Consider the following 54205-nt stretch of genomic DNA (forward strand, 5'->3'; position numbering starts at 1 on the left):
TGCACACCGTGCGGGACCAGCTTGTCGCCCTGCTGCACGGTGGCCGAGACCGGCTTGGCCGCGTGGGTGGTGTCCGCCGCGTGGGCCGCGACCGGGCCGGCGAACACGCCACCGGTGAAAGCCAGACCAGCGATACCCAGGACGCTCTTACGCAGGATCGTGTTCATGATGGGGCTCCATTCGGGGGTCGACGCACCCGAGGGACGGGATGCGGGGGCACCGTCAGGCGCTCAAAGTCTCAAGGGGGTTCGGCTACTCACGGGGCGGGGCCTCTCGCGGCGCCGGAAGGATGTCCAACGACCGGCGGCCCGGGATGATTCCCGAGGACGTCTCACGCACCCGGGATAGCAGGTGCGGGCCTCACGCCGCCAGAACCGTACTCAACGCGTGGCGGCCCGGCGAGATTCCCCGGGACCCGCCCCGCCTGGGGCGAGCCGCGCTCGGTCGTTCACCCGGTTACAACGCCACCGGCCCGCCGACGATTCCACCCCCAGAGTGCCGCCCACCACCCCCGAACCAGACACCCACCCCAAACCCCCAAGTCCCGCCCCCAGCACCGCGCCCTGCCACCCGTGATCAAGGACTTTGCGGCAGCCTTCTGCGCCAACGACGACACAAACCCCTTGATCACCCCCGAGAGGCACTCCCGGGTCACCCGGCACCCGGTGCCCGGCGATCATGAGGTTGGCGGCGACAAAACGGACACCGAGCGCCGTCAACTTCATGATCGACGCCCTCGGGCGGGGCAGATCGTGGGCGGGAGGCGGGCACTGCGGGACAAACCGGCGATCTTGCAGTTTGAGCCCATCGGATGCCCCATTCGCGCGCTATGCGGGGTACCGAAGTGCAAGATCGCGGCGTTCAGGGGGTGGTAGCGGTCAGCGCGTACGAGGATCCGCTGCGGTCTGGGGCGAGTTCATCGATCTTGGAGTTGTGGTACCTCGCGAACCTGCACCAAAAGGGCAATTCGGGGAGCCACAACTCCAAGATCGGCGTGGGTCGGCGCGCGAGCCACGGCGGCGGAGGGGTCAGGGCTCGAACTTGTAGCCGAGGCCGCGGACCGTGACGATGTAGCGCGGGGCGGACGGCTCCGGCTCGATCTTGGAGCGCAGCCGCTTCACGTGCACGTCCAGCGTCTTGGTGTCGCCCACGTAGTCGGCGCCCCAGACCCGGTCGATCAGCTGCCCCCGGGTGAGCACCCGTCCGGCGTTGCGCAGCAGCAGCTCCAACAGCTCGAACTCCTTGAGCGGGAGCTGCACCCCGGCGCCGCCGACCGTCACCACGTGCCGTTCGATGTCCATCCGCACCGGCCCGGCGGCGAGCGTCGGCGCACCCGTCTCGTTCGACTCGGCGCTCTGCCGGCGCAGCACCGCCCGGATGCGGGCGACCAGTTCACGCGGCGAGTACGGCTTCGTCACGTAGTCGTCGGCGCCGATCTCCAGGCCGACCACCTTGTCGATCTCGCTGTCCCGCGCGGTGACCATGATGATCGGCACGTGCGAGCGCTGGCGGAGCTGCCGGCAGACCTCGGTGCCGGACATCTCCGGCAGCATCAGGTCGAGCAGCACGATGTCGGCGCCGGTCCGGTCGAACTCGGTGAGGGCGGCGGGGCCCGTCGCGGCGACGGAGACCTCGAACCCCTCCTTGCGGAGCATGTAGGACAGGGCGTCGGAGAACGACTCCTCGTCCTCGACCACCAGTACGCGGCTCAACGGGTGTTTCCTTTCCTGTGGTCAGACCTGCCGGAGCTCGGCCGGGCCGGCCTCGATCCCAGCGGAGGCGAGTGTCGTCTCCAGGTCGTCCGGGGGGCGTGCGGGCAGCCGGAGAGTGAACGTCGATCCCCCACCAAGGGTGCTCGACACGTCCACCCGGCCGCCATGGTTGCTGGCGATGTGCTTGACGATGGCCAGGCCCAGGCCGGTGCCGCCGGTGGACCGGGAGCGGGCCTGGTCGGCCCGGTAGAAGCGCTCGAAGATCCGGTCGACCTCGTTCGGGGCGATGCCGATGCCCTGGTCGGCCACGGCGATCTCGACGTGCTCCTCGGTGCCGGTGACGGTCACCCGGACCGTGGTGTCCTCGCCGGAGTAGTTGATCGCGTTCTCCACCAGGTTCGCCACCGCCGTGGCCAGTTGGCTGTCGCTGCCGTACACGGTCAGGCCCCGCTGCCCGCCGACGGCGATCTCCACCCGGCGGGCGGTGGCCGCGGTGCGGGTCCGGTCGACGACCTCGGCGAGCACCCAGTCCACCGAGACCGGCTCGGGGGCGGGTTGCGGCTCGGCGCCCTGGAGACGGGTCAGTTCCAGCAGCTCCTGCACGAGGCGGCCGAGCCGGGTCGACTCGTGCTGGATCCGCTCGGCGAACCGCCGCGCGGCGACCAGGTCCTCGGACAGGTCGGGTGCGCCGTCGGCGGCCGGCTCGGTGGCGTCGACGAGCGCCTCGGCGAGCAGTTGCAGCGCGCCGATCGGCGTCTTCAGCTCGTGGCTGACGTTCGCGACGAAGTCCCGGCGTACCCGGGCGAGACGGTGCGACTCGGTGACGTCCACCGCCTCGACGGAGATGTAGCCGGAGCCCAGTCCCATCGCCCGCAGGTGCACGCCGAGCGGGTTGTCCCCACCGCCGTCGCGGCCCCGGGGGAGGTCCAGCTCGATCTCGCGCCGCACGCCCGTGCGGCGGACCTGCCCGGCGAGGGTACGGATCAACGGGTGCGCCGCGATCGACCCGGGCGTCGCCCCGGTACGGAGCAGACCCATCGCCCGGGCGGCCGGGTTCACCAGCACCGGCACGTCGTCCAGGTCGAGCACCACCACGCCGGCGCGCAGCGAGTCGATCGTCTTGCGGCCGAGCCCGGGCAGGCCCCCCTGCTGGTCGTCCGGAATGTTCGTCCTCCCTGCGTCACGACGGAGGATCCCGCCGCCCTGCGACGCCCTGCGGCGCCGCCACTCGTCAACGGGTCCGGACAGCAGCGCCCCGGCGACCAGCCCGGTCACCAGCGCTCCGGCCACCACGACGGCCACCGCCCATTCCACCCGGCGATCGTAGGGTCATTGTTAACCCGGAGATCGGTCACAGGGGGACGAATCACTCTCGCTTTCGGCAAAGTTCACCTGCGGGCCCAGCGTCGTTCACCCGCGTTCACCCTGGTGCCGACCGTTCGGCCTAGCGTGGGTCGCGCACCTGCTCCTGCCGTACCCCTCCAGGTGGCGGCAACCGACCCCAGGAAGTGACGATGCGCGACGAGTTCCGGGCCGACCTGCAGATTGTCAGCCAGTTGCTGGTGGACATGGCCGAGGCGGTACGCGCGGCCATGCGCCAGGCCACGAAGGCGCTGCTCACCGCCGACCGGACGGCCGCCGAGACGGTGATCGCGCGGGACGCCGAGATCGACGAGCTGTACCGGCACGTGGAGGAGCGGGTCTGTGACCTGCTGGCCCGGCAGGCGCCGGTCGCCTCCGACCTGCGCGCGATGATCACCGCGTTGCACGTGGCCGCCGACCTCGAACGGATGGGCGACCTGGCCGACCACGTGGCGAAGACGGCACTGCGCCGGCACCCGTCCCCGGCGGTGCCGGCGGAGCTGCGGCCGGTCTTCACCGACATGGCCGGGATCGCCGACCGGATGGCCGAGAAGATCGGCTCGGTGCTGGCCAAGCCGGACGCCGCCGTGGCCGCCGAGCTGGACCGTGACGACGACGCGATGGACGACCTGCACAAGAGCCTGTTCGGCGTGCTGCTCGGCGACGACTGGCCGTACGGGGTGGAGACGGCGATCGACGCGACGTTGCTGGGGCGCTTCTACGAGCGCTTCGCCGACCACGCGGTGAACGCGGGCGAGCACGTGGTCTACCTGATCACCGGTTCCACCTCCGCCTGACCGCGTGCAAGGAAGGGCCCCTTGTTAACGCGTCGGGTTAACAAGGGGCCCTTCCTCTACCTCAGGCGTTAATAGGGGCCCTTCCTTACACCTCAGCGGCCCTGGTTGGCCACCGCGGCGGCGGCGTCCTTCGCCGCGTCCGGGTCCAGGTAGGTCCCGCCGAGCACCTGCGGACGCAGATCGGCGTCCAGGTCGTAGCGCAGCGGGATGCCGGTGGGGATGTTCAGCTTGGCGATCGCCTCGTCGGAGATCTGGTCGAGGTGCTTGACCAGGGCGCGCAGCGAGTTGCCGTGCGCGGCCACCAGCACGGTCCGGCCGGCCAGGATGTCCGGCACGATCGAGTCGTACCAGTAGGGCAGCATCCGGTCGACGACGTCCTTCAGGCACTCGGTGCGCGGCATCAGCTCGGTCGGCAGCAGCGCGTACCGGGGGTCGCCGACCTGCGACCACTCGTCGGCGTCGTCGATCGGCGGCGGCGGCGTGTCGTACGAGCGGCGCCAGAGCATGAACTGCTCCTCGCCGTACTCGTCGAGGGTCTGCTTCTTGTCCTTGCCCTGCAGGGCGCCGTAGTGGCGCTCGTTGAGCCGCCACGACCGGCGCACCGCGATCCAGTGCCGGTCGGCGGCGTTCAGCGCCAGCTCGGCGGTGCGGATGGCCCGGCGCATCAGGCTCGTGTGCACCACGTCCGGCAGCAGGTCGTGCTCGCGCAGCAGTTCGCCGCCGCGCCGCGCCTCGGTCTCCCCCTTTGTGGTCAGGTCGACGTCGACCCAGCCGGTGAAGAGGTTCTTGGCGTTCCAGTCGCTCTCGCCGTGCCGCAGCAGGACCAGCGTCCCGACGGTGGGCCCCTCGCTCGCAGTCATGCCGATCATCCTGCCGTACGGCGCGGGCGGACACGCGGCGACCTGTGGTGACGACCACCACGTGGAAATCCTGATGACCACGGCTCCGGCCCGGCACTAGGTTGTAAGGCGTCTTACAGGGGTCGGTCATTACCAATCGGGGGCGTCGGGATGCGGACGGTACGGGGCTGGTTCCAGGACACGGCGGGTGGCCTGCCACGGACGTTCTGGTACCTCTGGGCCGGCACGCTGATCAACCGCCTCGGCTCCTTCGTGCTGATCTTCCTGGCCATCTACCTCACCCAGGAACGCGGCTTCTCCGCCGCACAGGCCGGTCTGGTGATCGGCCTCTGGGGTGCCGGCGGCGCAGTCGGCACCACTATCGGCGGCACCCTGACCGACCGCTGGGGACGGCGGCCCACGCTGCTCGTCGCGCACGTCGGCGCGGCCGGGATGATGGTCGCGCTGGGCCTCGCCCGTCCGCTGTGGGCGGTCGCCGTGGGCGCGCTGCTCCTCGGCGCGTTCGCCGAGGCGGCCCGCCCGGCCTTCGGCGCGATGATGATCGACGTGGTGCCGGACAAGGACCGGCTGCGTGCCTTCTCGCTCAACTACTGGGCGATCAACCTCGGCTTCGCCTGCGCCGCGGTGCTCGCCGGCTTCGCCGCGCAGAGCAGCTACCTGCTGTTGTTCCTGGTCAACGCGACCACCACGCTGGTCACCGCGCTGATCATCTTCGCCAGGGTCGGCGAGACACGCGGCCCGGTGACCGCGCTCCCGGCCAAGGGGATGCCGGCGCCGGCCGGCGCGCTGCGCACCATCCTTGCCGACCGGGTGTTCCTCGGCTTCGTCGCGCTCAACCTGCTCGCCGCGTTGGTGTTCCTCCAGCACATCTCGATGCTGCCGATCGCCATGGGCGACTCCGGGCTCAGCCCGGCCACCTACGGCTCGGTGATCGCACTGAACGGCGTGCTCATCGTGTTCGGCCAGTTGTTCGTACCCCGGCTCATCAAGGGCCGCAGCCGCTCGCACGTGCTGGCGCTCGCGGCGCTGGTGATGGGCGCCGGGTTCGGGCTCACCGCGTTCGCCGACACGGTCTGGCTCTACGGCCTCACCGTGCTGATCTGGACCGTCGGCGAGATGCTCAACTCGCCGTCGAACGCCACCCTGATCGCGGAGCTGTCGCCGGCCGCGCTGCGCGGCCGCTACCAGGGCGCCTTCTCGCTGTCCTGGCAGCTCGCCGGCGCCGCCGCGCCGATCCTCGGCGGCCTGGTGCGCGAGCACGCCGGCAACAGCGCGCTCTGGCTCGGCTGCGCGGGCATCGGTGTCGTGGCGGCGGTCGCCCACCTGGTCTCCGGCCCGGCCCGGGAGCGCCGCGCGGTCGCCCTGCGCGCCGCAGGCACGCCGGTCGCGCCGGTCACCGTCACCGCCGCCCCGGCGCCCGAGGCGGGCGAGGCCGCTGCCACCGCACCCGCCGAACCGGTCCGGGCCGGTTCCTGAGTGCGCCCGCGCGCGCCCTGCCCGAGGCGGATCGATACGGTACGGGGAGGAATCGTAAGGAAACCTTTCTGGAGGACGTGTGCGCGGCCTGGGGCGCTGGTGGGACGACACGGCCGGCGGACTGCCGGCCACGTTCTGGTACCTCTGGTCCGGCCTGCTGATCAACCGGGCGGGCGCGTTCGCGCTGCTGTTCCTGTCGCTCTACCTGACCGCCGCGCGAGGCGCCCCGCCGTCGCTGGCCGGGCTGGTGGTCGGCGCGTACGGCATCGGCGGCGCGGCCGGCACGCTGCTCGGCGGCGTCCTGGCCGACCGCTGGGGACGGCGGGCCACGCTCCTCGCCGCCCACCTGGCCGCCGCCGGGCTGATGGCGGCGCTGGCGTTCAGCACGCACCTGGCGGCGATCGCCGTACTCGCCACGCTGGTCGGGGTGGCGCACTCGATGCCCAGCCCGGCGTTCGTGGCCGCCATCGTGGACGTGGTGCCGGAGGCCCGCCGCTCCCGCGCGTTCAACCTCCAGTTCTGGGCGTTCAACCTGGGCATGGCGGTCGCCTCGCTGCTGGCCGGCATCCTCGCCGAGGCGAGCTTCACGGCGCTGTTCCTGGTCGACGCCGGTGCCACGCTGGCGGCGGCGGTGGTGATCGCGCTGAAGGTGCCGGAGACGCTCACCCGGCGGCCGGCGCTCACCCCACGGGCGGTGGTCGGACGCCGTCCCGGGCTGCGCACCGCGCTCACCGACCGCACGTTCCTGGTGTTCGTCGGGCTGACGTTCCTGCTCGCCGTGCTGACCATGCAGACCTCGACGATCATGCCGCTGGCGATGCGCGCGGACGGCCTGCGCCCGTCGGCGTACGGGCTGGTGGTGGCACTCGGCGGGGCGCTGATCGTGGCCGGGCAACTGTTCGTGCCGCGGCTCATCGAGCCGTACCGGAAGTCGAGCGTGCTGGCCGCCTCCACCGGGCTGATGGCGCTCGGGTTCGGTGCGCTGACGATGGCCGACGGGCTGCCGCTCTACCTCGGCGCGGCGGTGGTCTGGACGGTCGGGCAGATGCTCGCCGCGCCGCCGAACGCACAGATCAACGCGGACCTCGCGCCGCCGGAACTGCGCGCCCGCTACCAGTCGGTTTTCTACCTGACGTTCCCGGCCGCGTCGTTCGTGGCGCCCGCGCTCGGCGGGATCAGCCTGGAACACCTCGGCGAGCGGCACTGGCTGGTGGTGGGCGCGCTCGGTCTGCTGGCCGCCGCCGGGCACCTGCTCGCCGGGCCGCGCCGGGAACGGCGGGTGGCCGCGCTGCGGGCGGCGGCTGCGGAGCCGGTCGGTGCCACCGGCTGAAGGGGCTCGGGACAACGGCAGAGCGCCCACCCCGACCCCCGTCGAGATGGGCGCTCTGACCGTACGCCCGGCGGCGGCGGGCGACACTCACCCCCGTAAGCGTCGCCCGCTCGCGCCGCCGGTTCCACGGGTGGCACCGTCCCCCAACGGTGTGCTCCACCCGATCTTCGCGTCTCGCCTGCGCGGACCTGATCGATCCACCGCTCCCCCGAACGGAAACAAGCGTGACGCGGTGCAATAAAGTTAGTTCGCCCGGATTCCGGATTCAACCCAGATCGCTGTCTTGCCCGTCACAGCGCCCTGTCGGAAACCCGGCTGTCCCTGTTGTCGTCCCTGGAGTGGCAAACACGGCGTTCCCGTCCGCCATTCCCGTAAACCTCAGCCGTCCTCGCGATTCGGGTTCTCGGTCCGGAAGAAGTTGCTCTGCCGGCCGTCCCGCATCTGCTCCTGATAGATCAGGTTCAGCCGCCGGAGATCGAACGTGCGGAACCAGTCGTCCCAGGTGATCTCCCGGATCCGGCTGCTCTCCCGGTAGCCGGGGATGTTGAACGTGAGCACCCCGGGCCGGTTGCCGCGCTCGGTGCCGGCGATGGTGGCGGGCTTCGCGCCCCGCGCCCGCGCCCAGCGCTGGATCACCTCGTGGTTACGGGTGACCAGGCTCCGGCCCGGACGCTCCGGCCGGTCCGCGAGCGACGTGATGAGCTGCGACGATCCGATCGACCGGCTGGATGCCGGGCCACGGGTCGGCGCGCTCTGCGCCCGAGCGGACGACGCCTTCCGAGCCGGCGCCGCCTTCGCGCGCGACGGAGCTGCCTTCGCCCGCGACGGAGCGGCCTTCGCCCGTGACGGGGCCGCCTTCGCGCGCGGCGGGGCTGCCTTCGCGCGCGGCGGGGCTGCCTTCGCCCGAGCCGACGTCGCCGTTGCCCGCGACGAGGTCGCCTTCGCGCGGGCGGGTGCCGCCTTGCGCGTACCCGCCGCCTTGGCCCTGGCGCCGGTGGCCCGCGCGGCCGGCGCGGACTTGGCCGGCGACGTCGCCCGGCGGGCTGTGGTCTTCTTCGCGGCGGTGCTCTTGCGGGTGGCCGACGGCCGGCCGGCCGGGCCGGAGCTGCGCCGGGCCGCGCCGCCCTCCCCCCGCATGGTGCGCGCCAGGGTCTTCACCAGTTCCGGCTTCCGCAGCGCGGAGATCCCGGAGACACCGCGCCGCCGAAGCTGGCTGCGGAGGTCGTCGACCTTCATCCGCGAGATCGCCGACTCCGACACCCTCGGGGTGTTCGGCGTCTGGTTGCCGGTTTGCCGCTTGGTCCGGGTCGCAGTCGTGCCGCGACCTGAGCTGTTGCGCTGAGCCATGGGACACGCTCCTCGACAGTCCGTCCTCGGCCCGCGGTGGGTCCCAGTGCTCCGCACCGCGCGGGGCGGCATACCCGTCAGGAGGGCTCCGAACCTCCGGCGGACGAACCGGCGGTCGCGGAGGGCTCGAAGAGGTGCGCGAACGCGGCCAGGTTCGCCGTCGACTCGCCGCGCTTGACCCGCCACTCCCACTCCCGGCGGATGGCGGTGCCGAAGCCGATCTCCAGCATGCTGTCGAACGACTCGTCGGCGTACGTCAGCACGGAACCGAGCAGCCGGTCCAGCTCGTCGGCGTCGACCCCGGCCAGGTTGACCCGCCCGGTCAGGTAGACGTCGCCGACCGAGTCGATGGAGAACGAGACGCCGTACATGCGGGCGTTGCGCTGGAGCAGCCAGGCCCACAGCTCCTCGCGGCGCTCGTCGGGCTGGCGCATCACGAACGCCTCGACCCGCAGCGCGTGCTCACCCACGATCAGGTTGCAGATCGTCTTGAGCTTGTGCGTGCCGGGCAGCGTCACCGCGTACGACGCCTCGCCCGTGGACTCCCACTCCAGCTCGCGCTCCGCGCAGACGGACTCGATCAGCGCGGCGACCTCACTCCTGCGGCTCATCGCACCCACTCTACGACCGGCGGACCGGGGCCGCCCGGTGGCCGGTGACGGTCACCAGGAGCACAGCAGGGCCGGGTCGCCGCACCGCCGCGCCAGCCGGGCCCGGTGCTCGGTGATCGCCTCCCCGTAGACCGCGAGCAGGCCGGCGGCGGTGCGCTGCCAGGAGAAGTCCCGGGCGTGCCGCTCGGCGCCCCGGCCCAGCGCGGCACGGCGTGCCCGGTCGGGCAGCAGGCGGGCGAGCGCCCGGGCCCAGTCGACCGGGTCGTGCCCGTCGATGAGCACGCCGCTGACGCCGTCGCGTACCGCGGTGACCAGGCCGCCCACGGCGGCGGCAAGCACCGGCGTGCCGCACGCCTGGGCCTCCAGCGCGACCAGCCCGAACGACTCGTTGTGCGACGGCACCGCGACCAGGTCGGCGGCGCGGTAGAGGGCGGGCAGGTCACCGCCGGTCTGCGGCGGGAGGAAACGCACCCGGTCGGCGACGCCGAGCGCGTGCGCCAGTTCGATCAGGGCGGTGGGCCGGTCCAGGCCGCTGCCGCTCGGCCCGCCGCAGATCACCACGGTCAGCTCGTCGGCCAGCGCCGGGTCCCGTTCGCGCAGCGCGGCGGCGGCGCGGACCAGCACGTCCGGCGCCTTGAGCGGCTGGATCCGGCCGACGAACGCGACCACGTACCCGTCGGCCGGCAGGCCGAGCCGGCGGCGCGCGGCCCGGGTCGCGGCGTCCCGGTCGCCGGGTGCCGGGCGGAACCGATCCAGGTCGACGCCGGGCTCCACGACCGCCACCCGGTCCGGGGCGGCCGCGTACCTGTCGAGCAGGTCGCGGGCCTCCACCCGGGTGTTGGCGACCAGCCGGTCCGCCTCGGTGACCACCTGCTCCTCGCCGATCACCCGGGCCTTCGGCTCGGGACGGTCGCCGGCGGCGAGGCGGGCGTTCTTGACCTTGGCCAGGGTGTGCGCGGTGTGCACAAGCGGTACGCCCCAGCGCTCCTTGGCCAGCCAGCCGACCTGCCCGGAGAGCCAGTAGTGCGAGTGGATCAGGTCGTAGTGGCCCGGCGGGCGGGCGGCCTCGGCGCGCAGCACCCCGGCGGTGAAGGCGCAGAGCTGACCCGGCAGCTCCTCCTTGGTCAGCCCCTCCAGCGGGCCGGCGGTGACGTGCCGGACGGACACCCCGGGCGCCACCTCGACCACCGGGGGCAGGTCACCGGCGGTGGCCCGGGTGAAGATCTCCACCTCGACGTCGGCCTCGGCCAGCCGCCGGGCCACCTCCAGGATGTAGACGTTCATGCCGCCCGCGTCACCGGTGCCGGGCTGGTGCAGCGGCGACGTGTGCACCGACAGGGTGGCGATACGGCGGGGCCGCGGCCACGGAAGGGCACCTCGCTGACGACCGACACCGGTGTGCAAATCCGCCACGTCCGCTCCCTCTGTCACGGTTGATGCCGTCCCGCACGACCGGCGCTTCTCGGTCAACCCGTGTGCCGGATGTCATCTTCCCCATCGGGGTACGGAAATGCTTTCCGCCGGGTCCCGGGCGTGACGGACCTCATCCCGCCGCCCGGCGCGGCGACGGGAGACAATGACCGGATGACTTCCATCGCCATCGTCACCGGGGCGTCCAGCGGCATCGGCGCGGCCACCGCCCGCCGGCTCGCCGCCGAGGGCTTCCACGTGCTGGCCGCCGCCCGGCGTACCGACCGGCTGGCCGCGCTGGTCACCGAGATCGAGGCGGCCGGCGGCGCGGCGACGGCGGTGGCCTGCGACGTGACCTCGGACGAGTCGGTGGCCGCCCTGGCCGCCGCCGCCGAGGCCGCCCCCGGGCCGGTCACGCTGCTGGTGAACAACGCCGGCGGCGCGCGCGGCCTGGACCCGGTCGAGTCCGCCGACGTGGGCGACTGGCAATGGATGTACGACGTGAACGTGCTCGGCACGCTCCGCGTCACCAAGGCGCTGCTCCCGGCGCTGGAGCGCTCCGGCGCCGGCACTGTCGTGATCGTCAGCTCCACCGCCGGGCACGTGGTCTACGAGGGCGGCGGCGGCTACACGGCCGCCAAGCACGCGCAGACCGCGATCGCCGGAACGCTCCGGCTGGAGCTGTGCGGCCGCCCGGTCCGGGTGGTCGAGATCGACCCCGGCATGGTGAAGACCGAGGAGTTCGGCCTGGTCCGCTTCGGCGGCGACGCCGACCGGGCCGAGGCGGTCTACGCCGGAGTCGCCGAACCGCTCGTGGCCGACGACGTGGCCGACTGCGTCGCCTGGTGCGCGACCCGCCCGCACCACGTCAACATCGACCGGCTCGTGGTCCGCCCGCTGGCCCAGGCCGCGCAGCACAAGGTGCACCGGATCTCCTGATGGAGCGTCCGCTCGGCGTGGCCACCCGGGGCACCACCAACCCCAACCGGCTCCGGCGGGTGGACAACTGGATCGTCGAGACCTGCGGCGACGCGCTGCGCGCCGCCGCCGACCCGCTCGTGGTGGACCTGGGCTACGGCGCCACCCCGGTCACCCCCGTCGAACTGCGGGCCCGTCTCGCCGCCGGGGTCCGCGCCGACGTGCGGGTGGTCGGCCTGGAGATCGATCCGGTACGCGTCACCGCCGCCTCGGCCGCCGCCGACCCACCCGGGCTGACGTTCGCCCGGGGCGGCTTCGAGCTGGCCGGGCTGCGTCCCGCGCTGGTCCGGGCGTTAAACGTCCTACGCCAGTACGACGAGAGCGAGGTGGCCGACGCCTGGCGTACCGTCACCGGGCGGCTCGCGCCGGGCGGGCTGCTGGTCGAGGGCACCTGCGACGAGCTGGGGCGGCTCGGCTCCTGGGTGCTGCTGGACGCCACCGGCCCGCGCACGCTCACCCTGTCGGCGAAGCTGACCACGCTGGAGAGCCCGGCCACGCTCGCCGAGCGGCTGCCGAAGGCGCTGATCCACCGCAACGTGCCGGGGGAACGCGTCCACGACCTCATCGAGGCGCTGGAACACGCCTGGCGTTCGGCCGCCGGGTACGCCCCGTTCGGCCCTCGCCAGCGCTGGCTGCGTACGGTCGAGGTGGTGAAGGAGGCGGGCTGGCCGATCCAGGACACCCCCCGCACCTGGCGCCACGGCTACCTGACCCTCCCCTGGCCCGCCGTCTCCCCCCGCTGAACCGCCCGCACCAAGGGCCGGAAGTGCAACATCGCGGGGGTGAGGCGGGCGGGGTGGGGTCAGATGGTGCAGTTGATGAGGACTGGCTCGGGGTGTAGGGGGACGCCGAAGCGGGACTGCACGCCGTCGCGGATCTCGCGGGCCAGCGCCACCAGCGCGGCCGTACTGGCGGTGCCGGAGCGGTTGGTGAGCGCGAGCGTGTGCTTGCTGGAGATGGCGACGCCCTCCGGGCCCGCGTACCCCTTGCCGAACCCGGCCTTGTCGATCAGCCACGCCGCGCTGAGCTTCACCGTGCCGTCGGCGCCCGGCCAGTGCGGCGGCTCCCCCAGGTCGGCGGCGCGCTCCCGCACCTGCGCGAACGCCTCGACCGGCAGCACCGGGTTGGTGAAGAACGAGCCCACCGACCAGGTGTCCGGGTCGGCCGGGTCGAGCACCATGCCCTTGCCGGCGCGCAGCTCGCGCACGGTGGCCCGGGCGTCGGCGAGCGGCACCCGGTCGCCCACCTCGACGCCGAGCGCCCGGGCCAGTTCGGCGTAGCGGACCGGACCGGACAGCGGCGACCTGGTGAGCCGGAAGTCGACCGCTAGCACCACCCAGCGGTCGCTGTACTTGAAGATGCTGCCCCGGTAGGCGAACCCGCAGTCGGCCGCCGCGATCCGCACCACCCGGCGTTCCGTCCGGTCGTACGCCTCGACGGCGACGATCGTCTCGGCGACCTCCTGGCCGTACGCGCCGACGTTCTGGATCGGGGTCGCGCCGGCCGACCCGGGGATGCCGGAGAGGCACTCCAGTCCGGACCAGCCGCGCTCGACGGTGGCGGCGACGAGGTCGTCCCACGGCTCGCCTGCCTGCACACGTACCGTGACGGTGTCGCCGTCCTCGGCGACGACCTGGAACCCCCGGGAGCGGACGAGCACGACGGTGCCGGGGAAGCCCTGATCGCCGATCACGACGTTGCTGCCGCCCGCCAGCACCAGCACTGCCTGCTCACGGGCTTCCGCTTCCTGCACCTTTAGTACGATCTGGGAGGCATCCCCGGCGACCTCCAGCCGCCCGGCGGGGCCGCCGAGCCGGAGCGTGGTGTAGCGCGCCAGGGTGGCCGGATCGGTCGGGTCACCGGCAGTCGCCGGTTCGGCGTAGACGTCTGACACGCCTTTCACCCTAGGCTGAGGGGTAGCCGGAGCACCCACTGGTGGCCCGGTCACCCCCGGGAGGATGGCGATGAGCAGACTGCACCACACGAAGGACTTCTGGATCGGCGCGCTGCGCACGGAGGGCCCCGCCTTCGCCGTGGCGGTGACAGAGGCGCCGCCCGAGACACCCGTGCTGTCCTGTCCCGGCTGGACGGTCACCGACCTCGCTCATCACCTGACCCGCGCGTACATCTGGGTGGGCACCGTCCTGACCGCCGGCGGGACGGCCCGGCCGGAGCGGCACGACCCGGAGCCGCCCGCGGGTCTGACCGCGGCGCAGTGGTACACGCGGGAGTACGAGCGGATCAGCGCGCTGCTGGAGGCGACGGATCCGGAGGCGCCGGCCTGGAACTTCGCGCCCCAGCCGAAGAAGGCCGCCTTCTGGCCGCGCCGGGTCGCGCACGAGACCGCCGTCCACCGCTGGGACGCCCAGCTCGCGATCGGTGCGGGTGACCCGATCGAGGCGAAGCTCGCGGCCGACGGGGTGAGCGAGGTGCTGGACACCTGGCTGCCGGCGGGACGGCGGGTACGGCCCGGGCAGTGGCACGGCGTGGTGCATCTGAACGCGACCGACGCCGCGCAGGAGTGGTATCTGCGGTTGCGGGGCGAGGGGGTCGCGCTGCTGGACACCGCGACGATCCTCGACCACGACGACCACCGGGCGCGGGCGCAGGTGTCCGGCACGGCGAGCGATCTGCTGCTGGCGTTGATGGGCCGGATCAGCTTCGACGCGCTGGACGTGGCGGGCGACTCGGCCCTGCTGGGGGGCCTGCGGGTCGGCTGACGACGGGCACCGGACGGAGAGGGACGGCGGCCGTCCCTCTCCGTTTCTTTTCGGACAGCTCTGAGAGCGCTCTCTTGACAAGGTCCGGGACCCTCCACCACGCTGTCGTGAGAGCGCTCTCTTAGTTCCGGAACCGCCTTCCACCACCCGTTTCGACGACCCGAGAGGTCAGGACAGATGCTCACCTTCACGCGCCGCCGCCTGGCGGCGGTGGCCCTGGTCGCCGCCACCGCGTTGCTCGGCACCACCGCCTGCGGCGGCGGTGACGACGACGCCGCGGCCGACGGGCCGATAACGCTCACCGTTGACGTCTTCGGCCAGTTCGGTTACGCCGATCTCTACCAGGAGTACATGGCCAGCCACCCCGGCGTGAAGATCGTCGAGCGGGGCACCGGCGGAAACCTCGACGAGTACTCGCCGAAGCTCACCCAGTGGCTCGCCGCGGGCAAGGGCGCCGGTGACGTGGTCGCCATCGAGGAGGGCCTGCTCGTCGAGTACAAGGCCAACCCGCAGAACTTCGTCAACCTCCTCGACCACGGCGCGGCCGACCTGAAGGGGAACTTCCTCGACTGGAAGTGGAACCAGGGGCTCACCGCCGACGGCAAGCAGCTCATCGGCCTCGGCACCGACGTCGGCGGCATGGCGATGTGCTACCGCACGGACCTGTTCGCCAAGGCCGGCCTGCCCACCGACCGGGAGGCGGTGTCCAAGCTCTGGCCCACCTGGCAGGACTACATCAAGGTCGGCGAGCAGTTCACCGCGAAGAAGACCGGCGCGTCGTTCCTGGACGCCGCGACGAACACGTTCAACACGATCCTGCTCCAGACCGCCGGCAACAGCAGCGGCTACAGCTACTACGACACCGGCAACAACCTGGTCGTGGGCAGCAACCCGGCGGTGAAGCAGGCGTACGACACCACGATGGACATCATCGACTCCGGGCTGTCCGGCAAGTACGGCTCCTGGTCCGAGGAGTGGGTGTCGGCGTTCAAGCAGTCGAAGTTCGCCACCATCGCCTGCCCGGCCTGGATGACCGGCGTGATCGAGGGCAACGCGGGCGCCGCCGCCAAGGGCAAGTGGGACATCGCCCAGATCCCCGGCAACGGCGGCAACTGGGGCGGCTCGTTCCTCGCCGTGCCGAAGCAGAGCAAGCACCAGGCCGAGGCGATCGAGCTGGCCAAGTTCCTGACCAGCACCAAGGGCCAGATCGGCGCGTTCAAGGCGAAGGGTCCCCTGCCCTCTTCGCCGCAGGCGCTGGAGGACCCCGCGATCCTCGACTCGAAGAACGCCTACTTCTCCGAGGCGCCCGTCGGCAAGATCTTCGCCACCGGCGCCAAGAGCCTGAAGCCGGTCTACATGGGACCGAAGAACCAGGCCGTACGCACCGAGGTGGAGAACGCCGTCCGCTCGGTGGAGCTGGGTAAGCGCTCCCCGGAGCAGGGCTGGACCGACGCGGTCGCCAACGCCGAGAAGGCCGCCGCCAAGTAACCCGAGCAGCGCGTGCGGGCGGCCACCCGGCCACGGGGGCCGCCCGCACGGCGGAAAGGAGTCCCGGGTCATGGCCGTCCAGCTCGACGCCCGCCCGCCGGTCGCACCGGCACCCCGTCCCACCCGTCCCGGCCTGGGCAACCGGCTCAGCCGGCTCGACACCAAATACTCGCCGTACCTGTTCATCGCCCCGTTCTTCCTGCTGTTCGGCGTCTTCGGGGCGTACCCGCTGGCGTACACGTTCTGGGTCTCGCTGCACGACTGGGACCTGCTCGGCGCCGAGCACCCGTTCATCGGCTTCGACAACTACACCCAGTTGCTCGCCGACACGGACTTCTGGCACTCGGTGGTGAACACGCTGGGCATCTTCGTGATCTCCACGGTTCCCCAGCTGCTCGCCGCGCTCTGGCTGGCCAACCTGCTCAACCGGCAGTTGCGCGCCCGTACCACCTGGCGGATGGCGGTGCTGATCCCGAACGTCACCTCGACCGCCGCCGTGGCGATCGTGTTCGCGGTGCTGTTCGGCCGCGAGTTCGGCATGATCAACTGGTTGCTCGACCACATCGGGATCAACGCGATCGACTGGAAGGCGAACCGGTTCGCCGCCTGGGTCGCCATCTCCACCATGGTCGACTGGCGCTGGACCGGCTACAACGCGCTGATCTTCCTGGCCGCCATGCAGGCCATCCCCCGCGACCTGTACGAGTCGGCGGCGATCGACGGCGCCGGCCGGGCACGCCAGTTCTGGGCCATCACCGTGCCGCTACTCAAGCCGACGATCATCTTCGCGGTCATCATCTCCACCATCGGCGGCCTCCAGCTCTTCACCGAGCCGCGGATGTTCAACTCCGGCACTAACGCGATCCGCGGCGGGCCGCTGCGGGAGTCGCAGACGGTGACCATGTACATGTTCGAGAACGCCTTCGCGCCGCACTACAACTTCGGCTACGGCTCGGCCGTCGCCTGGCTGCTGTTCGCGTTGATCGCCGTGGTCGCCGCCATAAACGTCCTGCTCCTGCGCCGGCTCGGCGGCGGCTCCCGCAAGGAGGTCTCCCGATGACCCGCCTCTGGTCGGCAAGCCGGCTCACCTACCTGGCGCTGACGCTCTCGGCCGTCCTGTCGATCTTCCCGATCTACTGGATGTTCGTCGTCGCCAGCCGCACCAGCGACACGATGGGCCAGGTGCCGCCGCCGCTCACCCCCGGCGGCAACCTCGGCGCCAACATCGCCCGGCTGTTCGACAACACCGACGCGTACTTCCTGACCGGCCTGATCAACTCGGCGATCGTAGCCGTCACCGTGACGGTCTCGGTGGTGTTCTTCTCCACCCTGGCCGGGTTCGCCTTCGCCAAGCTGCGCTTCCGTGGCCGCAACGCGCTGCTGCTGGTCATCGTCGCCACCATGATGGTCCCAACCCAGCTCGGCGTCATCCCGCTCTACCTGCTGATGACCAAGCTGAACTGGAACGACCGGCTGCCCGCCGTGATCGTGCCGGCACTGGTCACCGGATTCGGCGTGTTCATGATGCGCCAGTACGCCGGCCAGGCGGTCAGCACCGAACTGATCGAGGCGGCCCGGATGGACGGCTGCAACACCGCGCGGATCTACTGGAACGTGGTGCTGCCCGCGCTGCGCCCGGCCGCCGCCGTCCTCGGCCTGCTCACGTTCATGACTACCTGGAACGACTTCCTGTGGCCGTACGCGGTCCTGAACGACCCGGAGAACCCGACTGTGCAGCTGTCGCTGCGGGCCCTCTCCGACGGGTACTACCAGGACATGTCGCAGGTGTTCACCGGCACGGCCATCGCCACGCTGCCGCTGCTGCTGGTATTCGTCGTTTTCGGCCGCCAGATCATCGGCGGGATCATGGAAGGTGCGGTCAAGGCGTGAGTGAGATGCGATTCCCCGAAGGGTTCGTCTGGGGCGGGGCCACCGCCGCGTACCAGATCGAGGGCGCCGCCCGCGACGACGGTCGCGGCCCGTCGATCTGGGACACCTTCAGCCGTACGCCCGGCGCGGTGTTCTCCGGACACACCGGCGACGTGGCCTGCGACCACTACCACCGGTACGCCGAGGACGTCGCGCTGATGGCCGAGCTGGGGCTGCGGGCGTACCGGTTCTCGGTGTCCTGGCCCCGGGTGCGGCCGGACGGCACCGGCCCGGTCGAGCCGCGCGGACTCGACTTCTACGACCGGCTGACCGACGCGCTGCTGGACGCCGGCATCGACCCGATCGTCACGCTCTACCACTGGGACCTGCCGCAGGCGCTGGAGGACCGGGGCGGCTGGACCGTCCGGGAGACCGCCGAGCACTTCGCCGAGTACGCGCTCACCGTGCACGGCCGCCTCGGCGACCGGGTCCGCACCTGGACCACGCTCAACGAACCGTGGTGCTCGGCCTACCTCGGGTACGGCAACGGGGTGCACGCCCCGGGCCGCCGCGACGCCGGTGACGCGTTCCGGGCCGTACACCATCTGCTGCTCGGCCACGGCCTGGCGGCGCGGGCGCTGCGCGCGGCCGGCGCGCAGACGCTCGGGGTCACGCTCAACCTGGCCGACGTGCAGCCGGCGGACGCCGGTAGCGCCGCGGACGCCGAAGCGGTCCGGCTCGTCGACGGCCTGCACAACCGGATCTTCCTGGACCCGCTCACCGGCGGCGGCTACCCGGAGGACGTGCTGGCCCACGTCAGCCGGATCGTCGCGCCCGACTTCGTCCGGGACGGGGACGAGAAGCTGATCGCCGCGCCGCTGGACCTGCTCGGCCTGAACTACTACGCGCCCACCTACGTGGCCGGGCGGCCGGGTGGCGCCGGGAGCGACGCCTACCCGGGCACCGCCGGGCTGGTCGAGTTCCTGCCGCCCGAGGAGCCGCTCACCGACATGGGCTGGTCGATCGAGCCGGCCGGGCTGACCCGGCTGCTGGAGCGGGTGGCGGCCGACCACCCCGGGCTCCCGCTGATGATCACCGAGAACGGCGGGGCGTTCCCGGACACCGACAGCGACACCGACGGCGCGGTGGCCGACGCCGACCGGGTCGCCTACCTCGACGGGCACCTGCGCGCGGCGCACGAAGCCATCGCCCGCGGCGTGGACCTGCGCGGTTATCTCGTATGGTCGGTGCTGGACAACTTCGAATGGGCCGAGGGTTACCGGAAGCGGTTCGGGATCGTCCACGTCGACTACCTGACCCAGCGGCGCACACCCAAGCGCAGTGCCCGCTGGTACCAGGAGGTGATCGCCCGGAACGGGCTGTGACGAGGTGGTGGTAACGGGGATGACGACGGCACAGCGACCGACCCTGGAGGCGGTGGCCCGGCTGGCCGGCGTGTCCCGGGCCACCGTCTCCCGGGTGGTGAACGGCTCGACCACAGTCGCGGAGCCGATCCGGCAGGCGGTACGCCGGGCGGTCGAGGAACTCGGGTACGTCCCGAACCTCGCCGCCCGCAGCCTGGTCACCCAGCGGACCGACTCGGTCGCGCTGGTGATGCCCGAGGCGGCCACCCGGGTCTTCTCCGACGACCAGGTGTTCCCGGGCATCATCCGGGGCGCCGCGCAGGAGCTGGAGGCGGCGGACAAGCAGCTCGTGCTGATGCTCGCCGGTTCGCCGGCCGGGCACGAACGGGTCGAGCGGTACACCACCGGCCGGCACGTCGACGGGGTGCTGTTCGCCTCGCTGCACGGCGAGGACCCGCTGCCCGGCCGGCTGGCCCGCCTCGGCATCCCGGTCGTGTGCAGCGGACGGCCGCTCGACGGCGCCGACGTGCCGTACGTGGACGTCGACCACACCGGCGGCGTCAGCACGGCGGTCCAGCACCTGATCACCAGCGGGCGGCGGCGGATCGCCACCATCGCCGGGCCGCAGGACATGGTCGCCGGGATCGAGCGGCTGATCGGCTACCGCGACGCGATCACCGGGGCCGGGCTGCCGGAGCTGGTCGCGTACGGCGACTTCACCCGGGAGTCCGGCACCGCCGCGATGCGCGAACTGCTCGCCGCCGACCCGGAGCTGGACGCCGTGTTCGCCGCCTCCGACCTGATGGCGCACGCCGCCCTGCGGACGCTGCGGGAGGCGGGACGGCGGGTGCCCGAGGACGTGGCGGTGATCGGGTTCGACGACATCGAGACGGCCGCGTACACCGAGCCGCCGCTGACCACAGTGCGGCAGCCGATAGTGGAGCTGGGCCGGTCGATGACCCGGCAACTGCTGCGCATCGCCGCGGGCGAGACGGTCGAGCAGGCGCTGGTGCTGCCCACGGAGCTGGTGCTGCGCGAGTCGGCTTAAGGAAGGGCCCCCTCTTAACGCCTCAGGTAGAGGAGGGGGCCCCTCTTAACAGCCTGCGGGGCAGCCCGCCGCGCGTTAACCGGTCGCGGGGCTGGCGGGCGCGGGGCTAGGGTCCGCCGGATGAGTGGAGCCGAGATCCGTCCCGCCCGCCCCGACGACGCGCCCGCAGTGGTGGCGTTGCGCGCGCTCGTCTACCCGTACCTGGTGCGCGGCGTCGAGTCGACCCGTCGCATGATCGCCGACCCGCCGGCCGGCGAGGACTGGTCGGCCTGGGTCGCCGAGGCGGGCGGGCAGGTGATCGGCTGGGTGTCGGCGTACCGCAACACGCAGACCTCGACGCCCGGCGTGGGCGAGATGGCCCTGCTGCACGTCCACCCGCGGCACCGCCGCCGGGGCACCGGCACCGCGCTGTTCGAGACCGCGTTCGACCACCTGCTGACGCTCGGGACGACACGCGTGCTCACCCATGCGCGTACCGACTCGCTGCCGTTCGCGCGGCGGCACGGCTTCGAGCCCAGCCGGGAGCTGCGCTACTCGGCGCTGGACCTCACCACCGCCCCGCCGATGCCGCAGCCGCCGCCGGGCGTACGGCTGGTGTCCGCCGCCGCGCTCGACCCGCGCCAGGTGCACCGGGTCGACGCCGAGGCGGCCCGGGACGAGCCGGGAGACGTGCCCACGGACTCGCTCGGCTTCGACCTGTGGCTCCACGAGTGCTGGGACAACCCGGGTCTGGACCGGGAGGCCAGCACGCTTGCCGAGGTGGACGGCGAACTCGTCGCGCTGAGCCTGGTCAAGCGGGACGGCGACCGGATGTGGTCGGACTTCACCGGCACGCTGCCCGCGTACCGGGGGCGAGGGCTGGCCCGGCTGGCCAAGCAGGCCGCGCTGCACACCGCCGCGACGCGCGGGGTACGCACCGCGTACACCTCGAACGACGGGGCGAACGCGCCGATGCTGGCAGTGAACGAGCGGCTCGGCTACCGGCCGGTGGACAGCCAGTGGTCGTGCCGGCGCACGCTCAGCTGAGCCTGGCGGCAACCCGCACCGCCGTGGCGTACGTGTCGCCGCCGAACAGCACCAGCCGGGCCTCGGTGACGTGCTCCGGGTTGGCCGCGTGCAGCACGGTGAGCGCCTGCGCCACCGCGTCGTCGACCGGCCACCCGTAGACGCCCGCACTGATCAGCGGGAACGCGATCCGGGTCGCGCCCAGCCCGTCGGCGACCCGCAGGCTGTTGGCGTAGCAGTCGCGCAGCAACGCCGACCGGTCCTCGTGCGGCGAGAAGACCGGGCCGACCGTGTGCACCACCCAGCGGGCGGGCAGGTTGCCGGCGGTGGTGGCGACGGCCTGGCCGGTGGGCAGCCCGCGCCCGTAGCGGGACGCGCGCAGCGCCCGGCACTCCTCCAGGATGGTCGGGCCGCCGCGCCGGTGGATCGCGCCGTCCACTCCCCCGCCGCCGAGCAGCGACGAGTTGGCGGCGTTGACTATCGCGTCGACCTGCTGCGCGGTGATGTCGCCCTCGATCAGGACGGTGTCCATCTCAGCTCTCCTCGATGGGCTGGCCCAGCGACCGGCGGGCCAGCAGCGCGGCCCCGGCGACGGCGGCCGGCATGACCAGCACCGCGCCGAGCGGGATCAGGAAGCACAGGAAGACCGCCACCCCGAAACCGAGCGCCGTCGGCCGGTCGGCCCGCAGCCGCACCCGCCGGTCCGGCAGCCGCATCCCCCGCCGGTAGAACGGCGCACCGACCAGCTCCAGCGCCAGGAACCAGCCACCCACCAGGGCACCGACCACCGGGACCACCGTCTGCCCCACCACCGGGATGAAACCGGCCGCGAAAAGGGGTACGCCGATCAGCGCGGACAGCGCCACCAGGCGCAGCGAGTCGGCGAGGCTGCGTCGCAGCGAGGACCAGAACGGCACGTCCACCGCACCGGGGGTGCCGCCGAGCCGGTCCTCGACCCGCTCGGAGATCGCCTCGTAGAACGGGTCACCGATGACCAGCGTGACGGCGGTGAACGTGAGCACCCCGACCAGCCCGGCGACCCCGACCACCGCCAGCCCGGCGGCCACCCGCAGCAGCCCGCGCCAGGGCGACGACCAGTCGTCGGCGAACGGGGTGAGCCAGCCCGCCAGGTCGTCCACGAAGTAGAGCAGCGTGGCGAACAGGGCCACGTAGAGCGCGCCGGTGATCAGCGCCGGGATCACGCCGAGCAGCATCAGCTTCGGGCTGCGGACGTACATGCCGAAGCCGCGCAGCAGCAGCCCGGCGCCGCCGAGGAAGCGGGTGGCCGCGCCGGTGACGGGCGCGACGGTACGGGAGGCGTTCACGACGGCACAGCCTAATCCGCCGGTGCACCACAATGGGCCTGTGCGTGCGTCGCGGCTGATCTCGCTGGTGTTGTTGCTCCAGTCCCGGGAGACGATGACGGCCGCCGAGCTGGCCCGCGAGCTGGAGGTGTCGGAGCGCACCGTCTACCGGGACGTGCTGGCGCTCTCCGCCGCCGGTGTGCCGGTGTACGCGGACCGGGGGCGGGCCGGCGGCTACCGGCTGCTGGGCGGCTACCGGACCCGGCTGACCGGGTTGAGCCGGGACGAGGCCGAGGCGCTGTTCCTGGCCGGGCTGCCCGGTCCCGCAGGGGACATGGGACTTGCCGACTCGGTCGCCGCCGCCGAGCTGAAGGTGCTGGCCGCGCTGCCGCCGAGCCTGCGGGACGCGCCCGCGCGTACCGGGCAGCGGTTCCACCTGGACGTGCCCGGCTGGTTCCGGGAGACCGCGCCGCCGCCGGCCCTGACCGAGCTGGCCCGGGCGGTCTGGCGGGACCGGTTGGTGGAGCTGCGCTACCGGCGCGGGGACCGGGAGGTGACCCGCACGCTGGCGCCGTACGGGCTGGTGCTGAAGAACGGGGTCTGGTATCTGGTCGGCCGGGTCGGGGACGGCTGGCGGACGTACCGGGTGGACCGGGTGGTCTCGGTCGAGGTGAGCGCCGACGGGTTCGAGCGGGACGAGGACTTCGACCTCGGGGCGTACTGGCGGGAGCAGGCGGGCGCGTTCCTGCGTGAGCTGCTGCGGGAGCGGGTGACGGTGCGGCTGGGCCCGGCCGGGTTGCGGGCGTTGCGGCACCTGGTGGACGCGCCGTTCGTCCACACCGAGGCGGTGGAGGCGGCCGGGCCGCCGGACGAGCAGGGCCGGCTGGTGCTGCGGCTGCCTGTCGAGTCGGTGGACGTCGCGTACGGCCAGTTGCTGGCGCTCGGCCCGGAGGTGGAGGTGCTGGCGCCGCCGCAGCTGCGGGCGCGCTTCGCCGAGGCGACCCGCCGCGCGGCGGCGCTCTACACCGATCCGCCGTCCGACGGTCAGCGGTAGCCGGTGGCGTCGGCCGGCTTACCGGCCTTGATACCTGACAGCGGAAGTCCGGTTTGCCGGACGATCCGGATGGGCGATCATCACCGGTATGCACCTGCTGCTGTCCGGGATCGTCGGCTCGGTCGCGTACGGGCTGGCCGGTCCCGGCTCGGACACCGACCGGATCGGCGTGTTCGCCGCGCCCACAGTCGCGTTCCACGGCCTGCGCCCGCCCCGCGAGTCGGTGGTCACCACCGACCCGGACGTCACGCTGCACGAGGCCCGCAAGTACGCGCTGCTGGCGCTGAGCGGCAACCCGACCGCCACCGAGCTGATGTGGCTGCCCGGCGACTGCTACGAGACCCGTACCGGGTTCGGCGACGAGCTGATCGCCATCCGGTCGGCGTTCCTCAGCGCGCCGCGCGTCCGTGACGCCTACCTCGGGTACGCCTCGCAGCAGTTCCGCAAGCTCGCCACCCGCTCGGCGGACGACGGCGGGCGACGGCGCTCGGCCAAGCACGCCCGGCACCTGGCCCGGCTGCTGCACCAGGGCCGGGTGCTGTACGCGACGGGCGTGCTGGAGATCCGTCTCGCCGACCCGGGCTGGTTCCGCGCGTTCGGCGAGCGGGTCGCCGGTGGCGCGCTGGACGAGGCGCAGGCCCTGGTGGCGGCCGCCGAGGCGGAGTTCGACCGGATCCGGTCGCCGCTGCCGGAGCGCCCGGACGAGCAGACGGTGGAACGCTGGCTGCTCGCCGTCCGGGCGGCGTACCTGCCGCGCTGAGCCGTCAGTCCGCCAGGCGTACGCGTACCCGGCGGTTGGCCCGGCCCTTGCTCTCCACCTTGACCACCTGGACCTTGCCGATCTGGGCGGTGGACGCGACGTGCGTGCCACCGTCGGCCTGCACGTCCAGCCCGACGATGTCGACGATCCGCACCTCCTGCTCCTCCGGCGGGATCAGGTTCGACTGGGTACGGATGATGTCCGGCAGGGCGAGCGCCTCGGCGCGCGGCAGCACCCGCACGGCCACCGACCGGTCGGCGGCCACCTCGGCGTTCACCAGTTCCTCGATGCGAGCCTTGAAGTCCGGCGGCACCTCGGGCAGGTTGAAGTCCATCCGCGCCTCGCCCGGTTCCATGTTGCCGCCGGTGACCAGCGCGCCGAAGTCGCGGAACACCACGCCGCAGAGCACGTGCAGCCCGGAGTGGGTGCGCATCAGCATGGTCCGGCGGTCGTCCTCCACCGCGCCGACCACCTCGGCGCCCACCGGCGGCACCGGGTCGCCCTCGGCCGGGATCAGCCACAGGTCGTCGCCCTTGCGGGTGCCGACGATCCGGGTCTGTACGCCCTGCCAGAGCAGCACCCCGTGGTCCGGCGGCTGCCCGCCGCCACCGGGGTAGAACGCGGACCGGTCCAGCACGATGCCCTGCTCGGGATCGGCCGCCAGCACCCGGCAGGTCCACTCGCGCAGGGTCGGGTCGGCGAGGTCGAGCCGGTGCGTACGGCCGTGGTGTGTGACGCCCATGGTCCGCGACGTTACCCGTTCAGGAACTCCGAGACGCGCCCCCGCAGGTCGGCGCGTTCGGTCCAGAGCACGCCGGGACGGTCGTACACGTGCAGTGTGGCGTTCGGGAGCGCGGCGGCGAGCCGTTCGGCGACGGCGACCGGGTGCAGGTCGTCCTCGGCGGCGGCGATGACGAGGGCCGGCGCGGTGACCGAGGCGAGCGACCCGGCGTCGTCGAGCGGCGCCTGGGCGGGCAGGTCGGCCAGCCCTGGTGCGAGCCCGTCGCGCAGCAACTGGTCGAGCCGCTGCCGCAGGTACGCCCAGCCGGCCGGGGTGTTGCGCACCGACGGCGGCAGCTCCAGCGACACCGCGTCGGCCAGCGCCGAGGCGTCGCCCTCGGCCACCGCGTCGAGCAGGCCGGTGAGCCGGGCACGGGCCACCTCGCCGCGTGGCGTGTCCAGTGCGGCGGGGAGGAAGAAGACGAGCCGCTCGAAGCGCTCCGGGCTCTCCGCGAGCAGCCGGCAGAGCGCGCCCGCACCGAGGCTGGCTCCGAACGCCCGGGTCGCGCCGCTCAGGTCGGCGATCGCGCGCAGGTCACGGGCGAGGTCGAGATAGCTCCACGGCCCGGGCGGGGAGTCGGATCGGCCGTGCCCGCGGAACTGGAAGAAGACGCGCCGCCCGGCGACGCCGCTGCCGAACGGGCGGGTGGTGGCGATGCCGCTGCCGAGCCCGTGGGCGAACACGGTTACCGGGTCACCGGTGCCGGTGACCAGCCGTTCCAGGCTCACCCCGTGCGGCGTGGCGACCAGTTCCGTCTCCGGCTCGGGCAGCGCGGGCCGCCCGGTCCGGGGCGCGCCGGGACCGGGCCCCCAGGTGCGGGGGCCGCCGTCCGGCGGCGGAGGCCAGCGGAAACCTCTCACCAGGACCCTCGGCCGTCGTGCAGGTCCCGCAGGCCGGGCCGCACGTCGAGCAGGTAGATGAGACCGGCCGCGATGCCGATCAGTCCGAACAGGCTGATCGGGCCGAAGCCGAGCAGGGTGAGCGCCAGGCAGACCGCCAGGATGGCGACCCAGCCGCCCTTGGGCAGCGTGCCGATCGCGGCGAATCCGTCGCCGCGCTGGGTGACCGCGTGCACCAGCGCCACCCCCTGAACGACGAGGGCGAAGACGAGCAGGATCAGCTGGATCACGCTTTGGACTGCGAACGCGAAGATCGGCGCGGCGGTGGCCATGGGTGCAAGCTTAAGCCGAGACCCCGGAAACGTCCGACAGGACGTTGTCCGGGGTCCCGGTGGAGCATCGGATCACTCGGCGGCCGGGCGGGTCCGCTTCGTGGTCTTCGGCAGCTTCGCCGCCGGAGTGGCCGGCTTGGTCGCCTTCGTGGCGGTCGTCTTGGTGACTGCCTTGGTGGCGGTCGCCTTGGTGGCGCGGGTCCGCTTCACCGCGGCCGGCTTGGCGGCCACCGCCTCGGCCACCTCGGCCGGGCTGGGCACCTCGGCCGGCGCGGTGGCGGCCGGCTTCGGGGCGGCCTCGGCCTTCGGGGCCACGTCGACGCCGGTGGCCTCGGTGGCCTCGATGTCGGCGTTCACGGTGTCGGCGGCCTCCAGCACCCCGGCGCCGACGACACGCTCACCCCGGGCGACAAGCTCGGCGTACGCGGCCAGGGCGCGCTCCTGCGCGGCGTGCGCACCGGCCACCACGACGGCGGCGTTGCGGGTGGCGGCCTCGCGGAGCTTCTCGATGTTGGCGGCCTCGCGCAGCTTCTCCAGGTTGGCCGCCTCGCGGAGCTGGTCGAGGTCGGTGGCGACGGCCCGCTCGCGCAGCCCGGTGGCGGTCTGGTTTGCCGTCTTCAGCGTCTCGGTGGCCTTCTGGCGCAGCTCGAAGCCGGTGACGACGGCCTTGCCACCGAGGTCGGCGACGACCCGGGTGCCGAGGCCGCTGACCACGGTGGGCAGCTTGCGCAGCTGCTCCAGGGCCAGCTCACCGGCGCCGGCGGCGGCGTAGAGGGGTGCGGGGATGCGGTTGGTCTTCGGCTGGGTGGTCATGACTGCTCCTCTTCGGCCGCACCGGCGGCCTTCCGGGCCGCCCGGCGGGCGGTCGTGTGCTCAGGGGCGGCGGTGGTCGGGGCCGGCGCGGCACCCGCTTCGGTGACGGCCACCGATTCGAGGACCGCCTCGGTCGGGGTGCCCTCCGGCGTGACCGGACCGGTGGCGGCCGCCGCGACGGTCGCCGGGGCCTCCGGCGCACCGGCCGCCTCGGTCGCCGTTGTCCCCGTCGTGGCGGCCTTCTCGGCCGTGGCGGCCGTCTCCGCCGCCGTGGCCGCCTCGGTCGCCTCGGCCAGGCGGGCGTTCTCGCGCCGGAACGTCTCGTAGATCTGGGTGAGCGACTGCTTCTGGGCCATGGTCAGCTCGGGGTCGACGGCGATCGCCGCGAGCACGCCCTGGCCCTCCTTGTCGTCGAGCAGCCCGGCGCGCAGGTACATCGCCGGGGTGGAGACACGAAGCGCGCTGGCGAGCTGCTGGAGCACCTCGGCACTCGGCTTGCGCAGCCCGCGCTCGATCTGGCTCAGGTAGGGATTGCTGACACCCGCCTGCTCGGCGAGCTGGCGCAGTGAGATCTTCGCGTTGCGCCGCAGGTCGCGAATGAACCCGCCGACATCGGGAAGGTCCTTGCTGGTGGCCATGACTCAACGCTAGCCCGGTCCGCTAACTGCTGCAAGCAAAACGCTAGCCAGAGTTAGCAGGGTCACCGAAGGTGGGTTGCGGAGCCGATGTCCGGTCCGTACCGTTCCCGTCCGTGACCAAGATCGATATCAACGGCGCCCAGCTCGCGTACGACGAGAGCGGCGCCGGCACCACCGTGGTGCTGCTGCACGCCGGCATCGCCGACCGGCGGATGTGGCGCGAGCAGGTCCCGGCGCTCGCCCAGCGGCACCGGGTGCTCGCCCTGGACCTGCGCGGCTACGGCGAGTCGGAGCTGCCGCCCGCGCCGTTCGCCCACCACGACGACGTGATCGGGCTGCTCGACGCCCTCGGCATCGAGCGGGCCGCGCTCGTCGGCTGCTCGTTCGGCGGCCGGGTCGCCGTGGACACCGCGCTCGCCCACCCGGAGCGGGTCTCGGCGCTGGCGCTGTTCGGCGCCGCTATCTCTGGCAACGAGTGGTCGGAGGAGACCGAGCAGCTCTGGGAGGAACTGGTCGGCGACGTGGACCCGGAGGACTTCGCCGCCACCGCCGCCGGGGAGGTGCGCTTCTGGGTGGTCGGCCCGACCCGCCGCCCGGAGGACGTCGACCCGGAGCTGATCCGGTTCGCCGAGGAGATGGACCGCCGGGCGCTCGCCGCCGAGCAGGCGCTGAGCGCGATCGAGGTGGGCGAGCTGGACCCGCCGGCCATCGACCGGCTGGGCGAGCTGCGCGTACCGGTGCTCGTCGCCGCCGGCGCCGACGACCTGGCCGACATCCGCCGCCTGGCCGACCGCATCGCCGACGAGGCCCCGAACGGCGTACGCCTCCCCGACGTCCCCGACGCGGCCCACCTGCTCCCCGTCGAGCGCCCCACCGAGACGAACGCCGCCCTCCTGCCCTTCCTCCCCTGACCCACTCTTTCGCCGATCTTGCACTTACGGCCCTCCGCGCGCCCGGAATACCCGGTTTGCCGGGGCAGCAAGTGCAAGATCAGCGAGGGGTGGGGTGAGGGTCACCAGAGGGGGCGGATGGCCCCTACCGGGAGGCCGCCGCCCAGCAGGGGGGGCTCGGCGTACTCGGTGAGGATGGGGGCGCGTACGTTCAGGCGGGCCAGGGCGGACACCAGGACAGGTGTGCGGGCTCTCGCGGCGCCGTCGTCGATCTTCAGGGCGACAGCGCCGACCTCCGGGATCGCCGCCGCGATCACACCCTCCGCGCCGATCTTGGCGAGCAGACCGGGTACGCCGCGCATCAGCCGCGTGTCCTCCGCCTGGGTGCCGCCGACCAGCTCCGGGTACGCCCGCATCGCGTCCGCCACCGTCCGCTCCTCGGTGCCCGGCTCGGCGCCGACCAGCCGCAGGAACGCCCGCGCCAGCCCGGTCAGCGAGACGGCGAGCACCGGTGCGCCGCAGCCGTCCACCCCGACCGCAGCCGCCCGCTCGCCGGTGAACTCCTCGATGGTGGCGGTCAGGTGCTGCTGGAGCGGATGCTCCGGCCGCCAGTAGCCGTCCAGCGGCCACCCGGCGGCCAGGCAGGTGCGCAGCATGCCCGCGTGCTTGCCGGAGCAGTTCATCAGCACCCGGGCCGGGCCGCCGCCGGCCCGCAGCACCGCCTCCCGGGCGGCCTCGCCGAACGGCAGGTCCGGCGGGTTGTGCAACGCGTCCCCGCTCAGGCCGGCGTCGCGCAGCAGCGCTGTCACCCGCTCGACGTGGAACTCCTCGCCGGCGTGACTGGCCGCGACGAGCGCGACGTCGGCCGGGTCGGTCAGCGGCAACCCCGCCCGGAGCATGCCGATCGCCTGCATCGGCTTGTTCGACGAGCGGGGGAAGATCGGCGAGGTGACGTCACCGGCCCCGGCGACCGGCTCACCGGCGGCGTCGAGCACCACCACTGAACCCCGGTGGACGCCCTCCACGAAGCCGGACCGGACCACCTCGGCGAGCGGCACGCCGCCCTCGTACGTTTTTCCCACGTTATGGACGGTACCGAGGGGACGGGCCCGGTCGGCGGCGGGGTGACCTGCGACGTCGACCGAGGCGGTACGGGGCCGCAGCGGGGTGCGCCGCTTACCTGGCGGTAGCCGGGAGGCCGAGCAGCGTACGGGCCTCGGCGGTGGTCAGCGGCGGGCGCTGGGCGAGCTGGGCGAAGCCCACCGCCCGCGCGACGAGCTGCATGTTGGACTCCACCGGGCGCCCCTTGGCGTACGTGACCGTGTCTTCCATGCCGACGCGCAGGTGACCACCGGTCGACAGCGAGGCCAGCATCACCGGGATGGTGCTACGCCCGATGCCGGTGGCCGAGAACGTGGTGCCCTCGGGCAGGTCACGCAGCATCTGCTGGGCTGCCACCAGGGTCGCTGTGGTGCCCGGCATGCCGCCCGGCACGCCCATCACGAAGTCGACGTGCACGTGCCCGCCGTGCGGCAGGCCGTACTTGCCGAGCAGCCGCTGCAACGCGGTGAGGTGGCCCAGGTCGAAGATCTCGTACTCGGGGACGACGCCCCGCTCCTGCATCCGGGTGTGCAGGTCGACGATGAACTCCCACCGGTTGAGGAACACGTCGTCGCCGAAGTTGACGGTGCCCATGGTGCAGGAGGCCATGTCCGGCCCGGCGTCGAGCACCGCCAGCCGGGCGGCCTCCGGGTCGGTCACCGCACCGCCGGAGGAGAGCTGCACGATCAGGTCGGTGCTCTCCCGCAGCGCCGCCACCGTGTCGCGCAGCCGCCCCTGGTCGAGCGTGGGCCGCGCGTCGTCGTCGCGGATGTGGACGTGGATCACGGCGGCGCCGAGCGCCTCGCACTCCTTGGCGGTCAGCAGCAGCTCGTCGAGCGTCACCGGCAGCGCCGGCACCTCCGCCTTCGCCGACTCCGCGCCGGTGGGGGCAACCGTGATCAACGTCCCTGTCGTCATGCCCCGGATCCTAGACCGGTGCCCGACGCCGGGTCGACCGGAGGATTTCCGGTGCGAGCGGCGTTAAGAAGGGACCCTTCCTTTACCGGAGGCGTTAATAGGGGGCCCTTCCTTACACGTCAATGGCGGCGGCGCTCTCACCCACCAGCAGGCGGGCGTCGTCGGGCGTGTTGCGCTTCAACACGGCGAGCGCCACCTGGCCCAGCTCGAAGTGCTGCACGGCGGTGCCCACGAAGCCGACGGTCCGGCCGTCGAGCGTCACCGGCGTACCGGCCACCGGCGGCTGGTCGGTCGCCACGCCGTCCAGGTGCAGCAGGACGAGCCGGCGGGGCGGCTTGCCCAGGTTGTGCACCCGGGCCACCGTCTCCTGACCCCGGTAGCAGCCCTTGTCGAGGTGCACGGCCGGGGCGATCAGGTCCACCTCGGCCGGGATCGTCCGGTGGTCGGTGTCCACGCCGGCCCGGGCCCGCCTGGCGGCCACCCGCATCGCCTCGTACGCCCACAGCCCCGCCACCGGCACCCCGGCGCCGCGCAGCTCGGCGACCACCTCGTCCATGGCGGGCCGGGGCACCAGCAGGTCGACGCCGAGCGCCACCCGCCGGGCCCAGCCGCCGACGGGGAGCGGCTTCACGTCGTACACCACTGAGGGCCGCGCGGGCAGCTCACCGGAACGGAACTTCGGACCCGGCACCGCGACCACGTCGGGTGCGGCCAGCCCGGTGACGCCGAGCGTGTCCAGCGCACCGGCCGCCTCCGGCCCGACCAGCGACAGCAACGCGTGCTCGGCGGTGGCGTCGCGCGGGTCGACCCGGCTGAAGAACCGCATCTTCTCCAGGAATGACAGGAGGCCCTCGGTCATCCCCGGCTCGGTGTCCAGCCAGGTGGTCTCGCCGTCGTCGGCGACCATCGCGTGCTGCTCGACGTGCCCGTGCGGGGAGAGCACCAGCAGTTCGGTGCCCTGCCACGGCGCCAGCGCGGCCAGGTGCTGGCTGGTGAGCGTGTGCAGCCAGCCGATCCGCTCCTCGCCCGGCACGGCGACCACGCCCCGGTGCGAGCGGTCGACCAGCCCCACGCCGGTGGCCAGGAGCCGCTGCTCGCGCATCGGGTCGCCGTAGTGCGCGGCCACCGGGCCGACCCCGGCGGCGCGGTGGGCCGGCTCGGGCTGGTCCCGGGTCTTGTCGTCGATGGCGTCGGTGGTCACCGCTCCGGCGATGTCGATCATGTGTGTTCCCCGTCCTGTGCGCAGCGGCCGCAGACCCCGAAGAGCGCGACGTGCCCGATGTCGACCTGGAACCCGCGCTGGTCGGCCAGCTGGTCGGCGAGCGGGCGGAACATCTCGGGTGAGATCTCGTCGATCGCCCCGCACTCCCGGCACACCAGGTGCACGTGCTGGTGCTCGCCGGCCGCGTGGTAGGTCGGCGAACCGTGCGACAGGTGCGTGTGCGTGACCAGACCGAGCCGCTCCAGCAGCTCCAGGGTGCGGTAGATGGTGGTGATGTTGACGCCGGCCGCCACCTCACGGACCGCCGTGTGCACCTGCTCCGGGGTGGCGTGCCCGAGGTCGAGGACGGCCTGGAGCACCAGCTGCCGCTGCGCCGTCAGCCGCAGCCCGCGCGCGCGGAGCATTTCCGCCAGGGAGGATTCGGACACCCTTCGATCATAGTTCGGCCGCCGCGCCGGTCCATCCGCCGCCGGGGTACGCCACTACGCTGCGGCCGTGGAGGCGACGCGGGTGGCGGTGCTCGGCCGGGGGCTCGTACCGGCGGGTGAGCCGGTGCTGCGCGGCGACGACCGGGGCGTGCTGCACGGCGACGGCCTGTTCGAGACGCTGCACCTGCGCGACGGGCGGCCCTGGCTGCTGGAGCCGCACCTGGCCCGGCTGCGGGCCGGCGCCGCGGCGATCGACCTGCCGCTGCCCCCGGACGCCGCGCTTGTCGAACTGCTGGACGCGGTGTGCGCCGGCTGGCCCGCGCGGACCGAGGGCGCGCTGCGGCTGGTCTGCACCCGGGGGCCGGAGGGCGGCGGGCCGCCGACGGTGTACGCCACGCTCGGCGAGGTGCCCGCGTCGGCCCGGGCCGCCCGGCGCGACGGGGTGACGGTGGCCACGCTGCCGCTCGGGGTGGCCGCCCGGTCCCGCCCGGAGCTGGGGTGGCTGCCCAGCGGCGTGAAGTCCACCTCGTACGCGCTGAGCACCGCCGCCCGGCGGTGGGCGCGGCGGACCGGCGTGGACGACGTGCTCTGGGTCTCGTCCGACGGCTACGTGCTGGAGGGGCCCACCGCCAACGTGGTGTGGTGCAGCGGAGGCCGTCTCCTCACGGTGCCGGCGGCGCAGACCGGGATCCTGCCCGGCGTGACCGCCCACCACCTGCTGGAACGCGCGGCCGAACTGGGCCTGGCGGCCGGCGAGCACCTGCCCACGGTGCCCGACCTGCACGAGGCCGAGGCGATCTGGCTGACCAGCTCCCTACGCGGCCCGGTCGAGGTGACCAGCCTGGACGGCGATCCCCGCCCCAGGCACCACCTGACCCACCGCGTCCAGGCCCTCCTGCGCTTCACCCCACCCCGTTGACCATGAAGTTGGCGGCGTCGGCTGCCCGATTCGTCGCCGCCAACTTCATGATCGCCGGGATCGACGGCGGGGCGGGGTCAGCCGGCCACCCGGGTGAGACGGGCGGAGAGGTGCGGGCTCAGCGGCTGACCCACGGCGGCCATCTCCTGGGCGTACAGCAGGGCGCCCTCCACGATGCCGAACAGGCGGGCACCGGCGGTGACCTCCTTCGCCGTGGCGGTACGCACGACGGCGTCGGTGGCGAACTCGATCTGGGTGCCCTTGCGCTTGCCGATGTGCAGCTCCATCACGCCGGTCGGCACGGTCATCAACGCCTCCAGCTCGTCGGTGACCCGCTCACCGTCGAGCACCGGACGCCACCAGCCCACCTCGCGGCCGGCGGGGCGGACCGGGCGGCTCTGCTCGTCCAGGAGCCAGGCCCGTGACTCGTAGAACAGGAACGGCCGGCCGTCGTGGCTGATCCGGATCTCCTGCGCGTAGTCGAAGTCCTCGATCGTCGGGAACCCACCCCGGCCCCGGCCGCGCCACACCCCGACGTACGGCAGCAGCCCGTCCAGGCTCGGGTGCAGTTTCGGGCCGACGCGCAGGTCGTGGCTCTCCTCGTACGGGTACGGGTCGACCGGCGGCGCGTTCAACCAGGGCGGCTGAAGCGGATTCTCACTCACAGATTCACCACTTACCTCTAGCTATGCGGACCGCGAGATAGACCAGGCCACCGGCGAGCGCGCCCAGGCCGGCGACCAGCAGGCTGACGAACCCGATCTCGGTAACCATCCCGGCCATCCTATGCTGGCGGCATGGCGCGCACTCTCGTCGTGAAGGCCACCGCCGGCGCGGACTCCCCGGAACGCTGCGCCCAGGCGTTCACAGTCGCCTCCACCGCGGCCGCAGCCGGGGTGGACGTGTCGCTCTGGCTCACCGGTGAGTCCACCTGGTTCGCGCTTCCCGGGCGAGCGGAGACGTTCGAGCTGCCGCACTCCGCGCCGCTCGGCGAGCTGCTGCACGTCGTCCTGGCCACCGGCCGGCTGACCGCCTGCACCCAGTGCGCGGCCCGGCGGGACATCGGACCGGGCGACGTCATCCCCGGCGTACGCATCGCCGGAGCAGCGGTGTTCGTCGAGGAGGCGATGGCAGAGGGCGCGCAGGCGCTCGTCTACTGAGCCACCAACCAGCTTGTCCACTCTGCCCGGTGGGCCGATCCTGGCCCGACATGTCCGGATTGCGCCTACCATGCGCATGTGAGTGAGGCGATCAAACGGTTCTTCGCGTCGCTGCCGGCGCGCGCCGCGGTGGTGCTCAACAGCCCGATCGGCGGCACGCTCCAGATCGATCTGGCTGACGGCAACCGCACCGAGCACTGGTACGTGACGCTGAGTCCCGGATCAGCGAAGGTCAGCCGGGAGGAGCAACGGCCGGCCGACGGCGTGCTGACCCTCTCCACCGAGCTGTTCGAGAAGCTGGTCACCGGCCGGGAAGCAGGCATGGCAGCGGTGCTGCGCAACGAGGCCACGTTCAGCGGGCACGTCGTGCTCTTCCTCGCGTTCCGCCGCTTCCTGCCGGCCCGGCCCGACGCACGGGATCCGCGGGACACCGCCCGCGAACACGTCCGGCGGCCGGTGTGAAGGACCGGGTCAGCATCCTCGACGGCAACACGTTCCTGGTCAGCGACGATCGCGGCAACATCGAGCCGTCGTACGACTTCCCCACCGGGCTCTTCTCCTTCGACACCCGGTTCCTCTCCACCTGGTTCCTCACCCTCGACGGGCAACGCCTGCACGCGCTCTCGATCGACGACTCGCTGTCGTACAAGACGCGGTTCTTCCTGGTCCCCGGCGAGCCGACGCACTATCTGGACGCGGACGTCTCGCTGATCCGCGCTCGCGCGATCGGCGGCGGCCTCGACGAGCAACTGACCCTGCTCAACCACTCCGAGCAGGAGAAGGAGTTCCGGCTCCGGCTGGAGATCGGCTCCGACTTCGCCGACCTCTTCGAGATCAAGCACAAGCGGGACAAGAAGGGACGCACCACACCCACCGTGGAGCGCAACGCGCTGCGGCTGACCTACCGCAGGCAGGCGTTCCACCGCGAGACGCTGGTGACGAGCAGCGCGCCGGCCGAGGTCGACGCTGACGGGATGACGTTCCGGATCCGGGTCGGCCCGCACAGCGAGTGGACCACCACGCTGCACATCGAGACGGTCATCTACGGTGCCCGGGGCGAGGACATCCGGGCCGCCCTTCCCCTCGGCCGCCGGCGCACGGCCGACGACATCGACGCGGAACAGAGCGACCTGATCAGCCGCGCGCCCAAGCTGGGCTGCGACTGCGAGCCGCTGGCCGGTGCGTACCGGCGCAGCCTCAACGACCTGGCCGCCCTCCGGTACGAGTCGATCACGCTCGGCGTCCGGCTGCTCGCCGCCGGCCTGCCCTGGTTCATGACGCTGTTCGGCCGGGACAGCATCTTCACCTCGTTACAGGTGCTGCCGTTCCTGCCGGAACTGGTCAAGCCCACGATCGTCATGCTCGCCGGCCTCCAGGGCAGCCGGATCGACGACTTCCGGGACGAGGAGCCCGGCAAGATCCTGCACGAGCTGCGCTACGGCGAGACCGCCGGCTTCGAGGAGCAGCCGCACTCGCCGTACTACGGCGCCGCCGACACCACGGCGCTGTTCGTGATCCTGCTCGACGAGTACGAGCGGTGGACCGGTGACGCCGCGCTGGTGCGCCAGCTGGAACACGAGACGCGGGCGGCGCTGACCTGGCTGGACACGTACGGCGACCTGCTCGGCACCGGCTACGTCTGGTACATGTCCCGCAACCCGGAGACCGGCCTGCCGAACCAGTGCTGGAAGGACTCGCCGGACGCCATCTCCTACGCCGACGGGCGGATGCCCGAATTCCCCCGGGCGACGTGCGAACTTCAGGGGTACGCGTACGACGCGAAGCTGCGCGGTGCCCGCATGGCCCGCACCCACTGGAACGACCCGGCGTACGCCGACCGGCTGGAACGCGAGGCGTCGGCGCTGAAGGAACGGTTCAACAACGACTTCTGGATCCCGGACCGTGAGTACTACGCGCTGGCGCTCGACCCGTGGGGCCGTCGGGTGGACGCGCTCACCTCCAACATCGGCCACCTGCTGTGGAGCGGCATCGTCGACGAATCCCGGGCCCCGGCCGTCGCCGCCCACCTGCTCGGCCCGCGCCTGTTCTCCGGGTGGGGCGTGCGTACGCTCGCCGACGGGCAGGGCCGGTACAACCCGGTCGGCTACCACGTCGGCACGGTGTGGCCGTTCGACAACTCGATCATCGCCTGGGGCCTGTGGCGGTACGGCTTCCGGCAGGAGGCCGGACGGATCTGCGACGCCCTGCTCAGCGCGTCGCAGTACTTCGACGGGCGGCTGCCCGAGGTGTTCGCCGGCTACGCGCGCGACCTGACCGAGTACCCGGTGGAGTACCCCACCGCGTGCAGCCCGCAGGCGTGGTCCGCCGGCACGCCCCTGCTGCTGCTACGGGTGATCCTGGGCCTGGAACCGCAGGGCGAGCACCTGATCATCGACCCGGCCGTACCGGCGGGGATGGGCCGGGTGGAACTGCTCGACATCCCGGGACGCTGGGGCCGGGTGGACGCGCTCGGCCGCAGCCGCGAGCCACACGAGGAACCCGCGCCGCCGCCGCTCACGCTGCCCGACCAGTGACGTCAGGCCGGGCAGGACGTGGTCACCGCCACCCGGACCCGCTCGCCGGCCCGCTGCGCCAGCACCGCCGGGTCGCCCGGGCGCGCGTACCTGTCGGCCGAGTCCACGACCGGCGCGGCGCCGCCGCCGAACGCGACGGCCAGCGGCTGATCGGCCGGTGCGGCCGCCTCGGACCGGACCGTGCGGGCGGTCCCGCCGCCCGGGCAGGGCGCGGCCAGCACCTGGACCGGGCCGGTCGCGCCGCCCCACCGGCCCAGCGCCGCGGCCAGCACTGCCGACTCGGCGGCGGCGTCGGCGGACGGGGCCCGGTAACCGGAACCCACCGGGCGGCAGCCCGTGTCGGCGGTGAGCAGTAGCCGGCCCGGTCCACCGGCCCGGCCCTCGACGGTGACGAACTCGCCCGCGTCGGCGCGCAGCAGCGGCTCGCCGTCGAGCGTCGACACCCCGGCCCGCCACGGCGCCGGCAGCCGGTCGGCGATGCCGCGCAGCACCGCGCGCACGTCGTCGCCGCCGATCGCCACCTCGACGCCGCGCTCCAGCGTCGCGCCGTCGTCCATCGGCGTGATCCGGCAGCCGCGTTCCAGCCGGTCCGGCAGGAGCGCCGGTACGCCCGCACCGCCCACCGCGGCGGTCAGCTCGCCGATCGCCCGGTCCACCACCGGGCCGGCCTGCTCCAGCGACCGCTGCTCCTTGACCGTCGGCGGGTCGGTGCGCACCGACCACCAGGTCAGGCCGGCCAGCAGCACTGCCCACGCCACGGTGGCGACCACCGGCCAGCGCGGCCGGCGGCGGGCACCCGGTCCGGGGCCGGGCGGGTTGGGCGGGGCGTAGCCCGTCTCGACGGCAGTCACCCGGCAATGGTGTCACGTACCGGCGAGCTGCCCGGCCGCGCCTCGGCACCCTGGAACGGCTCGTGGCCCGCCACCCGGTCGGGTGGCGGGCCACGATCAGAGCGTGGGTCAGGCGGCGACCGAGACGGTCACCTCGTTGATCCCGCGGGTCGCCGACACGGCGGTGTCGCCGTTGCCGTGGCGGGACAGCGCGCGCAGGGTCCAGGAACCCGGCGCGGCGAAGAACCGGAACTGCCCGGCCGCCGACGTCACCACCTCGGCGGTGAACTCACCCGTCGAGTCGAGCAGACGCACGTACGCGCCCGGCACTACCTCACCGGACTCGGCCAGCACGCGGCCGGTGATGACGGTCTCCTTCTCCAGGTCCAGGCTGGCCGGGAGCGGAGCGGACTGGTCCGGCGCGGCGCAGCCGGCGGCAGCCGTCGAGGCTGCGGAGGCGGCGGTCATCAGGCCTCCCCCGGCTCGTCGCCGAGCGCCACCGGCACGCCGACGAGCGAGCCGTACTCGGTCCAGGAGCCGTCGTAGTTCTTCACGTTGCGGTGCCCGAGCAGCTCCTGGAGCACGAACCAGCTGTGCGAGGAGCGCTCGCCGATCCGGCAGTACGCGATCGTCTCCTTGCCGTCGTCCAGCCCGGCGTCGGCGTAGATCTTGCGCAGCTCGTCGTCGGACTTGAACGTGCCGTCCTCGTTCGCCGCCTTGGACCACGGGACGCTGATCGCGGTCGGGATGTGGCCGGCCCGCTGCGCCTGCTCCTGCGGCAGGTGGGCGGGGGCGAGCAGGCGGCCCGCGAACTCGTCGGGGCTGCGCACGTCGACCAGGTTCTTGGTGCCGATCGCGTCGACCACCTCGTCGCGGAACGCGCGGATCGAGGTGTCCGGCTCCTGCGCGACGTACTGCGTCTTCGGCCGCTCCACCGCGTCGGTGACGAGCGGACGGGCGTCCAGCTCCCACTTCTTGCGGCCGCCGTCGAGCAGCTTCACGTCGCGGTGGCCGTAGAGCTTGAAGTACCAGTACGCGTACGCGGCGAACCAGTTGTTGTTGCCGCCGTACAGGATCACGGTGTCGTCGTTGGCGATGCCCCGGTCGGACAGCAGCGCCTCGAACTGGGTCTTGTTGACGAAGTCCCGGCGGACCTGGTCCTGCAGGTCGGTACGCCAGTCGAGCTTGACGGCGCCGGCGATGTGCCCGGTGTCGTAGGCCAAGGTGTCCTCGTCGACCTCGACGAAGACGACGCCCGGGGCGCCGAGGTTCTTCTCGGCCCACTCGGCCGAGACGAGTGCGGTGTCGCGACTCATCAGATCACTCCCTGGTGAGGATGGTTTGGTGAGCCTGCGCGTGGGGATCGATCTCGGTGATTGTCGCACCACACGCGGACCCTGAGCTAGGAACGGATCACGGGTACGTGCGACGGCGCCGCTGCCGGGCGTTGAGGGGAGGTTCGTGGACCCTTGGGGCCGCCGTTCAGGCGGCCGGAGACAGCCCCGCCGTCAGATGACGGGGCGACACAGGCAGGTGGCCACGCGGCACAGGTCGACCGCGCGCCGTTTGGTGAGGAGGGTCCCCATGGGCAGGGAGATTACCAGCCCACGCCACGGACGCCACCAGGCCGACCAGCATCCGGGACGGCAGGCCCGGTCACCGGACCGGGCGCGGGCGGCTTGTCAGCCGGCGGAGTTGATGGCAGGCCGGCTTGTCAGCCGGCGGAGTTGATGGCAGGCCGGCTTGTCAGCCGGCGGAGTTGATGGCAGGCCGGCTTGTCAGCCGGCGGAGTTGATGGGCACGTTCGCCGCGTCCGCCGTAACCACCAGGCCCTCCGGCTTCGGCTCCACCTTGCGCAGGTTGAGCTGGAACGGCAGCTCCGGCAGCGGCACGTCGATCGAGATGCCCTGCGCGTACCGGGTCAGCGCGGCCCGGGCCAGCGGCAGGTTCGGCAGGCCATCGGCGGTGAGGTCGTTGAACCGCAGCGCCACCTTGTTGCCGGTCACCGTGACGTCGGCGGTGCCGTTGACGGTGAGCTTGATGCCCAGGACGTCGACCGGGGCGGTCACGGCGAGCTTGCCGTTGCGCTCGCCCAGCGTCAGCCCGGGCCGGTCCAGCAGCTTGGCCAGGCTCTCGTAGGTGACGGTGCCCCGCCCGTCCACGCTCTCGGCCACCACGTCGCCCCGGCCGGAGCGCAGCGTGTCCAGCGACGCGGTCACGTTGCGCGCGTCCACGTCCAGCTTCGGCACCTCCACCGCGTCACCCTGCACGTTCCCGCGCACGTCGGTGAGCTGGATCGAGATGCGTTCGTACCGGCCGTCGAGCACCTGGGTGAGGAACGGGAAACCGGCCACCTCGACCTGCGGCGCGGAGGACTGCGCGTCCTGCTTGGCGACCTCCTGCCGGACCTGGTCGGCGATGGCACGCTCGGCCACCCCGGCGGCGACCCGGTCGGCTACGACGAGCAGCCCGGCCAGCACCAGCAGCAGGACGAGGAAGCCGATCAGCACCTTCCGGCCCCGTCGCCGGGGTCGGCCCTCCGCCGGGTACGCCTCTGCCACGCCGCCTCCAGTCCTCGCCGCCGTCACCGCGCCTCGCGGCGCAACCGTACTTACCCGAGGCGAATCCTCCCCAACCGCGTCAGAGGAACAGCACGCACATGGCGTACGCGGCGGGCGCGGCCAGCGCGAACCCGCCCAGCGGCCCCTGCATGTGCCGGGCCACCCACATCGTCGGCGGCTCGCCGGCCATCAGCCGGCCCGCCTCGGCGTACCCCACGGCGAGGTCGGCCAGGACGGCGGTGGCCGCGCTGACCACCCCGACCAGGGCGGCGCTGGTCGGGGTGAAGCCGACCAGGTAGCTGCCGAGCACGGCGCTGGTGAGGGTGCCGATCATGGCGCCGGCGACCACACCGGCCGCGCCGCGCGGCACCTGCGGGGCGAGCCGGGGCCACGGCGCGACCGCGTCGGTGAGCCGGGCGACGAGCAGCGCCACCCCGGCGGCGGTGAGGCAGACGGTGATCGCCTGGGTGCCCTTGGGGATCCGGCTGAGCACGATGAGCGTGGCGAAGGCGACCACGCCCACCACGATGAACAGCGTGCCGCCGAGCGAGTCGGTCACCCGGACCCGGTCCACCCGCCGCACGAGCTGCCCCAGCACGCCGAGCAGGAAGCCGGCGGCCGCGGCGTAGCCGAGCGGGGCGAGGCCGGCGATGTCCGACCGCACGGCGGCGATGTCGGCGATCACGGCCGTGCCGGCGCTGACGAGCGCGACGACGAGCAGCGCGGGCGGTCGCATGGCCATCGTCCAGGCCAGCACGAACAGCAACTGGACGCCGAAGATGATCGCCGCGAACGGCAGCCGGTGCCCCGGGCCCGCGGTCTGCGCGCCGAGCACCAGGCCGACGCCGAGCAGCGCGGCGAAGCCCGCCACGGTGAGCGCCAGGGGCCGGCGGACGGGGACCGGCGGCACCTCCTCCTCGGGCTCCTCGTCGGACTCGTCGTCGGGACGCCGGCCGGGGCCGCCCTTACGCAGCCGGCGCGGGCCCTTGCGCTCCCGCCGGTCACCGTCCTCGTCGGCGGGGCCGGTACGCGGGGCGGGCGGGTAGCCACGGGCGGGGCCGGGCGGCCCGGCGGACGGGTCGCCGGCCCACGGTTCACGACCGGTGTCGCGCGAGGTGGAGGGAAACACGCCCCGATCGTGCCAGACCCGGGCGGCTCGGCGGAGGTCCCGGTTTCGGCGACGTTAAAACCTGCGGCGCGATCAAGGGCAGAAAGGGCAAACGGTAAATCGCGCGAAGGTGACGGCTGGCCCATCGGTTACGCTCAGGCCGTTACCCCGCCCGTCGACGACGCCGGGACCCACGCAAGTTCACAGTGCCGCCCCCACCCGGGCGTGTCGCTGGTCGCGCGCGGCCGAAAGGCCGCCGGGACGGAGGTGATCGTGGAGCTCCTGCTGCTCGTGACCGCACGGGCCGGTGAGCCGTCGGCGGTGTTGCCGGCACTCGACCTGCTACCGCACTCGGTTCGCACCGCACCCCGCGACGTCCGCACGCTGGTCTCCGGCCCGACGCCGGACGCCGTTCTGGTGGACGCCCGCTCCGAGCTGAGCGAGGCGCGGGCCACCTGCCGGATGTTGCACGCCACCGGGCTCGGCGTACCCCTGGTCGCGGTCGTCACCGAGGCGGGGCTGATCGCGCTGAACGCGGACTGGGGCGTCGACGACGTGATCCTGGCCGGCGCCGGGCCGGCCGAGGTGGAGGCCCGGCTGCGGCTGGCGGTCGGCCGCCTCAGTAACGCCACCGCCGGTGCCGGCGGCTCGATCCGGGCCGGCGAGCTGAACATCGACCCGGACACGTACGCCGCCAAGCTGAAGGGCCGGCCGCTCGACCTCACCTACAAGGAGTTCGAGCTGTTGAAGTTCCTGGCCCAGCACCCCGGGCGGGTGTTCACCCGGGACCAGTTGCTGCGCGAGGTCTGGGGCTACGACTACTTCGGCGGCACCCGCACTGTGGACGTGCACGTGCGGCGGCTGCGCGCCAAGCTCGGCTCGGAGTACGAGTCGATGATCGGCACCGTCCGCCAGGTGGGCTACAAGTTCGTCGTCCCGCCGTCGCGCTCGCTGCCGGAGTCGGAGCCCGCCCCGCTGCCGGTCTGACCGCCCACGCCCCACCCCGCTAGAGGGCACTTTTCTCGTATGCCCTTTTTGCCCGACAAGTCAGCCATATCCTGGCTGCCGGAATTGTCGGGCTAAGGGGGCGGCGGTGCGTGCGGTGAACACGGGGGCGACGAACGGCCGGTGCCGTTGATGCGGGGCTCAAGGCTGCGCGCCGCCGGGCTCGTGACCGTCGTGCTGGCGGGCCTGCTCGGCTCGGCGTTCGTGCTGGGTCGCAGCCTGGTGCCGGAGCCGCGCCGGTCCGACGCCGGGGTGGCCACCACGCTCAACGGCCCGCGTTACGGCGACCAACCACCCAGCACCGACCTCCCGAGCGGCACGGCAAGCGCCCGGCCGAGCCCCGACGCCGCGCCGGACACCGCCCCGGTCGAGCCCGGCGGCGACGGCCCGTACGGCGCCTTGATCGCCACCGGCTCGTCCCGCGTCGCGCTGACCTTCGACGACGGCCCCGACCCCCGCTGGACCCCGCAGGTGCTCTCGCTGCTGGCCCGGTACGGCGTGAAGGCGACATTCTGCGTCGTGGGCGAGAACGCCGAGGCCTACCCGGACCTGGTCCGGTCGATCGCGGCCGACGGACACACGCTGTGCAACCACTCCTGGAGCCACGACGTCAACCTGGGCAAGCGATCCCCGGCGACGATCCGGGCCGACCTGCTGCGGACCAGGGACGCGATAGTGGCCGCCGCGCCGGACGCGCGGATCGCGTACTACCGCCAGCCCGGCGGGGCCTGGACACCGTCTGTCATGTCGGCCTGCGCCGACCTGGGTCTCACCCCGCTGCACTGGAGCGTGGACCCGTCGGACTGGAGGGCGCCGGGCGCCACCACCATCGAGGCGAGTGTCCGCGCGCAGATGGGTCCCGGCGCGATAGTGCTCATGCACGACGCGGGCGGGGACCGGTCCGGCACCGTCAGCGCGCTGCAGGAACTCCTGCCCGAACTGCTGGCCCGGTTCGAGTTGGAGCCGCTGCCCGCCGGCAGGCCGTGACGAGCGCCACCGACCGCCGTCGTCGTCCACCGCGAGCCACGGCCCGCCGCCCGCTACCGTGACTCAGATGAGCAGCACCGAGCCGACGAGTGGTCCTGCGGCCGACCGGATCGCCTGGGGGGACCGGCTGACGCCGGACGGGATCGCCCGGACGGACCGGCTGACGCCGGACGAGGTCGCCGAGGTGCTGGCGCTGGCCCGCGCCGCCGGTGACGCCGACGGCGCCGACCCCCTCGACGAGCACGTGCTGCTGCGGATGCGCGATCCCGAGGCGCCGGCCGTGCACCTCACCGCCCGGACCTCCGACGGCACCCTCACCGGGTACGCGCACCTCGACACCACCGCACCGGCCGACGGCGTGGGCGTGGAGATGGTGGTGCACCCCGCGTACCGGCGGCGGGGCGCCGGGCGGGCGCTGGCCCGGGGCGTGGTGGACGCCGCGTCCGGGCCGCTGCGCGCCTGGGCGCACGGCGACCACCCTTCGGCCGCCGCGCTCGCCGTCGACCTGGGCTTCTCCCGGGCGCGGGTGCTCTGGCAGATGCGCCGCCCGCTCACCGCCGAGTTGCCGGCGCCGGTCGTGCCGGACGGCGTGACGCTGCGCGCGTTCCGCCCGGGCGAGGACGACGAGGCCTGGCTGGCGGTGAACAACGCCGCCTTCGCCCAGCACCCCGAGCAGGGCAAGTGGACGCTCGACGACCTGCGCGTCCGGATCGCCGAGCCGTGGTTCGACAGTGCCGGTTTCCTGCTCGCCGTCGACTCCGGCACCGGGCGGCTGCTCGGCTTCCACTGGACCAAGGTGCATGAGCAGCAGGGCTCGGCCCGCATCGGCGAGGTGTACGTGCTCGGCGTGGACCCGTCCGCGCACCGGGGCGGGCTCGGCCGGGTGCTGACCGCCGCCGGCCTGACGCACCTGCGCGACGAGCGCGGGCTCGACCGCGTGATGCTCTACGTGGACGAGAGCAACACCGCAGCTGTCGCGCTCTACCAGCGGCTGGGCTTCGCGCGCTGGTCCGCGCACGTCAACTACCAGCTGGGCTGAGCCTTCGCCCGCCCGGGAAAATCGTCACAAAGGCGATGCCGGGGCGCTAGTTCACGAAATGGACAACCCTTCCTCAGCGTACGGCCACCTCGTCGGCTGAACGTGTTCACCGCGCGTTCACTTGCGTCCGGCGAACCGTCCACCTGGCCCTCCTACCTTTCGTGTCAGCCGGTCAGCGCCGGCGCCCGGTACTCCGGGCGACCTGACCAAAGACGTGAAGGGAAACCCCTGAAGTGAAGCTCCAGCGGCACGGCGCCATCGCCTGTCTCGCTCTTACCGCGGTTCTCGGTCTCAGCGCCTGCGGCTCGGACAACAACGAGCCGGCCGGCGCCTCCGGCACCACCGCAGCGGCGGACTGCGCGACGGGCACGCTGAACGCGCAGGGCTCCTCCGCCCAGAAGAACGCCATGGCCGAGTGGATCAAGGCTTACCAGCAGAAGTGCGCCGGTACCACGATCAACTACGAGCCCAGCGGTTCGGGCGCCGGCATCCAGGCGTTCATCGCCGGCACCGCCGACTTCGCCGGCTCGGACTCCGCCCTCAAGCCGGAGGAGCAGCCGCAGGCCGACGCCAAGTGCGTCGGCGGCCAGGCGCTCAACCTGCCCATGGTCATCGGCCCGGTCGCTGTCGTCTACAACATCGACGGCGCGGACAACCTCCAGTTCAGCCCGGCCACCCTGGCGAAGATCTTCGCCGGCAAGGTGACCAAGTGGGACGACCCGGCGATCAAGGCCGACAACCCGGACGCCAAGCTGCCGTCGACCGCGATCCAGGCCGTGCACCGCTCCGACGAGTCGGGCACCACCGACAACTTCACCAAGTACCTCTCCAAGACCGCCGAGGCGGACTGGACGCTCGGCAACTCCAAGGCGTGGAAGGCCCCGGGCGGCGTCGGCGCGGCCAAGTCCGACGGTGTGGCCAGCAAGGTCAAGAGCACCGACGGCACCATCAGCTACGTCGAGTGGTCGTACGCCGAGAACTCCGACCTGAAGATGGCCAAGATCAAGAACGGTAACGGCGAGTTCGTCGAGCTGACCGGCGACTCGGCCGGCAAGACCATCGCCGGCGCCAAGTTCGAGGGTCAGGGCAACGACCTCAAGATGTCGATCGACTACAACACCAAGGAGGCCGGGGCGTACCCGATCGTCCTGGCGACCTACGAGATCGTCTGCAGCAAGGGGCTCGCCGCCGACAAGCTGCCGCTGGTCAAGGGCCTGCTCGGCCACGCCGCCAGCGCCGAGGGGCAGAAGGAGCTCGTCGAGCTGGGCTACGCGCCGCTGCCCGAGACCGTCCGCACCAAGGTCGAGGCCGCGGTCACGAGCCTCTCCTGACGCTCTGACCGACACCTCCTCAACACGAAGCGAGCGAGCAGATGGGTGACACCCCTCACCGCTCGGCCGACGCCGGCACCGGCGGGAACCCCGTGGCCACGAGCCACGAGCGACCCGCCGGTGCCTCGGCGCGTCTGGCCGAGCGCCCCGGTAACCCGGGCCGCCCCGACGGCGGCCTCGGCGGCGGCGGTGCCCTCCCCCGGGCCCGCGCCTTCGGCGCGGAACGGGCGTTCCGCGGCCTGACCCTGGCCGCCGGCACCACGGTCCTGGTGGTCATCGCGGCCATCGCGATCTTCCTCGTCGCCCGGGCCGTCCCGGCGCTGCGGGCCAACACCGAGTCGTTCTGGACATTCGAGGGCTGGTTCCCGAACGACAACCCGCCGCAGTTCGGCATCGGCGCGCTCGCCTTCGGCACCGTCCTGAGCTCGCTGCTGGCGCTGCTCATGGCGGTGCCGGTCGCGCTGGGCATCGCCCTGTACCTGTCGCACTACGCGCCCCGGCGGCTCGGCAACGCCCTGGGCTTCCTGATCGACCTGCTGGCCGCTGTGCCCAGTGTGGTCTTCGGCCTCTGGGGACGGGACTACTTCGCCCAGCCGGTCGCCGACCTGTCCGCGTGGCTGAACAGGTACTTCGGCTGGATCCCCATCTTCGGCGACGGCCCGTACGGCAACTCGATCCTGCTCGGCTCCGTGGTGCTCGCCATCATGGTGCTGCCGATCATCACCTCGCTGTCCCGCGAGGTGTTCCGGCAGACCCCGACCGCGAACGAGGAGGCCGCGCTCGCGCTCGGCGCCACCCGCTGGGAGATGATCCGCACCGCCGTCCTGCCGTACGGCCGGCCCGGCGTCATCGCCGCGGTGATGCTCGGCCTGGGCCGGGCGCTCGGCGAGACCATCGCGCTGGCGCTCACGCTCGGCTCCACGTACGCCATCTCGTTCAACATCCTTCAGAGCGGCGGGAACTCGATCGCCGCCAACATCGCCAACCGGTTCGCCGAGGCGAACGACACCGGCCGCGGCGCGCTCATCGCCTCCGGCCTGGTGCTGTTCGCGATCACGCTGATCGTCAACATCACCGCTCGGGCGATCATCTACCGGCGGCGCGAGTTCACGGAGTCGGCCGCATGACAACCACCCTTACCCCCCGCCGCCCGCGCCCGCCGGCCCAGCCGGCCACGCTGCGGGCGAGACGGCTTCCCGCGTACGCCGCTCCGGCCATCGCCGTCGCGGCGCTGCTGCTCGCGGCGGGCATCGTGTACGGCGCCGGCATCGGCGGCCCGGTCCTGGTCGTGGTGGTCGGCGCGCTGCTCTACCTGGCCGGTCTCTTCGCCGCGGCCAACGCGGTGGAGGGCCGCCGGTCGGCCCGCAACCGGACCTGGAGCGCGTTGATCCACTCCGCGTTCGTGCTGGCGGTGCTGCCGCTGGCGTCGGTGGTCTGGACGCTCGTCAGCAAGGGCTCCGAACGGCTGGACGCCGACTTCTTCGGCACCTCGATGAACAACATCGGGTCGCGGGACGCCAACGGCGGCGCGTACCACGCGATCGTCGGCACCTTGCAGCAGGTGGGCATCGCCACGCTGATCACGGTGCCGCTCGGCGTGCTCTGCGCGATCTACATCGTCGAGTACGGCCGGGGCCGGTTCGCGTTCACCATCCGCTTCTTCGTGGACGTGATGACCGGCATCCCGTCGATCGTCACCGGCCTGTTCGTGCTGGCCTTCTGGGTGTTGATCGTCTCGCCGTGGTTCAACGACGGGCGGCCGGGCTTCTCCGGCTTCGCCGCCGCGCTGGCGCTGAGCGTGCTGATGCTGCCCACTGTGGTCCGCTCCACCGAGGAGATGCTCCGCCTGGTGCCCGCGCCGCTGCGCGAGGGCGCGTACGCGCTGGGCGTACCGAAGTGGAAGACGATCCTGCGCGTCGTGCTGCCGACCGCGCTGCCCGGCATCGTCACCGGCATCATGCTCGCCATCGCGCGGGCCGCCGGTGAGACCGCGCCGGTGCTGCTCGTCGCCGGTGGCGGCGCGGCGATCAACTTCAACCCGTTCGAGAACAACCAGTCGTCGCTCGCCCTCTTCGTCTACCAGCAGGCCGGCGAGGCGTCGAGGTACTCGCCGGCACGGGCGTGGACCGCGGCGCTGACCCTGGTCGCCCTCGTCCTCGTCCTCACCGTGGCGGCGAAGCTGCTGTCCCGCCGCAACCGGCTCGGCCGATGAACCCCGGAGGTACCGCCACCATGGCCAAGCGCATCGAAGCCACGAACGTGACCGCCTACTACGGCGGGTTCAAGGCGATCGAGAGCATCAACCTGACCGTCGAGCCGAAGACCGTCACCGCTCTGATCGGGCCGTCCGGCTGCGGCAAGTCAACCTTCCTGCGGTCGATCAACCGGATGCACGAGGTGCTGCCCGGCGCCCGGGTCGAGGGCAGCCTCACCATCGACGACCAGGACATCTACGACCGGGACGTGGACGTCACGGCGGTCCGCCGGATGATCGGCATGGTCTTCCAGCGGCCGAACCCGTTCCCCACCATGAGCATCTTCGAGAACGTGGTGGCCGGGCTGCGCCTCAACGGCGTGCGGCGCAAGTCGATCCTGGAGGAGGCGGCCGAGAAGGCGCTCCGCTCGGCGAACCTGTGGGACGAGGTCAAGGACCGCCTCGCCAAGCCCGGCGCGGGACTGTCCGGCGGCCAGCAGCAGCGGCTCTGCATCGCCCGCACCATCGCCGTCGAGCCGCAGGTGGTGCTGATGGACGAGCCCTGCTCGGCGCTGGACCCGATCTCCACGCTGGCCATCGAGGACCTGATGTTCCAGCTCAAGGACAAGTTCACCATCATCATCGTCACGCACAACATGCAGCAGGCCGCCCGGGTGTCCGACCGGACCGCCTTCTTCTCGATCGAGAAGACCGGCGACCCGGGCCGCCTCATCGAGTACGACAACACCCAGAAGATCTTCAGCAACCCGGCCCAGAAGAAGACCGAGGACTACATCACCGGCCGCTTCGGCTGAGGGGTGAGGGTCAGCTCAGGCGGAAGCGGGGCTCGGCACCGTCCAGGCCGTCGATGTGGGGCAGGATCGGCGTACCCGGGTCTCGCTCTGCCGCCGCGCGGGCCACGCCAGCGAGGTCGCCCGCGGCGGCGACCTCGGCGAGCGTGACCATGGTGGGCGGCAGCATGGTCAGCTCGCCGGCCTGCGCGCGGGCCAGCGCGTCCGCCGGGCGCAGCCACAGCGTGTGGTCGGCCTCGCCGGAGACGTCCCGGGTCCGCTGCCCGTCGGGCAGAAGGGCGACGAAGAAGTACGTGTCGAAGCGGCGCGGCTCGAACTCCGGGGTGATCCACCTGCTCCACGGCAGCAGCAGGTCGGACCGGAGCGTGAGGCCCCGCCCGGCCAGCAGGTCGGCGAAGCCGACCCGCCGTCCCTCCAGATCCTGCCGGGCCGTCTCCCAGTCGTCGCCGCTCACGTCGCCGACCACAGTGTCCGGGTCCGGCCCGGCGAGCAGCACGCCCGCCTCCTCGAAGACCTCGCGCGCGGCGGCGCACACCACCGCCTGCGCGGCGGACGGGTCGAGCCCGAGCCGCTCCCCCCACGCCGCCGGATCCGGGCCGGCCCAGCCCAGGTGCGCCTCCGAGTCGGAGCGGTCCACCCCGCCGCCGGGGAAGGCGTACATGCCGCCGAACGTCATCGCCGCCACCCGGCGGATCATGTAGACCTCGAACCCGTCGCCCTCCGGACGGAGCAGCAGCACCGTGGCGGCGACCCGGGGCACGGCCGGCACGGCGCCCTCGGCCTGGAACCGGCGGGCGTGCTCCACCAGGGCGGGGGGTGCGGCGAAGCCGTCGATCGTCATGCACCGAGCCTAGTTCCCGCCGGGCCGGTCGGCCCGGGGGCGGCCGGGCGGGGCGGCCGGCGCGGCCGGGCGGGGCGCACGCCGCACTCCCCGAACGCGCCACCTTGTCACGATGCGTAGCTTTCGGCCCCGAGCAACAGACACCCCTCCGCCGCCTTTGCTCTGCAGCCAGATCCGCATCAGCGACCCTCCGTGAAGAGTGCGCATGGGGCTGCAAAGCAAAGGGGGCGGGAGGTATTCAGTCCGGCTCGCGAAAGCGCTGCCCTATGTCCGGTTAGCCGCCTTTAGGCGCCCGACTTCGGCGAGGAACTGGGCAGCACCCGTCACTTCGGGCAGTCTTCACGCTATGTGTTCGCCGGGAAGCGGCATCAGCTCGCCACGCCCGTCGTGATCGGCAGGGTGGAACCGACAGCCCACGCTGGCCACGCGGCGGGCGATGATCGAACGGGCCGCTCTGGCCGCCGCCGACGCCCGCGGCTGAGCGTCCCGACGGGTGGATCACCCTGCCGGCCGCCGAGCCGTAGGGGATAGCGTGCCGGGCATGACGCGTTGGGGAATCCTGGCCACCGGAAACATCGCCGCCCGCTTCGCCGAGGATCTGCGGCTGGTGCCGGACGCCGAACTGCTGGCGGTCGGCTCGCGTACCCGGGAGAGCGCCGAGCTGTTCGCGCAGCGGCACGACGTGCCGCGGGCGTACGCCTCGTGGGCGGAACTGGCCGCGGACCCGGACCTGGACGCGATCTACGTGGCCACCCCCCACGCCGCCCACCACGAGGCGGCGCTCGCCTGCCTGACCGGCGGCAAGGCCGTGTTGGTGGAGAAGCCGTGCACGCTGGACCTGCCGACCACCGTCGAGCTGGTGGAGACGGCCCGAGCCCGAGGTCTGTTCCTCATGGAGGCCATGTGGATGCGGACCAACCCGCTGATCCTGCGCGTGCTGGAGCTGATCCGGGACGGCGCGATCGGTGAGGTCACGCACGTACGGGCGGACTTCGGCGTGGCCGGGCCGTTCCCGCCGGAGCACCGGATGCGGGCCCGTACGCTCGGCGGCGGCGCGCTGCTCGACCTCGGCGTCTACCCGCTGAGCCTGGCCCACCTGGTGCTCGGCGTGCCACAGCACGTGCAGGCCTGGGCGAAGCTGACCCCGGAGGCGGTGGACGAGAACACCGGAATGGTCCTCGGCTGGGACTCCGGCGCGGTGGCGACGCTCAGCTGCGGCATGGTCGGCGCGACAGCGATCACCGCGTCGATCACCGGTACGACCGGCCGGATCGACCTGCCCGAGCTGTTCTTCCGGCCCGCGCACGCGGTGCTGCACCGGGCCGGCGCCGAACCGGAGACCGTTCCGGCGGACCTGACCGGCGGCGGCTACCAGTACGAGGCGATCGAGGTGCAGCGCTGCCTGGCGGCCGGGCTGACCGAGAGCCCGCTGGTGCCCCACTCCGCCACGCTTGAGGTGATGGGCCTGATCGACGACGTCAAGGCCCGGATCGGCGTCTCCTACGCGTGAGGGGTCCCCCGCCACGGCGGGGAACCCCTCGGCGTCAGGTCACTCAGAACAAGGGCCGGACCAGCAGGTACGCCAGGCAGGCGATCGCCGCGGCGGCCGGGAACGTGATGATCCAGGCGATGACGATGTTGCCGGCCACGTTCCAGCGCACCGCGGATAGCCGTTTCGTCGCGCCCACACCCATGATCGCCGAGGTAATCGTGTGGGTGGTGGAGATCGGCGCCTTGAGCACCAGCGCGTTGAAGTAGAGCACCGCGCTGGCCACGGTCTCGGCGGCGAAGCCCTCCGCCGGGCCGAGGTCGATGATCTTCCGGCCGAGCGTCCGGATGATCCGCCAGCCACCCGCGTACGTGCCGGCGGCCAGCATCGCGGCGGAGGTCCAGAAGACCCAGCCCGGGATGTGGGTCTTGCTCTCCTGGAAACCACCGGTGTAGAGCGCCAGCACGATGATGCCCATGGTCTTGGCGGCGTCCTGCATGCCGTGGCCGACCGACATGGCGGCGGCGGAGGCGGTCTGCGCCCACCGGAAGCCACGGCTGAGCTTGCCCGGCTGCCCCTTCCGGAACAGCCACATGATCGCCAGCATCATCAGGAAGCCCAGCACCAGGCCGACCACCGGCGAGAGCACCATCGGGATGAGGACCTTCTCGATGATGGTGGCCCACTGCACGATGCCGTCGGCGGCGAACAGGGTCGCGCCGACCAGGCCGCCGAAGAGCGCATGCGACGACGAGGACGGCAGGCCGAAGTACCAGGTGATCAGGTTCCAGATGATCGCACCGAGCACACCGGCGAAGACCACGCCGAGGCTCTCCACCCCGGTCGGCAACGTCACCAGCCCGTCGCCGACGGTCTTTGCCACCCCGGCGCCGAAGTGCGCGCCGACGAAGTTGCCGACGGCGGCCAGCGCGAGCGCGATCCGGGGGGTCAGCGCCCGGGTCGAGATGCTGGTGGCGATCGCGTTCGCCGCGTCATGGAAGCCGTTCGTGTAGTCGAACGCCATGGCGACCGCGATCACCGCCAGCACGGCGATGAGTTCGGGACTCACTGGCTCAGGACTCCTTGACCGCGATGGTCTCGACCGTGTTGGCCACGTGCTCGAAGGCGTCGCAGGCGGCCTCCAGCTCGTCGGCCACCTCCTTCATCTTCAGCACCGTGAGCGCGTCGTACTCGCCGGAGAAGAGACGTACGAGCAGCATCCGGTACGCCTGGTCGCCGTCGTTCTCGAGCCGGTTGCACTCGATCCAGTAGTCCTCGAGATCCTTCATCGACTTCAGCCGGGGCATCGCCTCGGCGGTGAGCTTGGCCTGCAGGTCGAGCACGTTGACCAGCTCGTGCAGCTCGCGTGGGAGCGACGGGAGCTTGGTCAGGCCGTACAGGTAGAGCAGGTTGCCGACCGCCTCCAGGTGGTCCATCACGTCGTCGAGCAGCGAGCCCAGCCGGTAGATGTCCTCGCGGTCGAACGGCGTGATGAACGTGGAGTTGATCTTCTTGTACAGCTCGTGCGTGATCTGGTCGCTGTCGTGCTCGATGTCGGTCAGCCGCTCGCTGATCGACTGCACGTCGGCGCCGGGCAGGCCCAGCTCGTTGAGCAGGTCGGTCCCCTTCACCAGGTTCTGCGCGGCCCTGGTGAAGAGCTCGTAGAAAGCGCCCTCGGTGGGACGGAAGGAAAACTTCACAGCACGGACCTCGTCGTGTCGGTGGAAGGGTGGCCGTCGCCCTCCGGGGCGTCTGCATTGCGCATGCTAGGGACCGCGTCCAGGCGGCTTTCGATCGGCCCACCCGTGGTCAAGCCCGATTCACCGCTCGTTCATCTTCCGTTCACCTGATCACCCGCCGAGTTGGTTCCGTAACCGGTCACGCTCCCGTTCAACGTCGAAATCGGCAGGCGGATACCCCAGATCCAACCCGTCGAACGTCTCACGCAGCAGGTGGGCGACCGCCCAGTCGCGATACCACTTGCGGTCCGCCGGCACCACGAACCAGGGCGCGGCGTCCGTGCCGCACCGCTCCATGGCCTCGGCGTACGCCGCCTGGTAGTCGTCCCAGCGGGCCCGGGTGTCCAGGTCACTCGGGTTGAACTTCCAGAACTTCGTCGGGTCGGTCAGCCGCTCCATCAGCCGCTCGCCCTGCTCGGCGTACGAGATGTGCAGCATGACCTTCACCACTGTGACCGCCTGCTCGGTCAGCTCCCGCTCGAAGTCGTTGATGACCTCGTACCGGGATCGCCAGGTCGCCTCGTCGACCAGCCCTTCGACCCGGGCGATGAGCACGTCCTCGTAGTGCGAGCGGTTGAACACGCCCACATATCCGGGTGGCGGCAGTGCCCGGCGCACCCGCCACAGGAAGTCGTGCCGCAACTCCTCCTCGGTCGGCGGCCCGAACGAGCGGATGTGCAGCCCGAGCGGGTTCATCGCGCCCGCCACCCGCTTGACGGTGCCGTCCTTGCCGCCGCAGTCCATCGCCTGGAGCACCAGCAGCACCCGGCGCGGCCGGTTCCCGTCCAGTCCGGCGTCCGCCTGAGCCGGCGCGCTGGTGGCGCTGCCCGGACCGGCGGCGCCCTGCGCCGAGGCGTACAACATCTCCTGCTGCCGCCCCAGTTCCCCGCCGACCAGTTCGACCTGGGCCCGCGCCCACTCCTTGCGCCCGGGCCCGCGCCCGGCCGCCGCCGGCAGACCCGGCGTGGACCGGGGATCGATCGCCGCCAGATCCACCGCCCCGGACCCCACCCGCAGCAACTCCCGCATCCGCCCGCCCTCGGGCCCCACCACCTCACTCATCCCCCGATCCTCACCCCCTCGGGCCATTCCCGCCCGCCCACCCCGTCGATCTTGCGGTTGCGGCCCCCGACACGCCCGGAAAGCGCCGTTTGTCGGGGCAGAAAGTGCAAGATCGACGGGGTGGGCGGGGCGGGGCG

57 protein-coding genes are annotated in these 54205 nt (G+C 72.5%); 27 read left to right on the forward strand and 30 right to left on the reverse strand.

Annotated features, from left to right (window positions below; translation table 11 throughout):
• Window positions 1-1028: 1028 nt before the first annotated feature.
• Both AB0D28_RS24090 and AB0D28_RS24095 read right to left on the reverse strand, forming a co-directional pair.
• Window positions 1029-1712, reverse strand: a complete 684-nt coding sequence (locus AB0D28_RS24090) for a response regulator transcription factor (protein ID WP_030272198.1) — start codon at window positions 1710-1712, stop codon at window positions 1029-1031.
• 21 nt (window positions 1713-1733) lie between these two features.
• Window positions 1734-2906 (reverse strand): ATP-binding protein, encoded by a 1173-nt coding sequence (locus AB0D28_RS24095; RefSeq protein WP_357389278.1) that lies wholly within the window; start codon window positions 2904-2906, stop codon window positions 1734-1736.
• A gap of 320 nt (window positions 2907-3226) precedes the next feature.
• Here AB0D28_RS24095 and phoU point away from each other — a divergent pair, with 320 nt between their 5' ends.
• Window positions 3227-3871 (forward strand): phosphate signaling complex protein PhoU, encoded by a 645-nt coding sequence (gene phoU, locus AB0D28_RS24100; protein WP_357389184.1) that lies wholly within the window; start codon window positions 3227-3229, stop codon window positions 3869-3871.
• Between the two features lie 92 nt (window positions 3872-3963).
• On the opposite strand, the gene AB0D28_RS24105 is transcribed toward phoU, so the two are convergent.
• Window positions 3964-4731 carry a phosphoglyceromutase gene (locus tag AB0D28_RS24105; protein WP_357389185.1) on the reverse strand — a complete coding sequence of 256 codons (768 nt, stop codon included), beginning with the start codon at window positions 4729-4731 and terminating at the stop codon, window positions 3964-3966.
• 150 nt (window positions 4732-4881) lie between these two features.
• Here AB0D28_RS24105 and AB0D28_RS24110 point away from each other — a divergent pair, with 150 nt between their 5' ends.
• Window positions 4882-6207: an MFS transporter gene (locus tag AB0D28_RS24110; RefSeq protein WP_357389187.1), complete on the forward strand. Its 1326-nt coding sequence runs from the start codon at window positions 4882-4884 to the stop codon at window positions 6205-6207.
• 79 nt (window positions 6208-6286) lie between these two features.
• On the forward strand, window positions 6287-7537 hold the full coding sequence (locus AB0D28_RS24115) for an MFS transporter (protein WP_357389189.1): 1251 nt from the start codon (window positions 6287-6289) through the stop codon (window positions 7535-7537).
• Between the two features lie 378 nt (window positions 7538-7915).
• Here the strand turns inward: AB0D28_RS24115 and AB0D28_RS24120 are convergent, their stop codons facing one another.
• From AB0D28_RS24120 to mshA, 3 genes are all read right to left on the reverse strand, one after another.
• The gene (locus AB0D28_RS24120) at window positions 7916-8884 is read right to left on the reverse strand and encodes a hypothetical protein (protein ID WP_357389191.1); all 969 of its coding nucleotides are present in this window, start codon (window positions 8882-8884) and stop codon (window positions 7916-7918) included.
• A gap of 77 nt (window positions 8885-8961) precedes the next feature.
• Window positions 8962-9495 (reverse strand): YbjN domain-containing protein, encoded by a 534-nt coding sequence (locus AB0D28_RS24125; protein WP_354868468.1) that lies wholly within the window; start codon window positions 9493-9495, stop codon window positions 8962-8964.
• Window positions 9496-9546: 51 nt separating this feature from the next.
• On the reverse strand, window positions 9547-10908 hold the full coding sequence (gene mshA / locus AB0D28_RS24130; protein WP_357389193.1) for a D-inositol-3-phosphate glycosyltransferase: 1362 nt from the start codon (window positions 10906-10908) through the stop codon (window positions 9547-9549).
• A 171-nt stretch (window positions 10909-11079) separates the two neighbouring features.
• Here mshA and AB0D28_RS24135 point away from each other — a divergent pair, with 171 nt between their 5' ends.
• Together AB0D28_RS24135 and AB0D28_RS24140 are read left to right on the forward strand one after the other, a co-directional pair.
• Window positions 11080-11844 (forward strand): SDR family NAD(P)-dependent oxidoreductase, encoded by a 765-nt coding sequence (locus tag AB0D28_RS24135; protein ID WP_357389195.1) that lies wholly within the window; start codon window positions 11080-11082, stop codon window positions 11842-11844.
• On the forward strand, window positions 11844-12626 hold the full coding sequence (locus tag AB0D28_RS24140; protein ID WP_357389197.1) for a class I SAM-dependent methyltransferase: 783 nt from the start codon (window positions 11844-11846) through the stop codon (window positions 12624-12626). The genes AB0D28_RS24135 and AB0D28_RS24140 overlap by 1 nt, the downstream gene beginning before the upstream one ends.
• Window positions 12627-12685: 59 nt before the next feature.
• On the opposite strand, the gene AB0D28_RS24145 is transcribed toward AB0D28_RS24140, so the two are convergent.
• On the reverse strand, window positions 12686-13777 hold the full coding sequence (locus AB0D28_RS24145; protein ID WP_357389199.1) for a UDP-N-acetylmuramate dehydrogenase: 1092 nt from the start codon (window positions 13775-13777) through the stop codon (window positions 12686-12688).
• Between the two features lie 70 nt (window positions 13778-13847).
• Here AB0D28_RS24145 and AB0D28_RS24150 point away from each other — a divergent pair, with 70 nt between their 5' ends.
• From AB0D28_RS24150 to AB0D28_RS24180, 7 genes are all read left to right on the forward strand, one after another.
• A complete protein-coding gene (locus AB0D28_RS24150; protein WP_357389201.1) occupies window positions 13848-14603 on the forward strand; it encodes a maleylpyruvate isomerase family mycothiol-dependent enzyme in 756 nt (251 codons plus the stop codon).
• 177 nt (window positions 14604-14780) lie between these two features.
• A complete protein-coding gene (locus AB0D28_RS24155; protein ID WP_357389203.1) occupies window positions 14781-16091 on the forward strand; it encodes an extracellular solute-binding protein in 1311 nt (436 codons plus the stop codon).
• Between the two features lie 70 nt (window positions 16092-16161).
• A complete protein-coding gene (locus AB0D28_RS24160) occupies window positions 16162-17151 on the forward strand; it encodes a sugar ABC transporter permease (RefSeq protein ID WP_357389205.1) in 990 nt (329 codons plus the stop codon).
• Window positions 17148-17981, forward strand: a complete 834-nt coding sequence (locus AB0D28_RS24165) for a carbohydrate ABC transporter permease (protein ID WP_357389207.1) — start codon at window positions 17148-17150, stop codon at window positions 17979-17981. Before AB0D28_RS24160 ends, AB0D28_RS24165 begins: the two co-directional genes overlap by 4 nt.
• Window positions 17978-19345: a GH1 family beta-glucosidase gene (locus AB0D28_RS24170; protein ID WP_357389209.1), complete on the forward strand. Its 1368-nt coding sequence runs from the start codon at window positions 17978-17980 to the stop codon at window positions 19343-19345. Before AB0D28_RS24165 ends, AB0D28_RS24170 begins: the two co-directional genes overlap by 4 nt.
• Before the next feature lie 19 nt (window positions 19346-19364).
• Window positions 19365-20372, forward strand: a complete 1008-nt coding sequence (locus AB0D28_RS24175; RefSeq protein WP_357389211.1) for a LacI family DNA-binding transcriptional regulator — start codon at window positions 19365-19367, stop codon at window positions 20370-20372.
• A 120-nt stretch (window positions 20373-20492) separates the two neighbouring features.
• Window positions 20493-21398, forward strand: a complete 906-nt coding sequence (locus AB0D28_RS24180) for a GNAT family N-acetyltransferase (protein ID WP_357389213.1) — start codon at window positions 20493-20495, stop codon at window positions 21396-21398.
• Here the strand turns inward: AB0D28_RS24180 and AB0D28_RS24185 are convergent.
• The gene (locus tag AB0D28_RS24185) at window positions 21391-21909 is read right to left on the reverse strand and encodes an O-acetyl-ADP-ribose deacetylase (protein WP_357389215.1); all 519 of its coding nucleotides are present in this window, start codon (window positions 21907-21909) and stop codon (window positions 21391-21393) included. The two genes, AB0D28_RS24180 and AB0D28_RS24185, sit on opposite strands and share 8 nt — an antisense overlap.
• Window position 21910: 1 nt before the next feature.
• Entirely contained in the window at window positions 21911-22702 is a 792-nt protein-coding gene (locus tag AB0D28_RS24190; RefSeq protein ID WP_116505114.1) for an EI24 domain-containing protein, read from the reverse strand.
• 40 nt (window positions 22703-22742) lie between these two features.
• Here AB0D28_RS24190 and AB0D28_RS24195 point away from each other — a divergent pair, with 40 nt between their 5' ends.
• Entirely contained in the window at window positions 22743-23735 is a 993-nt protein-coding gene (locus AB0D28_RS24195) for a YafY family protein (protein WP_357389218.1), read from the forward strand.
• Window positions 23736-23823: 88 nt separating this feature from the next.
• Window positions 23824-24495, forward strand: coding sequence for a nucleotidyltransferase domain-containing protein (locus tag AB0D28_RS24200; RefSeq protein ID WP_357389220.1), 672 nt, complete (start codon window positions 23824-23826; stop codon window positions 24493-24495).
• A gap of 4 nt (window positions 24496-24499) precedes the next feature.
• On the opposite strand, the gene AB0D28_RS24205 is transcribed toward AB0D28_RS24200, so the two are convergent.
• The 5 genes from AB0D28_RS24205 to AB0D28_RS24225 all read right to left on the reverse strand — a co-directional run bounded on the left by AB0D28_RS24205 (window position 24500) and on the right by AB0D28_RS24225 (window position 27898).
• Entirely contained in the window at window positions 24500-25237 is a 738-nt protein-coding gene (locus tag AB0D28_RS24205) for an alanyl-tRNA editing protein (protein WP_357389222.1), read from the reverse strand.
• Window positions 25238-25248: 11 nt separating this feature from the next.
• Entirely contained in the window at window positions 25249-26136 is an 888-nt protein-coding gene (locus tag AB0D28_RS24210) for an alpha/beta hydrolase (protein ID WP_357389224.1), read from the reverse strand.
• Window positions 26133-26447, reverse strand: a complete 315-nt coding sequence (locus AB0D28_RS24215; RefSeq protein WP_357389226.1) for a DUF2516 family protein — start codon at window positions 26445-26447, stop codon at window positions 26133-26135. The genes AB0D28_RS24210 and AB0D28_RS24215 overlap by 4 nt, the downstream gene beginning before the upstream one ends.
• 72 nt (window positions 26448-26519) lie before the next feature.
• A complete protein-coding gene (locus AB0D28_RS24220) occupies window positions 26520-27260 on the reverse strand; it encodes a hypothetical protein (RefSeq protein ID WP_357389228.1) in 741 nt (246 codons plus the stop codon).
• The gene (locus AB0D28_RS24225; protein WP_357389230.1) at window positions 27257-27898 is read right to left on the reverse strand and encodes a helix-turn-helix transcriptional regulator; all 642 of its coding nucleotides are present in this window, start codon (window positions 27896-27898) and stop codon (window positions 27257-27259) included. Before AB0D28_RS24225 ends, AB0D28_RS24220 begins: the two co-directional genes overlap by 4 nt.
• Window positions 27899-28011: 113 nt before the next feature.
• Between AB0D28_RS24225 and AB0D28_RS24230 the strand changes: the two genes are divergently transcribed.
• Window positions 28012-28809: an alpha/beta hydrolase gene (locus AB0D28_RS24230; protein ID WP_357389232.1), complete on the forward strand. Its 798-nt coding sequence runs from the start codon at window positions 28012-28014 to the stop codon at window positions 28807-28809.
• A 101-nt stretch (window positions 28810-28910) separates the two neighbouring features.
• Here AB0D28_RS24230 and AB0D28_RS24235 read toward each other — a convergent pair whose 3' ends face one another.
• The 4 genes from AB0D28_RS24235 to AB0D28_RS24250 form a co-directional block, all read right to left on the reverse strand.
• On the reverse strand, window positions 28911-29870 hold the full coding sequence (locus tag AB0D28_RS24235; RefSeq protein ID WP_357389234.1) for an asparaginase: 960 nt from the start codon (window positions 29868-29870) through the stop codon (window positions 28911-28913).
• A gap of 94 nt (window positions 29871-29964) precedes the next feature.
• Window positions 29965-30807 carry a 3-keto-5-aminohexanoate cleavage protein gene (locus AB0D28_RS24240; RefSeq protein WP_357389236.1) on the reverse strand — a complete coding sequence of 281 codons (843 nt, stop codon included), beginning with the start codon at window positions 30805-30807 and terminating at the stop codon, window positions 29965-29967.
• Between the two features lie 112 nt (window positions 30808-30919).
• A complete protein-coding gene (locus AB0D28_RS24245) occupies window positions 30920-32029 on the reverse strand; it encodes a folate-binding protein (RefSeq protein WP_357389238.1) in 1110 nt (369 codons plus the stop codon).
• Window positions 32026-32433: a Fur family transcriptional regulator gene (locus AB0D28_RS24250; protein WP_357389280.1), complete on the reverse strand. Its 408-nt coding sequence runs from the start codon at window positions 32431-32433 to the stop codon at window positions 32026-32028. Before AB0D28_RS24250 ends, AB0D28_RS24245 begins: the two co-directional genes overlap by 4 nt.
• Before the next feature lie 91 nt (window positions 32434-32524).
• On the opposite strand from AB0D28_RS24250, the gene AB0D28_RS24255 reads away from it, so the two are divergent.
• Window positions 32525-33376 (forward strand): aminotransferase class IV, encoded by an 852-nt coding sequence (locus AB0D28_RS24255; RefSeq protein WP_357389240.1) that lies wholly within the window; start codon window positions 32525-32527, stop codon window positions 33374-33376.
• A 77-nt stretch (window positions 33377-33453) separates the two neighbouring features.
• On the opposite strand, the gene AB0D28_RS24260 is transcribed toward AB0D28_RS24255, so the two are convergent.
• Window positions 33454-34041, reverse strand: a complete 588-nt coding sequence (locus AB0D28_RS24260; protein ID WP_357389242.1) for an FABP family protein — start codon at window positions 34039-34041, stop codon at window positions 33454-33456.
• Window positions 34042-34045: 4 nt separating this feature from the next.
• On the reverse strand, window positions 34046-34150 hold the full coding sequence (gene mtfM, locus AB0D28_RS24265; RefSeq protein WP_030504452.1) for a small membrane protein MtfM: 105 nt from the start codon (window positions 34148-34150) through the stop codon (window positions 34046-34048).
• A gap of 23 nt (window positions 34151-34173) precedes the next feature.
• On the opposite strand from mtfM, the gene AB0D28_RS24270 reads away from it, so the two are divergent.
• The 3 genes from AB0D28_RS24270 (at window position 34174) to AB0D28_RS24280 (ending at window position 37070) form a co-directional block, all read left to right on the forward strand.
• On the forward strand, window positions 34174-34536 hold the full coding sequence (locus AB0D28_RS24270; protein ID WP_357389244.1) for a DsrE family protein: 363 nt from the start codon (window positions 34174-34176) through the stop codon (window positions 34534-34536).
• Window positions 34537-34614: 78 nt separating this feature from the next.
• Window positions 34615-34998 (forward strand): SCP2 sterol-binding domain-containing protein, encoded by a 384-nt coding sequence (locus tag AB0D28_RS24275; RefSeq protein ID WP_357389246.1) that lies wholly within the window; start codon window positions 34615-34617, stop codon window positions 34996-34998.
• Complete coding sequence (locus AB0D28_RS24280) at window positions 34995-37070, forward strand: glycogen debranching N-terminal domain-containing protein (protein WP_357389248.1); 2076 nt, start codon at window positions 34995-34997, stop codon at window positions 37068-37070. Before AB0D28_RS24275 ends, AB0D28_RS24280 begins: the two co-directional genes overlap by 4 nt.
• Before the next feature lie 2 nt (window positions 37071-37072).
• Here the strand turns inward: AB0D28_RS24280 and AB0D28_RS24285 are convergent, their stop codons facing one another.
• The 6 genes from AB0D28_RS24285 to AB0D28_RS24310 form a co-directional block, all read right to left on the reverse strand.
• Window positions 37073-37921 (reverse strand): hypothetical protein, encoded by an 849-nt coding sequence (locus AB0D28_RS24285; protein ID WP_357389250.1) that lies wholly within the window; start codon window positions 37919-37921, stop codon window positions 37073-37075.
• A gap of 108 nt (window positions 37922-38029) precedes the next feature.
• On the reverse strand, window positions 38030-38368 hold the full coding sequence (locus AB0D28_RS24290; RefSeq protein WP_354868562.1) for a DUF1416 domain-containing protein: 339 nt from the start codon (window positions 38366-38368) through the stop codon (window positions 38030-38032).
• The gene (locus AB0D28_RS24295; RefSeq protein WP_357389252.1) at window positions 38368-39216 is read right to left on the reverse strand and encodes a sulfurtransferase; all 849 of its coding nucleotides are present in this window, start codon (window positions 39214-39216) and stop codon (window positions 38368-38370) included. Before AB0D28_RS24295 ends, AB0D28_RS24290 begins: the two co-directional genes overlap by 1 nt.
• A 192-nt stretch (window positions 39217-39408) precedes the next feature.
• Window positions 39409-39486, reverse strand: a complete 78-nt coding sequence (locus AB0D28_RS24300) for an Ms5788A family Cys-rich leader peptide (protein ID WP_311202345.1) — start codon at window positions 39484-39486, stop codon at window positions 39409-39411.
• Window positions 39487-39678: 192 nt separating this feature from the next.
• Entirely contained in the window at window positions 39679-40461 is a 783-nt protein-coding gene (locus AB0D28_RS24305) for a DUF2993 domain-containing protein (protein ID WP_357389254.1), read from the reverse strand.
• Between the two features lie 79 nt (window positions 40462-40540).
• Window positions 40541-41590, reverse strand: a complete 1050-nt coding sequence (locus tag AB0D28_RS24310; RefSeq protein WP_357389256.1) for a hypothetical protein — start codon at window positions 41588-41590, stop codon at window positions 40541-40543.
• Window positions 41591-41836: 246 nt separating this feature from the next.
• Between AB0D28_RS24310 and AB0D28_RS24315 the strand changes: the two genes are divergently transcribed.
• The 7 genes from AB0D28_RS24315 to pstB all read left to right on the forward strand — a co-directional run bounded on the left by AB0D28_RS24315 (window position 41837) and on the right by pstB (window position 48940).
• Entirely contained in the window at window positions 41837-42556 is a 720-nt protein-coding gene (locus tag AB0D28_RS24315) for a response regulator transcription factor (protein ID WP_176722767.1), read from the forward strand.
• A gap of 150 nt (window positions 42557-42706) precedes the next feature.
• A complete protein-coding gene (locus AB0D28_RS24320; protein ID WP_357389258.1) occupies window positions 42707-43561 on the forward strand; it encodes a polysaccharide deacetylase family protein in 855 nt (284 codons plus the stop codon).
• Window positions 43562-43628: 67 nt separating this feature from the next.
• Window positions 43629-44600, forward strand: a complete 972-nt coding sequence (gene mshD / locus AB0D28_RS24325) for a mycothiol synthase (protein WP_357389260.1) — start codon at window positions 43629-43631, stop codon at window positions 44598-44600.
• Window positions 44601-44833: 233 nt separating this feature from the next.
• The gene (pstS, locus tag AB0D28_RS24330) at window positions 44834-45931 is read left to right on the forward strand and encodes a phosphate ABC transporter substrate-binding protein PstS (RefSeq protein WP_357389262.1); all 1098 of its coding nucleotides are present in this window, start codon (window positions 44834-44836) and stop codon (window positions 45929-45931) included.
• 41 nt (window positions 45932-45972) lie between these two features.
• The gene (gene pstC, locus AB0D28_RS24335; protein ID WP_357389264.1) at window positions 45973-47058 is read left to right on the forward strand and encodes a phosphate ABC transporter permease subunit PstC; all 1086 of its coding nucleotides are present in this window, start codon (window positions 45973-45975) and stop codon (window positions 47056-47058) included.
• Window positions 47055-48143 (forward strand): phosphate ABC transporter permease PstA, encoded by a 1089-nt coding sequence (gene pstA, locus AB0D28_RS24340; protein ID WP_357389266.1) that lies wholly within the window; start codon window positions 47055-47057, stop codon window positions 48141-48143. The genes pstC and pstA overlap by 4 nt, the downstream gene beginning before the upstream one ends.
• Before the next feature lie 20 nt (window positions 48144-48163).
• Entirely contained in the window at window positions 48164-48940 is a 777-nt protein-coding gene (pstB, locus tag AB0D28_RS24345; RefSeq protein WP_357389268.1) for a phosphate ABC transporter ATP-binding protein PstB, read from the forward strand.
• Window positions 48941-48950: 10 nt separating this feature from the next.
• On the opposite strand, the gene AB0D28_RS24350 is transcribed toward pstB, so the two are convergent.
• Window positions 48951-49778, reverse strand: a complete 828-nt coding sequence (locus tag AB0D28_RS24350; RefSeq protein WP_357389270.1) for an NUDIX hydrolase — start codon at window positions 49776-49778, stop codon at window positions 48951-48953.
• Window positions 49779-50319: 541 nt separating this feature from the next.
• Between AB0D28_RS24350 and AB0D28_RS24355 the strand changes: the two genes are divergently transcribed.
• The gene (locus AB0D28_RS24355) at window positions 50320-51288 is read left to right on the forward strand and encodes a Gfo/Idh/MocA family oxidoreductase (protein ID WP_357389272.1); all 969 of its coding nucleotides are present in this window, start codon (window positions 50320-50322) and stop codon (window positions 51286-51288) included.
• 43 nt (window positions 51289-51331) lie between these two features.
• Here AB0D28_RS24355 and AB0D28_RS24360 read toward each other — a convergent pair whose 3' ends face one another.
• The 3 genes from AB0D28_RS24360 to AB0D28_RS24370 all read right to left on the reverse strand — a co-directional run bounded on the left by AB0D28_RS24360 (window position 51332) and on the right by AB0D28_RS24370 (window position 54068).
• Complete coding sequence (locus AB0D28_RS24360) at window positions 51332-52336, reverse strand: inorganic phosphate transporter (protein ID WP_357389274.1); 1005 nt, start codon at window positions 52334-52336, stop codon at window positions 51332-51334.
• 4 nt (window positions 52337-52340) lie between these two features.
• On the reverse strand, window positions 52341-52967 hold the full coding sequence (locus tag AB0D28_RS24365) for a DUF47 family protein (protein WP_030504473.1): 627 nt from the start codon (window positions 52965-52967) through the stop codon (window positions 52341-52343).
• Window positions 52968-53117: 150 nt separating this feature from the next.
• Window positions 53118-54068 (reverse strand): PPK2 family polyphosphate kinase, encoded by a 951-nt coding sequence (locus tag AB0D28_RS24370; protein ID WP_357389276.1) that lies wholly within the window; start codon window positions 54066-54068, stop codon window positions 53118-53120.
• Window positions 54069-54205 lie beyond the last annotated feature (137 nt).

Origin of the sequence: Micromonospora sp. NPDC048169 (assembly GCF_040652815.1) — a bacterium.
GTDB lineage: Bacteria > Actinomycetota > Actinomycetes > Mycobacteriales > Micromonosporaceae > Micromonospora.

Coding starts and splice junctions, on each gene's coding strand:
- AB0D28_RS24125 (WP_354868468.1), bottom strand. CDS start 9,495: ATGAGCCGCAGGAGTGAGGTCGCCGCGCTGATCGAGTCCGTCTGCGCG.
- AB0D28_RS24220 (WP_357389228.1), bottom strand. CDS start 27,260: ATGACCACCCAGCCGAAGACCAACCGCATCCCCGCACCCCTCTACGCC.
- AB0D28_RS24135 (WP_357389195.1), top strand. CDS start 11,080: ATGACTTCCATCGCCATCGTCACCGGGGCGTCCAGCGGCATCGGCGCG.
- AB0D28_RS24200 (WP_357389220.1), top strand. CDS start 23,824: ATGCACCTGCTGCTGTCCGGGATCGTCGGCTCGGTCGCGTACGGGCTG.
- AB0D28_RS24370 (WP_357389276.1), bottom strand. CDS start 54,068: ATGAGTGAGGTGGTGGGGCCCGAGGGCGGGCGGATGCGGGAGTTGCTG.
- AB0D28_RS24150 (WP_357389201.1), top strand. CDS start 13,848: ATGAGCAGACTGCACCACACGAAGGACTTCTGGATCGGCGCGCTGCGC.
- AB0D28_RS24295 (WP_357389252.1), bottom strand. CDS start 39,216: ATGAGTCGCGACACCGCACTCGTCTCGGCCGAGTGGGCCGAGAAGAAC.
- pstB (WP_357389268.1), top strand. CDS start 48,164: ATGGCCAAGCGCATCGAAGCCACGAACGTGACCGCCTACTACGGCGGG.
- pstA (WP_357389266.1), top strand. CDS start 47,055: ATGACAACCACCCTTACCCCCCGCCGCCCGCGCCCGCCGGCCCAGCCG.
- AB0D28_RS24205 (WP_357389222.1), bottom strand. CDS start 25,237: ATGGGCGTCACACACCACGGCCGTACGCACCGGCTCGACCTCGCCGAC.
- AB0D28_RS24105 (WP_357389185.1), bottom strand. CDS start 4,731: ATGACTGCGAGCGAGGGGCCCACCGTCGGGACGCTGGTCCTGCTGCGG.
- mshD (WP_357389260.1), top strand. CDS start 43,629: ATGAGCAGCACCGAGCCGACGAGTGGTCCTGCGGCCGACCGGATCGCC.
- AB0D28_RS24250 (WP_357389280.1), bottom strand. CDS start 32,433: ATGCTCCGCGCGCGCGGGCTGCGGCTGACGGCGCAGCGGCAGCTGGTG.
- AB0D28_RS24240 (WP_357389236.1), bottom strand. CDS start 30,807: ATGACGACAGGGACGTTGATCACGGTTGCCCCCACCGGCGCGGAGTCG.
- AB0D28_RS24245 (WP_357389238.1), bottom strand. CDS start 32,029: ATGATCGACATCGCCGGAGCGGTGACCACCGACGCCATCGACGACAAG.
- AB0D28_RS24270 (WP_357389244.1), top strand. CDS start 34,174: ATGGCGCGCACTCTCGTCGTGAAGGCCACCGCCGGCGCGGACTCCCCG.
- AB0D28_RS24225 (WP_357389230.1), bottom strand. CDS start 27,898: ATGGCCACCAGCAAGGACCTTCCCGATGTCGGCGGGTTCATTCGCGAC.
- AB0D28_RS24160 (WP_357389205.1), top strand. CDS start 16,162: ATGGCCGTCCAGCTCGACGCCCGCCCGCCGGTCGCACCGGCACCCCGT.
- AB0D28_RS24165 (WP_357389207.1), top strand. CDS start 17,148: ATGACCCGCCTCTGGTCGGCAAGCCGGCTCACCTACCTGGCGCTGACG.
- AB0D28_RS24215 (WP_357389226.1), bottom strand. CDS start 26,447: ATGGCCACCGCCGCGCCGATCTTCGCGTTCGCAGTCCAAAGCGTGATC.
- phoU (WP_357389184.1), top strand. CDS start 3,227: ATGCGCGACGAGTTCCGGGCCGACCTGCAGATTGTCAGCCAGTTGCTG.
- AB0D28_RS24355 (WP_357389272.1), top strand. CDS start 50,320: ATGACGCGTTGGGGAATCCTGGCCACCGGAAACATCGCCGCCCGCTTC.
- AB0D28_RS24320 (WP_357389258.1), top strand. CDS start 42,707: ATGCGGGGCTCAAGGCTGCGCGCCGCCGGGCTCGTGACCGTCGTGCTG.
- AB0D28_RS24300 (WP_311202345.1), bottom strand. CDS start 39,486: ATGGGGACCCTCCTCACCAAACGGCGCGCGGTCGACCTGTGCCGCGTG.
- AB0D28_RS24290 (WP_354868562.1), bottom strand. CDS start 38,368: ATGACCGCCGCCTCCGCAGCCTCGACGGCTGCCGCCGGCTGCGCCGCG.
- AB0D28_RS24185 (WP_357389215.1), bottom strand. CDS start 21,909: ATGGACACCGTCCTGATCGAGGGCGACATCACCGCGCAGCAGGTCGAC.
- AB0D28_RS24350 (WP_357389270.1), bottom strand. CDS start 49,778: ATGACGATCGACGGCTTCGCCGCACCCCCCGCCCTGGTGGAGCACGCC.
- AB0D28_RS24110 (WP_357389187.1), top strand. CDS start 4,882: ATGCGGACGGTACGGGGCTGGTTCCAGGACACGGCGGGTGGCCTGCCA.
- AB0D28_RS24120 (WP_357389191.1), bottom strand. CDS start 8,884: ATGGCTCAGCGCAACAGCTCAGGTCGCGGCACGACTGCGACCCGGACC.
- AB0D28_RS24155 (WP_357389203.1), top strand. CDS start 14,781: ATGCTCACCTTCACGCGCCGCCGCCTGGCGGCGGTGGCCCTGGTCGCC.
- AB0D28_RS24180 (WP_357389213.1), top strand. CDS start 20,493: ATGAGTGGAGCCGAGATCCGTCCCGCCCGCCCCGACGACGCGCCCGCA.
- pstC (WP_357389264.1), top strand. CDS start 45,973: ATGGGTGACACCCCTCACCGCTCGGCCGACGCCGGCACCGGCGGGAAC.
- mtfM (WP_030504452.1), bottom strand. CDS start 34,150: ATGGTTACCGAGATCGGGTTCGTCAGCCTGCTGGTCGCCGGCCTGGGC.
- AB0D28_RS24140 (WP_357389197.1), top strand. CDS start 11,844: ATGGAGCGTCCGCTCGGCGTGGCCACCCGGGGCACCACCAACCCCAAC.
- AB0D28_RS24175 (WP_357389211.1), top strand. CDS start 19,365: ATGACGACGGCACAGCGACCGACCCTGGAGGCGGTGGCCCGGCTGGCC.